The following is a 56,133-nucleotide window of genomic DNA, read 5'->3' on the forward strand; positions in this document are numbered from 1 at the left end:
CGTTCACGGCGACGGCGTCGGCGCCGAGCGCCTTGATCTCTGCGACCACGGCATCGCCAGGCTCGGCATCGAGGTCATTGACGACGACCCTGGCGCCCTCGCGTGCGAGCTTGAGTGCGATCGCGCGCCCGATGCCGCGGCCCGAGCCGGTGACGAGCGCGACTTTTCCCTGCAGTTTTGCCATTTGAATGAATCCTCTTTGCTGTCAGAGCGCGATGACGGCGCTGCCTTCGAGCTTGACCTCGCCGCGATCGTCTCTGGTGGTGAGCGCCAGCCTCGCGCGGCGCTCGCCAGCCTCGGCGAAGAGCTCCGTCACGGTGCCTTCGCATGTCAGCTCGGCGCCGAGCTGGGTGATGGCGACGAACCGGGTCGCAAAACCGCGGAGCTTCGATGGCGGCACCGCATCCGTGAGCGCCTGCCCGAGACAGGCCATCACCAGCATGCCGTGGGCGAACACGTCGGGAAATCCGGCCGACTTGGCGAAGTCGATGTCGACGTGGATCGGATTATGGTCGCCCGATGCACCGCAGTAGAGCGCGAGCGTGTGGCGGGTGATCGGCGGAAAGACCTTATGGACGATGCGGTCGCCGGCCTTGATGTCTGCGGATGCCGTCATGACGACGCAACCTCGTTGCGGACCACGATGGTGCGCCCGGTATCAGCGACATGCACGCCGTCCTGGTTGGTCACCTCGCATTGGATGCCGATTAGCGTCATCGCGCCGCCCTTCTTATTCGTCACACTGGTTACGCGCGGCCGAAGCGTCAGGGTGTCGCCGACCAGAACCGGCGCGTGATAGACGAAGCTCTGCTCGCCATGCAGCACGCGGGCGAGGTCGATGCCGAGCGCGGTCAACATTTCAAAGGGATCGTCGACGTCCATCATCTCCAGGCAGAACAAATAGGTCGGCGGCACCGGCATGCCGGTGAATCCGGCCGCCCGCGCCGCATCTACGTCGCGGTAGACCTTGTTCTGCTCACCCAGCGTATTCAGGAAGTAGCGAAGACGACCCGGTTCCACGCGGGCGGTGACGGGCGTGAAGCAGCGCCCTACGGCGGACTGGTCGACCATGACGGAAATCAGTGCCGCTGATAGAGGGTGACGACGCAGGCGCCGCCAAGGCCCAGATTGTGCTGGAGCGCGATTTTCGCCCCCTCGACTTGCGTGGGGCCTGCGGTGCCACGCAATTGCCGCGTCAGCTCGTAGCACTGTGCAAGCCCGGTGGCGCCGAGCGGATGTCCCTTCGACAGCAAACCTCCGGACGGATTGGTCACGATCCGGCCGCCATAGGTGTTGTCGCCGTCATTGATGAACTTGCCGGCTTCTCCCTCGCCGCAGAGCCCGAGCGCCTCGTAGGTGATGAGCTCGTTGTGTGCGAAGCAGTCGTGCAGCTCGACGACGTCGAGATCGCGAGGGCCGATACCGGCGCTTTCATAAACCTGGCCTGCCGCCTCCTTGGCCATGTCGTAGCCGACCAGTTGCATCATGTCGCCGGCCTTGAAAGTCGAGGGCGTGTCGGTGGTCATGGCCTGAGCCGCGATGCGCACCTGCTTGCCGATGCCATGCCTGTCCGCAAATCGCTCGGAGACCAGTACGGCGGCGGCGCCGCCGCAGGTCGGCGGGCACGCCATCAGGCGCGTCATCACGCCGGGCCAGATCACCTGATCGTTCATCACGTCATCCGCCGTGATTTCCTTGCGGAAGAGGGCGAGCGGATTGTTCTTGGCATGACGGCTCGCCTTGGCGCGCACCTTCGCGAAGGCGTCGAGCGGGGTGCCGTACTTCTTCATGTGGCTGAGCCCGGCGCCGCCGAAATAGCGCAGCGCCAGCGGGATGCCGGGAGCGTCGATCAGCTGGTCGGCGGCCGCGTCGAATTCTTCGAAGGCGCTCGGGCGATCGGTATAGACGCTGCCGAGGGCGCCCGGTTTCATCTGCTCGAAGCCGACCGCCAGCACGCAATCGAGCGCGCCGCTCGCGATCATCTGCCGCGCCAGGAACAGCGCGGTCGAGCCGGTCGAGCAGTTGTTGTTGACGTTGACGATGGGGATGCCGGTCATTCCGACATGGTAGAGCGCGCGCTGCCCGCAGGTGGAATCGCCGTAGACGTACCCGACATAGGCCTGCTGGACCGTCTCGTAGCCGAGGCCTGCGTCGGCGAGTGCGAGCCTGGCCGCTTCCGTCCCCATCTCGTGATAGGGCGCGCTGGCGCCCGGCTTGGCAAAGGGGATCATGCCGACCCCTGCTACGATGACGTCAGACATCGCTTCCTCCGAATAAATTACCCATTGGACTTTTTCTTACCCACGGGTAACATATCGCCCGATGCCCACCAGAGTCAACCGATCGAGCATGGCTTCAGCGCCGTCCATTCCGCCGCCCTCGCCGGCGCCTTCTCCGTGGCTGCCGTTCGAGAGCCGGCGCCGCGCTCGCGACGAAAAGCGCGAGGCGGTGCTGCGCGCCGCCGTGCAGCTTTTCCTGGAGCAGGGCTATCATCGCGTGACCCTGAACGAGGTCGCCGATCGGCTGAACATCACCAAGCCCGCGCTGTACAATTACTTCCGGGGCAAGGACGAAATCCTGTTCGAATGCTGGTCGATGGGTGCCGAGCTTGTCGACAGCGTGATCACGGAGATCAACGCCGGCGGTGGTTCGGGCCTCGCCAAGCTGCGCAAGCTGGTGCACGCCTATGCCGGGTTGATGGCGACCGATTTCGGCGCGAGCCTCGTGCGTTTCGACCTGCGCGACCTGACCGAGCGGAATGCCGGTGTCGCGCGCGCCGCCAAGAAGCGGATTGACGTCACCTTCCGCAAGTACATCTCCGGCGGCATCGACGACGGCTCGATCAGGCCTTGCGACCCCAAGCTTGCGGCGTTCGCGATCGCGGGCTCGCTCAACTGGATCGGCCACTGGTATCGCCGTGACGGCGAGCTGTCGCCGACCGAAATCGCCGACGAGTTCACGGTTCGGCTGACCGAAGGTCTGGCGACCGCAGGCAGGCAGCACATGACAAAGAAGACGCCGAGGGCGCCGCAACGGCGCAACTCAGGACGCGCAACACCAGGGAAGAAGCGTACAGGAGGACCGCGATGAACATCACGCACGGGCTACGGCGCGCGCTGCAGATCAATCCGAACGGGCTCGCAACCGTCTACGGCCAGCGGCGCCGCAAATGGGGCGAGCTCGGCGAGCGTGTTGTCAGGCTGGCCGGCGGCCTGCGCTCGCGCGGCGTCAAAGACGGCGATCGCGTCGCCGTGCTATCCTTCAACTCGGACCGTTATCTCGAGCTTTACCTCGCGACCGGCTGGGCGGGCGGCGTAATCGTGCCGCTCAACATCCGTTGGAGCGCCCTGGAGAACGAGGATGCGCTGCGCGATTGCCGTGCCTCCGTTCTGCTGGTCGACAAGGCCTTCGCCCAGGTCGGCGCGCAGCTCGCCGGCGCCATTCCGGAGTTGAAGCTGATCTATGCCGATGACGGCGAGGTGCCGGCCGGGATGGAGAGCTATGAGGATCTGGTGGCCGGCAGCGCTGCGGTTGCCGATGCCATGCGCAAGGGCGATGATCTCGCCGGCATTTTCTACACCGGCGGAACCACCGGGCGTTCCAAGGGCGTGATGCTCAGCCACCAGAACCTGATGGCGAATGCGCTCAACGCTCTCGGCGAAGGACTGTTTCCGGCGAGCACGACCTATCTGCACGCGGCCCCGATGTTTCACCTCGCCAACGGCGCTGCGATGTATTCGCTGCTGCTCTCCGGCGGCTCAAACGTGATCGTTCAGGGCTTCACGCCCGAAGGCGTGATGGCTGCGATGCAGAGCGAGCGCGTCACCGACGTTCTGCTGGTGCCCACGATGATCCAGATGTTCGTCGATCACCCCGCGATCGGAAACTACGACTTGTCGTCGCTCAAGCACATCATCTACGGGGCCTCGCCGATCAGCGAGGCGGTGCTCGACCGTGCCGCTCGCGCGCTGCCGCATGTGCGCTTCACGCAAGCTTATGGCATGACCGAATTGTCGCCGATCGCGACACTGCTGCATGCCGGCGAGCATGTCGGGGAGGGGCGCAGAAAGGGACGTCATCGCGGTGCCGGCCGCGCCACGCTCGGCTGCGAGGTCCGCATCGTCGACGAGAACGACCGGCCCGTGCCGGCAGGGTCGGTCGGCGAGATCGTGGTGCGCGGCGACACCGTGATGATGGGCTATTGGGAACGGCCGGAGGAGACCGCGCGCGCCGTCGTCGACGGCTGGATGCACACGGGCGATGGCGGCTATATGGACGAGGACGGGTTCATCTATGTCGTCGACCGCGTCAAGGATATGATCATCTCGGGCGGCGAGAATGTGTATTCGGTCGAGGTCGAGAACGCGCTGGCGCAGCATCCGTCGGTGCTGCAATGCGCCGTCATCGGAATTCCCAATGAACAATGGGGGGAGCAGGTCCATGCCGTCGTGGTCAGACGCAGCGGCGTGGATGTTTCGGCGGGCGAGCTGATCGAGTTCACGAAGACGTTGATTGCTGGCTATAAGTGCCCGCGCAGCATCGAGATCACCGAGACGCCGCTGCCGCTGTCTGGCGCCGGCAAGGTGCTGAAGCGCGAGCTGCGCCGGCCGTTCTGGGAGGGGCGGGAACGCCGGGTCAGCTGACGGCTTCCGCTCGCATCGAGGTGCACACACCCGCGACGAGTGCGCGAAGTTTCGTGTTTTCAGATCGCGGTCGCGCAGGTACCATTAGTGCGATCCATTCGGGAACATTCAGTCTTGGTCGAGACGCGCGAGCTCAAGCTCGACATCGAGCGCATCGGCACGGTCTCGGCAGTGCTGACGCGGCCGGACCATGCGCGCGCCTGCTACGTGCTGGCGCACGGTGCCGGCGCCGACATGCGGCACTCCTTCATGGAGAAGGTCGCGGCAGGCCTGGCGGAGCGCGGCATCGCGACGCTCCGCTTCAATTTTCCGTACATGGAGAAGAAGCTGGGGCGTCCAGACCAGCCGGCGGTCGCGCACGCCGCCATCCGCGCGGCGGTGGAGGAGGCGGCGCGGCTGTGCCCGGGATTGAAGCTCGTTGCCGGCGGAAAATCGTTCGGCGGGCGCATGACGTCGCAGGCGCAGTCGAAGGCACAGCTGCCTGGTGTCAAAGGGCTCGCCTTCCTCGGCTTTCCCTTGCATGCCGCGAAGAAGCCCTCATCCGAGCGCGCAGAACACCTCACCGGCATCGCCATTCCCATGCTGTTCCTGCAAGGCACGCGCGACGGGCTTGCCGATCTCGGCCACCTCAAGCCGGTGATCGCCACGCTCGGGCCGAAGGCGACGCTGCATGAGATCGAAGGCGGCGATCACTCCTTCGCGGTCTTGAAAAAGTCCGGCCGTAGCAACGACGAGGCGCTGTCAGAGGTGCTCGACACGCTGGCGGCGTGGATCGACCTGCTCGCCTGAACTTCACGCGGAGTAAAGCCCCTTGTCGCGCGCCTTCTGGATCGCGAGCGCGGCGATCAGATCGAGTGTCGGCGTCGACAGGCCGGCGGTGCGCGCGAAAGCTTGGGGCGCCCTCACCAGCACGTCGATTTCCATGGCACGGCCGAGCTCGTAATCCTGGAGCAGCGACGGCTTGTGATTGGGGGCAGGGCCGCTGCGGGTCACGCGCTTGACTTCGGGGATGAAGTGCTGGGCGATCTCATTGGCCTCGTTCAGCATGCGTGGAATCACCTCCACAAAGGCGGGGTCGTCGCGCACGCCCCGGGCGGTCTGGCCGGTGAGCAGGCACAGCACCGAGAGCGACATGTTGGTCAGCAGCTTTGACCAGATCGCCTCGCGGATCTCGGCGACCGGCGGCGATTCCAGCCGCGCCTCGTTGAAGACGCCGCGAAGCTTGGTGATGCGTTCGCAATGGCGGTCATCGCATTCGCCGATCAAGAGGCGGTTGCGGTCCGGGGTGAGATTGTGCACCACGCCGGGCGCGGTCACCTCGTTGGAGGAGAAGACGACGCCGCCGATGATCCGTTCCTTCGGGATGCAGGCGCGCAGGCGTCCGCCGGGATCGAGGAAGGATATGTCGGGCGGGGTCGGATGCCGCGGCGGCAGGCCGATGCCGTACCACCAGGGGATGCCGTTCTGCGCAAATATGATCGCGGTGTCGTCCTGGAGCAGCGGCTTGATGCTGGAAACCAGCCCCGTTAGCGCGGTTGCCTTCAGCGTCGAGATCACGACGTCCTGCGGGCCGAGCTGGGCCGGATCGCCCGATGCGTTCACCTTGGCGCTGACCTCGGAATCGCCGACGCGCAGCTTGAGGCCGCCTGCACGCGCGGCCTCGAGATGCGCGCCCCGCATCACGCATGAGACCTCGTGGCCGGCGCGCGCCAGCCGGACCGCGATGTGGCTGCCGACGGCCCCCGCGCCGAAAATGCAGATGCGCATGATGATTCCGTCCTGTCCCTTGGTGCCGTCAGGGCGGCAGCATGACACAAGCCGCCATGCGATGGGCGCGACCGCCCTACGCTGGAAAGATATGGATCGGGACGCGTGGCCTCGGCCATAGTGCGTGCCAAGCAACTGACCGGAGGATCGCCGATGACTGCCAGCCCCGTCCTGTGGACCCTTGATGAGCGTGGGGTTGCGAACGTCACGTTGAACCGGCCGGAAGTCAACAACGCCTATGACGGTGCCCTGATCGCAGGCGTGCTCGCGGCCATGGACGAGTTGGCGAAGAAGCCGGCCTTGCGCGTCGTCGTGCTCCGGGGCAACGGCAGGCATTTCCAGGCCGGCGCCGACTTGAAATGGATCAACGGCGTGCGTCCGCAATCAGCGGAGGCCAACGAGGCAGCGTCGCGCGCCACCTTCGAAGCGGTGCAGCGGCTCAACACGCTGCCGATCCCGACCGTCGCCCTGGTGCAGGGCGGCTGTTTCGGCGGCGGCACCGGCGTGATCGCGGCCTGCGACGTAGTGATTGCCGCCGACAATGCCCTGTTCTCCATCACCGAGGTGCGTTGGGGTCTCACCGCTGCGATCATCATCCCGCAGCTTTGCGATGCCATCGGCGTGCGGCAAGTCCGCCGCTACGCGCTGACCGGCGAACGTTTTGGTGCCGAGGACGCCCGCCGCATCGGCCTCGTTCACGAGGTCGTGCCGCTCGCCGAACTCGAAGCTGCAGGCCGCAAGGTGGTCGAGCAATTGCTCGCCAACGGACCCGACGCGATGGCCGAGACCAAGCGCCTCGCGCTCGAAAGCTCGTTCGGCGGTATGGCGGTGGACGATGCGGCGTACACCCGGCTGGTGCATCTGCATTCACTCAAGCGCCAGAGCGCAGAAGCGGCGGAAGGGCTGGCCTCGTTCGCCGAGAAGCGGGCGGCGAAGTGGGGCGGCGGCTAGAGCTGAGCCGGCCGCTCAGCAGCCGCGGCAGATGTTGTTGATGCTGCGATAGACGGCGTCGTCGTCCTGCCGCATCTGGCGCAGCGTTTCGAGTGTGGTGCCATCGTTCGTGGGTGCGGGCGGCTTGCGCTTCGCGGCGAGCTCTTCCTCCTGCCGCTTGTAGCAGGCCTCGCGATCGGGCTTGGCTTGGATGAAGCGGCAGTTCTGCTCCACGGCTGCGGCGGTGGTGGCGGAGATCGCGAGAGCAATCAAGGCAGGCAGGGCAGGTTTCATGACAATCGAATCCATGGCGGCCCCTTCTCTCAGGTCCATTGTCGGAGAGCAACCGCCATCCTGGGATAGCGCCGCCGCCTATAGCGACGGCGTCAGTGATGTTTTCAGCAGTGTCAGCAGCGCCTGTACAGCCGCTGCGTTGCGGCGCCGCTCGGGGATCGCAGCCTTCACCCACAATTCCGGAACCGGAAAGTCGCGTAGCACCGGCTTCAGCCTGCCGTCCCGCAAGGCATCCGCCACGAGATAATGCGAGATCAACGCGATGCCGTTGCCGGCGATGGCGCTGCGCGCCAGCACGTGCCCCTCGTTCGAGGAGAGTAGCGGGCTGACCTGGATGCTGATACGGCCGCGCGGCCCGTCGAAAATCCACTCCGGGCCTGTCGGCAGAAAACTGAGGCAACGATGCTCGACGAGGTCGCGCGGATGCTTTGGCGTGCCATGTTTCTTCAGATAGGCGGGCGAGGCGCAGAGCAGCCGCTTCAGCGCGCAGAGCGGCTCGTCGACCACGCCGCCAAACGAATGCGGGAAAGCGCCGATGGCGATGTCGAAGCCCTCGGTCACGGGATCGACCGGGCGATCGATCAGCACGATATCGAGCTTGAGCTTCGGGTTCTGGGTCTGGAACGCACTGAAGGCATCGGCGAGCCGTGCCACCGTCAGCGAGGTCGGCGCCTTGATGCGCAAGTGATCGACGAGATCGTGGCCTTTCTCGCCCATGCGCGAGAGCAGGTCGGTCGCGTCGGTCACCACCCCGCGCGCGCGATGCACGTAGCGCTGGCCGGCTTCGGTGAGCCGCAACTGCCGGGTCGAGCGGTGAAACAGCGGCGTGCCGATCCGTGCTTCCAACTGCGTGACGCGCTTGGCGACGACCGAGGTCGAAACGTTGAGCTTTCGCGCAGCAGCCGAGAAGCCGGTCGCGTCTGCAGTGGCGAGGAAGGCCTGGAGATTCACGAGGATGTCCATTTTGACCTTTCTCGATTCGCGAAAGCTGATCGCCTATTTTGACGGATTGTAGCCCGCCTCGCGTTAATTCATAGTCGCACCCAAGCAAGAGAGTTCGGGAAGGGACGTGCCATGCGGGCCACGACGATCGAAGAACCGGCACGCCAGGTGCCGCTTTATGGCGAGTACGAAGTGGTCGTGCTCGGCGGCGGCCCGGCCGGCATCGTCGCGGCGGCTTCAGCCGCGCGCGCTGGGCGAAAGACGCTGCTGATCGAGCGCTACGGCTTCCTCGGCGGTATGGGCACTGCGGCCGGTGTCACCAATTTCTGTGGCCTGCATGGCAATGTCTACGGCGAGCATCGCCGGCTGGTGCAAGGCATGGCCTCGGAGTTCCTGGCGCGCATCGATCGGCTGGGCGGCCTCAACACGCCGCATCTGATCCTTGGCAAGGTCTTTGCCCAGGCCTATGACACCGCAGCCTACAAGATCGCGGCCGACGAGCTGCTCGCCAGTCACAATGTGCACATTCTCTTCCATGCGCTTGGCGCTGGCGTGGTGATGGGGAACGAACGCCGCATCGACGCGCTGATGGTCGAGACCAAGGCCGGCCGGCGAGCGGTGCGATCGGAGATATTCATCGATTGCTCCGGCGACGGCGATCTCGCGGTCTGGGCCGGCGCGCCGTTCGAAATCGGCGACCAGCATGGCCATCCGCTGTACCCTTCGATGATGCTCCGCCTCAACGGCATCGATCCTGAGAAGGCGGGCGAAGCGTGGCGGACCATCCCGCAATTGATGGAGAAAGCCATCGCGGCCGGCACGCATCAATTTCCACGGAAAAGCGCGATCGTGCGACCGCAGAAATCCGGCATCGAATGGCGGGTGAACTTCACGCAGGTCGCGCGCGCGGATGGCCACGCCATCAACGGCGTCGAGCCCGACGATCTCACCCGCGGCGAGATCGAGGGCCGCAAGCAGGCGCTTGCCGCGTTCGAATTCCTGCGCACCGTGCCGGGCTTCGAAAAATCCTACATCGTCGATTTGCCGCCGCAGCTCGGCATCCGCGAGACCCGCCGCATCAAGGGCGGCTACCAGCTCAGCGGCGAGGACGTGCTCGGCTGCGCCTCCTTTACCGATTCCATCGGCGTCAATGGTTGGCCGATCGAGGCCCACGTTCCCGGTGACGTCGTCTTCACCTTCCCGCCGATCCCGGACTCGCGCGGCTATAACGAGCTGCCGTACCGGATGCTGGTGCCCGAAGGCGTCGACAATCTCCTGGTCGCCGGCCGCTGTGCCTCGATGACCCATGAGGGCCAGTCGGCCGCCCGGGTATCCGGTGCCTGTTTCGTGATGGGGGAGGCGGCCGGTTCCGCCGCGGCGCTGGCGCTGTCCGGAAATCGGATCCCGCGTGACATCCCCGTTGAAAAATTGCAGGAAACGTTGAAACAACAGGGCGCCTTCATCGGCCGGGATCAACCGGCCCCTGAGGGCCTCTAACGGACTGCTGAGAGAAACGACGAGGGAGGAACGGGATGATCGGGATTGCGCGGCTTGCGGTAGCCAGTCTTTTGGCGATTATGGCGGTGGGCACGGCCCGGGCCGAAGACGCGCTCAAGGCCAGGATCGGCGTGTTGCGCCTGTCCTCCTCTGCGCCGGTTTTCATTGCGCAGGACAAGGGCTATTTCCGCGAGGCCGGCCTCGAGGTCGAGCTGAAATTCTTCGACGCGGCGCAGCCGATCGCGGTCGCGACGACCTCGGGCGATGTCGATTTCGGCATCACCGCCTTCACCGCGGGTCTCTACAATCTCGCCGGCAAGGGCACGCTGAAGGTGATCGGCGGCATGAGCCGCGAGAAGGCCGGCTATCCCCTGATCGGCTATTTTGCCAGCAACAACGCCTACGCGGCCGGGTTGAAGACGCCGAAGGATCTCGCCGGCAAGCGCGTGGCGATGACCCAGGTCGGGTCGAGCTTCCACTATTCGCTCGGCCTGCTCGCCGACAAATACGGCTTCAAGCTCGCTGAGGTGAAGATCGTGCCGTTGCAATCGCTGTCGAATGCGGCGGCTGCACTGAAGGGCGAGACCGTCGATGCGGCACTGCTGCCGATCTCCACGGCGCGAAAACTGATGGACGAGGGCGGCGCGAAATTCCTGGGGTGGGTTGGTGACGAGACGCCCTGGCAATTGGGCGCGGTGTTCGCCTCGCCGAAGACGCTGGCCAACAAGGCGCTGGTGACGAAACTGCTCGGCGCGCTCGCCAAGGCGGACCGCGAATATCACGACGTCATCCTCGCCGCGATGAAGGACGGCGTTGCGCCCATCAACGACAAGACGAAGCCGCTGCTGGAAATCATCGCCAAGTACACCAATCTGCCGGTCGAGCAGGTGGTCGGCAACTGCGCCTATATCGATCCCGATGGCAAACTCGACGTGAAGAACGTCGACAACCAGATCAAATGGCTCCAGGAGCAGGGCTTCGTCGACAAGGGCTTTGACGCGGATGCGATCATCGCCAAGGACTATGTGAAGGCGGATTGATGTCACTGGCTCCCAACCATCCCCGTCATCCTGAGGTGCGCGATTTGTGGTCTTCCGCAAGTCGCGCCTCGAAGGATGCACGGCCCGGATGCAGCGGGGCCACTCATCCTTCGAGGCTCCCGTCGCGATGCCTGAGCATCGCAACGCTCGCACCTCAGGATGACGGGGTGAGACCGGGAGATGCCGAATGGACCTGATCGCCAACCACATCACCCATCGCTTCGGCGAGCTTGCCGTGCTCGACAACGTCTCCTTCACCGTCAGCGCCGGCGAGGTGGTGGCGATCGTGGGGCCTTCCGGCTGCGGCAAGAGCACGCTGCTGTCGATCCTCGGCGGACTGTTGCAGCCGACCTCCGGCGCGCCCGAGCTGCGCGGCGCGCCGCCGGCGGACAGTCTCAATCCGCTGACCTTCGTGTTCCAGGATTTTGCGCTGCTGCCCTGGGCTACGGTCGAGGAGAACGTCGAATTTCCGCTGCTGCATACCCAGCTTTCGGCCGCGCAGCGCCGCGCGCTGGTCGAGGACGCCTTGCGCCGCACGACGCTGACTGATTTCCGCAAAGCCTATCCCAAGCAGCTTTCCGGCGGCATGCGCCAGCGCGTCGGCATTTCGCGCGCGCTCGCGGTCAAGCCCGCCATCCTCTTGATGGATGAGCCGCTGTCGGCGCTGGATTCGCAGACCCGCGAACTCTTGATGGAGGATTTCGTCCGCCTGCTCGCCGATGGCGGCATGGGCGCGGTGTATGTCACCCACAATCTCGAAGAGGCGGCGCGGCTTGCAGACCGTATCGTGGTGCTGTCGCGGCGGCCCGGCCGTATCCGCGAGGTAGTGGCCGTGCCGATGTCACGGGCCGCGCGCGCCGAAGCTGCGGTGCGCGAGAAGCTGCTGGCGCTGCAGAACCAGATCTGGTCGCTGATCCGCAACGAGGCCATCGATGCCGAGCGCGAGGTCCAGCATGCTTGACCGTGCTGGGACACCTGCGAAGGACGAGACGACGCGGCGCGTCCGCTTTCGCGGCGCCGGCTTCGTGCCGGCGTCGAGCCGGTTCGGCGGCTGGATCGCGCTCGCCCTCGTCATCGCGATCTGGCAGGCGGCCGGCAGCGCCGGCCTCGTCAATTCATTGTTTCTGCCGACACCATCGGCGATCGCGCGCGCGATCTACCAGCTCGCGATCTCGGGCGCGCTCTGGCAGCATCTGTCGGCGTCGCTGCTGCGTATCGGCATCGGCTGGCTGCTGGGGACAGCGGCGGGCGTCGCCGTCGGCTTCGCCATCGGCTTGTCGCGGCTCGCGCGCAGCGTCGGTATCACTTTCATCTCGGCGCTGTTCCCGATCCCGAAGATCGCGCTGCTGCCGCTTCTGATACTCTGGCTCGGCATCGGCGAAGAGCCGAAGGTCGCGACCATTGCCCTCGGGGTGTTCTTCTCGACCGCGATCTCGGTCTATAGCGGCGTCGACGCGGTGCCGCGCAACCTGATCCGCATGGCGCAGAGCTTCAACGTGCCGTTCGCGACCATCGTGCGCAAGGTGATCTGGCCTGGCGCACTGCCCGCGATCCTCGCCGGCTTCCGCATCACGGCATCGGTCGCGCTCTTGCTCGTCGTCAGTGCCGAGATGATCGGCGCCCAATACGGCATCGGCGCCTTCGTGCTCCAGGCCGGCAATCTGATGCAGACCGATCAGCTGCTCGCGGGCGTGGTGATCCTGTCGGTGTTCGGGCTCGCGATCGGCAAGGTGATCGGCTGGCTGGAGACGCGGCTGTTGCACTGGCGGTAGCCAAAATTCACCGCTGCCGTGGTGGGCAAAGCGCGAGCCTGCCCGCCGCCTCATGAGTCGCGAAGACGCGGGCACGGCGCAAGGGCGCCTTTGCCCACCCTACGAGAGCATCATGCGTTGCCTCTGTCCTCCCGGAACAGATCCAGCTTCTGCTGGACCGGCCGGTCCGAGAAACTGAACAGCACGGCGTCGTCCTCGGCCTCGTGTGTGACCCAGTGCCAGCTCGGCACCACGAACAAATCGCGCGTGCCCCATTCGAAGACGGTATCGCCGATGCGGCTGCGGCCGCGGCCCTCGATCGGGCAGAACACCGTCGCATCCGTCGCGCGATAACGCGCGGTCTTAAATCCCTTCGGCAGCAGCTGGATGAAGGTGCCGATCGTCGGCATCGCGAAATCGCCGGTCTCGGGATTGCTGAACTTCAGCTTCAGCCCGTGGCAGGCGTCCCATTCCTGGCTCGTCCTCGCCTTCTCCAGCGCTTCACGCGTGTAGGCATAGGGATAGCTGAAGATCGGCGAGGTCTTCGACGAACGCTTCACGTCGACCGGCAAGAGATTGTGGCCGTAGCGCGCAAAGCTGTCGCCCGCGGGTTTTGTGATCTTCTGCTGGTCCTCTTTCGAGCCTTCCGCGAAGGAGCAGTCGAGGAACTGCACCAAGGGGATGTCGAGGCCGTCGAGCCAGAACATCGGCTCGCCGGTCTCGTTGGAATGATCGTGCCATGTCATCGATGGCGTGATGATGAAATCACCGGGCTCCATCGCGGTGCGCTCGCCGTCGACGGCGGTGTGTGCTCCTTTACCTTCAAGCACGAAGCGCAGTGCGGACTGGCTGTGGCGATGCGCCGGCGCGACGTCGCCCGGCACCACCATCTGCACGCCGGCATAGAGCGACGTTGTGATCTTGGATTGCCCACGCAGGCCCGGGTTCTCCAGCACCAGCACGCGCCGCTCGGCCTCCTTGGCGGTGATGAGCTTGCCGGCTTCAACCATGTAGTCGCGGATGATTTCGAACTTCCAGAGGTGCGGGCGGCAGGCGCTCTTGGGCTCCGGCGTGATCAGGTCGCTCATCACCGTCCATAGCGCGGTGAGGTTTTCGCCGTCGATCTTCCTGTAGAACGCCTCGCGTTCCGGCGTCTTGGTCACGGCTTCCATGGTTGCTGCTCCCGATCGTTTGTTGATTGACAGTATACTGACGATCTAGGTAGCGTCAACGTAGGGAACGACATACAAGGTCGTCGTCATTCCGGGCTCCTGCTTCGCGAGCCCCGGAATGGACGGAACAAGGGAGGTCTCGATGAAGCTGCACGGCTATTTCCGCTCCAGCGCCGCTTATCGCGTGCGGATCGCGCTGAATCTCAAAGGTCTCGGCGCCGAGCATCTGCCGCATCATCTTCGCAAGGGCGAGCAATGCGCGCCCGCCTATCTCGCCATCAACCCGCAAGGCCTGGTGCCGGCGTTGGAGAGCGATGCGGGGACAGTGCTGACCCAATCGGTGGCGATCATCGAATGGCTCGACGAGACGCACCCCAATCCGCCGCTGCTGCCGAAGGATCCGCTGCAGCGCGCCAAGGTGCGGGCGTTTGCGCTGGCGATCGCCTGCGACACCCATCCGGTGCAGAACCTGAAGGTGCTGGCGCGGCTGCGCGAACTCGGTCTGCCCGAGGAGAAGGTCCAGGACTGGGCGGCGTGGGTCAACCGCGAGGGGCTGTCGGCCTGCGAAACGCTGATCAAGGACGAGCCGGGTCCGTTCTGTTTCGGCGATGCGCCGACGCTGGCTGATCTCTGCCTCGTGCCGCAGCTCGCCAATGCGCGCCGCTTCGGTGTCGACGTCTCCGCCTATCCGCGCCTGCTGAAGGCGGAAGCCGCCGCCAAGGCGCTGCCGGCCTTCATCGAAGCCGCACCAGAGAAGCAGCCCGATGCCGAGTAAGCCGTCCGCTCCGATCACGATCGACGCAGTCTATGCCGCGCCGGGCTATCTGTTCCGGCGCATGCAGCAGATCGCGGTCTCGATCTTCATGGAGGAGTGCAAGGCGTTCGACCTGACGCCGGTGCAATATGCGGCGCTGATCGCGATCCACACCCACCCCGGCATCGACGCGACGCGGCTGTCGGCGGTGATCGCCTTCGACCGCTCGACGCTCGGCAGCGTGATCGAGCGGCTACAAGCCAAGGATTTTGTCGAGCGCAGGCCTGCGCCCGAGGACAAGCGGATCAAGCTGCTCTACCTGACGAAGGCGGGCGCGGCGATCCTGCGCGAGATCATCCCCGCCGTCGAGCGCGCCCAGGCGCGCATGCTGGAGCCGCTGAAGCCGGCAGACCGCAAGACGCTGATGGGTCTGCTCGTGCAGCTCGTCGATCTCAACAACGAGGCCTCACGCGTGCCGTTGCGGGCGGAAGATGCGCTGGAGCATCTGGGCAAGGCGGGGTGAGGGGCGGCGCCACGACAACAGCGCAGAGTTCAACTGTAGTCCCGGACAAGCGAAGCGCAGATCCGGGACCCATCCGCCGCAGCAATAGTTTGGCGAAGAAAGGCAATGATCATCTCGCGCGACAACCACCGCTGCGGCGTGTGGGTCCCCGCGTTCGCGGGGACGACACCGAGACTGTGGTGGCGCCGTCCCCTCACATCCTCAACAACGCCTGCCGATCGATCTTCCCCGTGCCGGTTTTCGGCAGCTCGTCGGTGAAGATCACCTCGCGCGGATATTTGTAGGGCAGCAGCTTGCCCTTCACATAGTCCTGCAGCCGCCGCGTCGCGTCACCCGGGTTAACGGTGCGGTTGTTCATCACCACGACCGCCTTCAGCGTCATGCGGCGGTCCGGCAGCTCGGCGGCGAACACCGCGCATTCGCGGATCTCGGGGTGGTCGGCGAGGCAGAGCTCGACCTCGAGCGGATAGACCCACTGACCCGAGATCTTGATGAGATCATCGGCGCGGCCGCGGAAGAAGTGGAAGCCATCGGCATCGCGGACGAAACGATCGCCGGTGTAGATCCACCCTCCCTCGCGGATGGTCTCGGCGGATTTGTCCGGCCGGTTCCAGTACAGCGGCGTGTTGGAATCGCCGCGCACCCACAAGATGCCTTCCTCGTTGTCGGCGACGTCGCGGCCGTCCTTGTCGCGGAGCGCGACCTCGTAGCCGGGGACGCGCAGGCCTGCCGCGCCGAGCTTCTTCCGCTCGGGCCGGTTCGAGAGATAGATGTGCAGCACCTCGGTCGAGCCGAGGCCTTCGACGATCTCGAGGCCGGTGAGCGTCTTCCAGCCGTTGAAGACCTCGGCCGAGAGCACCTCGGCGGCGGAAAGCGCCATGCGCAATGACGAGAAGTCGGTCTTGTCTGCGCCGTCAGCCTTGGTCAGCGACGTATAGAGCGTCGGCAGGCCGAAGAAGACCGTCGGTCTGTACTGCGCGATCGCGGCAAAGATCGAGGCGGGCTTCGGCTGGCCCGGAAGCAGCAGTGTCGCCGCGCCCGCAGAGAACGGGAAAGTAACGGAATTGCCGAAGCCGTAGGCGAAGAAGATTTTCGGTACGGAAAAGCAGATGTCGTCAGGCGTCAGCTTCAGCACGCTCTGCGCAAAGGCGGCTTCGCTATAGGCCATGTCGTGCTGGAGATGCACGATGCCCTTGGGCCGTCCGGTCGACCCCGAGGAATACATCCAGAACGCCATCTCGTCGCGGTGCGTGGGCGCTTCGGCCAACTCGGCCGGGAACTGAGCGAGCCAGTTTGCCGCCGCAACCGCTTTCGGTGCCGCATGATCGCGCACCTCGCCATTGACGACGATCAGCGTGCGCAGACCGGTGTCCTTGCAGGCTTCCAGGTCGAAGCGCGCGCAGAACTCGGCATCCGCCACGGCAACGTTCGCGCCGGAATCGGCGAGATAGAATTGCAGCAGATCCGGCGGCGTCAGCGTGTTGATCAGGAGCGGCACGAAGCCGGCGCGCACCGCCCCGAAGAAGGCGGCCGGATAGGCCGGGGTGTCGTCCAGGAACAAGAGCACGCGGTCGCCGCGCGTGAGGCCGAGTGATGCAAAGCCGTTGCCCCAGCGGCAAGCCTCCGCGCAGAGCTGCGCATAGGTCCGCGTGCCCGCGGGACCCAACAGCGCGATCTTGTCGCCGCGGCCCTTGGCGAGATTGTCGAACAGCACGCGGCTGGCGTTGTAGGTTTGCGGAACGGCAAAGCCGATCTCGCGAGCCCCCTCGCTGTCGGCGGGCACCTGGTCGCGAATCTCGTTGCTCATGCCTCGTCTCCGCCGTTCCTGGCCGCCTCGTAGCGGGCCATGAAGCCCGGCGACATCGCGCGCAGCCGGGAATCGTCGATACGGCCGGAGCGGGTGATGTAGCTGTAGGCGAAGTCCATCAAGTCGAGCTGCATGTGCTGTGCGAAATGCTCGTACCAGAACGCGCTGGTGCGAGCGGCATTGACGAGCTTCTGCACCACCGGTTTTCGCGCGGCCTGGTAGCGATGCAGGGCGGTGGCAAGATGCGCATCCGATTCCAGCGCCTTGACCAACGCAATGGCGTCCTCGATCGCAAGCCGCGTGCCCGAACCGATCGAGAAATGCGCGGAATGCAGGGCGTCGCCGAGCAGCACCATGTTCTTGAACGACCAGTGCTCGTTCCAGACCCAGGGAAAGTTGCGCCAGACCGATTTGTTGGAGACGAGGCAATGGCCGCCGAGCGTATCGGCGAATACCTCCTCGCAGACGCCCTTGGACTGCTCGACGTCCTTGTAGGCGAAGCCGTAGGCCTGCCAGGTTGCATGGTCGCATTCGACCAGGAAGGTGCTCATGGCCGGCGAGTAGCGGTAATGATGGGCGTTGAAGGCGCCGCGGTCGGTCTTCACGAAGGTCTGCGACAGCGTGTCGAACCGCTTCGAGGTGCCGTACCAGACGAACTTGTTGGAGGAGTAGGACAGCGAGGTGCCGAAATCGCCCTCATAGGCGCGGCGCACCAGCGAGTTCAGCCCGTCCGCGGCGACGATCAGATCGTGCCCGTTGAGCTGGTCGATGGCGTGGACCGGCGTATCGAAGCGCGGCGTGACGCCGACGTCGAGCGCGCGCTGCTGCAGGAATCTCAGGAGCTCGAGCCGCCCGATCGAGGAGAAGCCGACCCCGTCGATGGCGACGCTGTCGCCGCCGAGGTTCAGCGTGATGTTCTCCCAGCTCTCCATATGCGGCGCGATCGCATCGACGGTTTCGGGGTCGTCGGCGCGCAGGAATTCAAGGGCCTGATCGGAGAACACGACGCCAAAGCCCCAGGTCGCGTCGGCCGGGTTCTGTTCGAACAGGTCGACCTGATCCTCAGGGTGACGCTTCTTCCAGAGATAGGCGAAGTAGAGCCCACCGGGCCCCCCGCCAATCACGGCGATCCGCAACGTCTGCCTCCCTAATTGACAGTATACTTACTATCTAGGGGTAGACTAATGTGCTCCGGCGTCCTGCGCCAGCGGAATTATCCGCCGGGCGCCGGCCCGCCGAAACTCATCATTCGGACACACGTTTTGCGCGCATCCGAACCGTCAGGCCGGAATCATAGCCAAACCGCGTCGGCTTGGCTATTCGCGCATCAGACGCAGCGCTTCACATAGACCCCGTTCACCAGCACCCTGGTGCAGCGGACCACCGGAACCGGCTTGCGAACCACGACGGCCGCGTTCGGCCCGGCGCAGCCGGCGCGAACGACGCCGCGGGCGCACACCACCGCGTTGGCATCGGCGGCCTCGAAGGTCATGGTGGCTGCGAAGGCGAGGAACGCAGAAGCAACGAGCAGCAATGAACGCATGTTGTTCTCCCTGGGCTTGTCGTGGTCGAAACTGCGCCTGAAGAAAATTATCCGTGTCAGCGTGCGAGCATCCGATCGCGCACGTCGCAATTCATCTCCGTGCTGCGGACGTCCATCATCCGCTTCGTCTTACCTCGCCGCGAACGGCGCAAGCACGTCCCTGCAGGCCGGCGAGAGCGATGCCGCCCGGTTGGAAATGCATTGGATGATCCGGCCGCCGCCGGGCGCCACGCCGGCGCAGAGGGTGCGGATGTCGGCGCCGCAAGCCGACCGCGCGATGAACAGCTCTTCGCGCGGGAGCAATGGCCGCAGCACGATGGCGGCCGGTGCCGCGGCAGGCGCCGCCGCGGCGGCCGGTGCAGCACCCGAAGCGGGCGCCGTCGCCGCCGCTCCGCCACCGAAAGCCGCGTCCACGGCCTTGGCGCAACCGGCCGACACCTTCGCCTTGTTCTTCTCCAGGCATTCGATCGCGGGCGCGCCGCCGGGCGGCACACTGGCGCAGACCTTCGGATAGTCCCCGCGGCAGGCGCTCTTGATCGCCGAAACCTGCGCGGGGCTCGGCTGCTTTGCTGCTGCTGGCTTGGGCGCGGCCGCTGCAGCCGGCTTGGCCGCCGGCTCGGCGGCGGGCGCCGCTTCCGTTTTGGCCGGCTCGGATTTGGCCGGCTCGGATTTGGCGGGCGCCGCTTCGGTCTTCGGCGCTGCAGCCGGCTCGACCGCGCGAACCGCAGCCTGGCACCCCGACGACAGGCTCGACATGTTCTTGGCGAGGCATTGAACCGCCTCCACTCCGCCGGGCGTCACGCTCGAGCAATGCGCCATGAAGTCCGAGCGGCATGCGGACCGGATGGCGCTCTTCTGCGCCTCGGTCTGCGCGAGCGCTCCCGTTGCAGTTGCGAAAAGCGCCGTCGCCAGCAACGCCGTGCGCGCCGATGCATGCTTCAACGTGTTGAACATCTGATGATTTCCCGCCCCATCGGTAGCGCCGATGATTCTCTAAAATGCAGTGCAATCGCAATTGTCGCGAGTGGCGCCTCGCATGCGGCATCATTCGCCGCTTTGGCGCCACCCGCAAGTCAATTATGCCAGTGCAATTGCGCCGTCAGAGCTTGACCATGCGCTTGCCGCGGTTCTCGCCAGCAAGCAATCCGATCAGTGCTTTCGGTGTGTTCTCGAGGCCGTCGAGAATGTCCTCCTGCACCTTGAGCTTGCCGGATTTCACCCAGGCCTGGAGATCGGCGAGTGCGCGCTCGCTGTCCTTCATGTAGTCCATCACGATGAAGCCCTGCATGACGAGCCGCTTCACCACGATCAGGCCGGGCACGCCGCGCGGGCCATGTGCGGCAGGCGCGCCGTCATATTGCGAGATCGCGCCGCAGCAGGCGATGCGGCCGTAATTGTTCATCTGTGGCAGGCAGGCCTCCAGAATGTCGCCGCCGACATTGTCGAAATAAACGTCGATGCCTTTCGGCGCCGCTGCGCGCAACGCCTTGAACACCGCGCCGTCCTTGTAGTCCACGGCGGCATCGAAGCCGAGCGTGGAGGTCAGCCAGTTGCATTTGTCCGCGCCGCCGGCGATGCCGACCACGCGGCATCCCTTGATCTTGGCGATCTGTCCGACGATCGAGCCGACCGAGCCTGCGGCCGCGGAGACCACGACCGTCTCGCCCTCCCTGGGCTTGCCGATCTCCAGCAGGCCGAAATATGCGGTGAGGCCGGCGATGCCGAACACGCTGAGCAGGTGCGTCATTGGCTCGAGCTTCGGCATCTTGGTGAGATGCTTTGCAGCCACGGCGGCAAATTCCTGCCAGCCGGTGTCGCCGAACACGATGTCGCCGGCGGCCAGATCCGGCGCCTTCGAGCTGACGACCTCGGCAATGGCGCCACCGGCCATCACGCTGTTGGCCTCGACTGCGGAGCGGTAGGTCGCGCCATGCATCCAGGCGCGGTTGGCCGCGTCGAGCGAGATGTAGCGCACGCGCAGCAGGGCCTCGCCGTCTTTCGGCTCCGGCATCGCGCCCTCGACCATCTTGAAATGTTCGGGACCGAGCTTGCCGCTGGGCTTTTCCACCAGCAGAATCTGGCGATTGATGTTGCCGCTCATGGCGTTTCCTTCTTCGATTATCTTGATTGTTGATGCCCGCCGCAGATTCACGTCGCAGGCCGCATTCGTTGTGCGCTGTCCGAAGGCTAGATCGCAGCGTTCCATTTCACAACGGGAACATCCTGCCAACGCGATCGCGCCGCCCGATCGGCTACTGTCTTGAATCGCGCAAGGCGATCGTCAGAGATCGCCGTCGAAGTCTGTGCCTCAGCTTGTCTGTCCAAACACCCGGTCCAGCGCCGCATCGTATGTCGCTTGCACCAGTTCCGGATGCAGCCTGCCCAGCGCCTCCATCATCACGCCGGAATTGATTTCCAGCACGCGCCACTCGCCATCGACACGGACAAGGTCGATTGAGGCGAAGACAATGCCGATGGCGCGCGCAGCATCGATAGCGAGCTTCACGCAAGCCGCGCGATCCTTGCCGTCCTCCAGCAAGTCCGGCTTTGCGCCGGCATCGAGATTGTGTCGCCAGTCGATGCCACGCTGCTTGCTGTAGACGACGAGGGGCACATCCTCGAGCAGCACGACACGGACCTCGTCCTCGATCGGCAGATAGGGCGAGATCACGAGCCCGGCGCTCATCGAGAAGACCTCGGCAACGGCGTGGTCGAGCTCCGCCTCCGTCGTCACCCTGAACACCGAGCGTCCTGATGTCCCCTCGTTCGGCTTCACCACCACGCCTTGCGAATGGTCGTGGAACAGTTGGAGCATTGCATCCCGCCAGCCGACGCCAACGACATTCCTGCCGAGCTTCGGATTGAGAAAGAGCTGATGGGGAATGCAGGGCACGTCCGCCAGCGCCAATGCCTCTGATGTCGCGGACTTGTCGCTGGCGAGGCGGTGCGCGATGGCGCTGTTGAGGCCGATGTCGTAGCCGAACGCGAAATGGCGCGTTCGGCCGCGGCGCATTGCGATCAGCCAGCCGTCGGCGCGAACATCGACGGCGATGCCGTGGTCCGCACAATAGCGTCTGATCGCCTGAACGAAGATTCGCTCGCCGCTTGCCATGTCTGTTGTTCCTGTCGCCGAAAGCCGCAAAAATGCGGGCATTGGCGCCGAACGCGGGGGAAAATCAGAGCTATTCTTAATGAAATTCTCGCGAGCGCCACGGAAATTAAGTGCTGCAATCCCGCCCCGGAGGGAAAAGAAATTGCCCTCCGGGCGGGGCAGGCAGCAGATTCATTGATAACGCGGCCAATTCCATCGCAAATGCCGGTTTGATCGGCATCAATTGCATCCGAAACGAGGTTGATTATTGGTCTCAATGGCGTAGATCACACACGCGAAATCCTCCGCCATGGCAATGGTGTCCGCCCCGTTTTCAGGGCCGGGCAACGCTGTTGCCCGAAAAACCGCAATTATTCGGAATAGCGAAAATCATGAGCGCGTTTTACCGAGAGAAGGTTCTGTCCGTCCAGCACTGGACCGACACGCTGTTCAGCTTCCGCGCCACGCGCGATACCGGCTTCCGCTTCCAGAACGGCCAGTTCGCGATGATCGGCCTCGAAGTCGACGGCCGTCCGCTGCTGCGCGCCTACAGCATGGCGAGCGCCAACCACGAGGAAGAGCTCGAGTTCTTCTCGATCAAGGTGCAGGACGGACCGCTGACCTCGCGCCTGCAGAAGATCAAGGAAGGCGACACCATCCTCGTCGGCCGCAAGGCGACCGGCACGCTGATCACCGACAATCTCATCCCCGGCAAGCGGCTGATGCTGCTCTCGACGGGGACGGGCCTTGCGCCCTTCGCGAGCCTGATCAAGGACCCCGAGGTCTATGACCAGTTCGAATCCATCGTGCTGGTGCACGGCTGCCGCCAGGTCTCGGAGCTCGCCTATGGCGAGAAGCTGGTCGCGTCCTTGCGCGAAGACGAGCTGTTCGGCGAGCTGCTCGCGGACAAGCTCATCTACTATCCGACCGTGACCCGAGAGCCGTTCAGGAATCGCGGCCGCATCACCGACCTCATCAGCTCCGAGCAGATCTTCAACGACATCGGCCAGGGCCCGCTCGACATCGCCACCGACCGCGTCATGATGTGCGGCAGCCCGGCGATGCTGGAAGAGCTGAAGCTGATGTTCGAAGGCCGCGACTTCATCGAGGGAAGCGGCAACAAGCCCGGCCATTTCGTGATCGAGAAGGCCTTCGTCGAGCGGTAAGCCCGGTTCGCGAAGCTCTCCGTCGTACTGGACTGCTAGCCCTTCGCCTCAGTCGTCGTCCCGGACAAGCGCGCCACGCGCGCGCCGATCCGGGACCCATAGCCACAGGCCGTGGTTAGGCGAAGACTCGGAGAGACGGCTTTCTCTCATCACAAAATCCTGTAGTTGGGTCCCGGGTCTGCGCTGACGCTCGCCCGGGACGATAGCTGAGCCCTTGGGGGATGCGGTGTGGCCCTCGCGCAGCCCATTAAGGCGCCCGTGGCCCGGCCGTCTCTTCCGTCCCACCTCTTTGCTGCACCGCACCCGCCCGCCGGCCGATTGATTTGTCTCGGCCGAATTCGCTAGCCTGAAACAAGGGCCGCGTCATATCCGTATGACAGGCGCGGGCGTATCGTGCCGCCTCATGCTGGCGAGAGGATCGGAATCGTGGCCGACGACGACAAGACGCAGGTATCCTCCCAACACTCATCCCCCAAACGCCTGCCGCTGGCGGAAGAGGGGATCATGGAAACCCTGCTGCTGCCATTTTCGCCGCGCTTCATCGTGCTGACGATCTGCGCGGTCGTCACCGCGCTGTTGATCGGCATCGGCATCGCCGACCGCAAGATCTTCGACATCCTGCTGATCCCGATCCTGATCTTCGGCGCGCTGACGCTGCTCGGCGTTCGCGATCTCCTGCAGAAGAGCCACGCGGTGCTGCGCAACTATCCGATTTCGGCGCATATCCGCTTCCTGCTCGAAGAGATCCGCCCCGAGATGCGGCAATACTTCTTCGAGAGCGAGAAGGACGGCATGCCGTTCTCGCGCGACACCCGCGCGGTGGTCTATCAGCGCGCCAAGATGGAGCTCGACAAGCGTCCATTCGGCACCCAGGAGGACGTCTACCGCCAGGGCTACGAGTGGATGCATCACTCGGCCTCGCCGAAGACGCATGCACAAGAGAAGTTCCGCATCGGCATCGGCGGCCCCGACTGCAAGAAGCCCTATTCGGCATCGGTGTTCAACATCTCCGCGATGAGCTTTGGCGCGCTCAGCGCCAACGCCGTGCGTGCTCTCAATGCCGGCGCAAAGAAGGGCGGCTTCGCGCACGACACCGGCGAGGGCGGCGTCAGCCCCTATCATCGCGAGATGGGCGGCGACATCATCTGGGAAATCGGCTCCGGCTATTTCGGCTGCCGCCATCTCGACGGCACCTTCGATCCGGAAGCGTTCGCGCGCGTGGCCGGCGACGACCAGATCAAGATGGTCGAGCTGAAGGTCAGCCAGGGTGCCAAGCCCGGCCATGGCGGCGTGCTGCCGGCCGCGAAAGTCTCGGAGGAAATCTCCAAGATCCGCGGCGTCGCGATGGGTGAGGACTGCATCTCGCCCGCCTCGCACCGCGCCTTCTCCACGCCGGTTGGCATGATGCAGTTCATCGCCGAGATGCGCCGCCTTTCCGGCGGCAAGCCGGCCGGCTTCAAGCTGTGCATCGGCCATACCTGGGAATTCCTGGCGATCTGCAAGGCGATGCTTCAGACCGGCATCTATCCCGATTTCATCGTCGTCGACGGCAATGAGGGCGGCACCGGCGCCGCGCCGCTGGAGTTCATGGACCATCTCGGCATGCCGATGCGCGAGGGCGTCAATTTCGTCCACAACGCGCTGATCGGCATCAATGCGCGCGACCGCATCAAGGTCGGCGCCTCCGGCAAGATCGCGACCGCCTTCGACATGGCACGGGCGATGGCGATCGGCGCCGACTATTGCAACTCGGCGCGCGGCTTCATGTTCTCGCTCGGCTGCATCCAGTCGCTGAGCTGCCACACCGACCGCTGTCCGACCGGGGTCGCGACCCAGGACCCGTCGCGCGCGCGCGCGCTCTACGTGCCGCTCAAGATCGACCGCGTGCACAATTATCACCACGCGACGCTGCATTCGCTCACCGAGCTGATTGCCGCCGCCGGCCTCGAACATCCGCAGCAACTGCGCCCGATCCATTTCAGCCAACGGACGTCGACCACCCACGTGCAGTCCTTCGCGCAGCTCTATCCGGCGCTGCGCCCGGGCGAGCTGCTCGAAGGCACGGAAGATCCGCGCTTCCGCGACGCCTGGCGGATGGCACAGGCAGACACGTTCCAGCCGGCGCTGTGACCGTCGCCCCGGCCGGCGGGGAAATTCTCCGCAAGCGGGGCTGTGTTTAACGTTTGCTTCAACTTTGGGTGTAGGTTGTGCCCATGGACGAACGGCGCGACAAGGCGAGGCATCGCGTGCTGAAGGCCGGAACGATCGAGTTCGGCGGCGGCGCGATCGACTGTACCGTCCGCAACCTGTCCGACACCGGTGCCGCGCTCGACGTCACCAGCCCGGTCGGCATCCCCGATCATTTCACCCTGTTTCTCCAGGCCGACGGAACGCATCGGTCCTGCACCGTGGCCTGGCGCAAGGAGAAGCGGATCGGGGTGAGGTTCGGGTGAGGGTTGTTCGGCGCGAGCGCGTGCTGCAAGCACCAACTGTCGTCCCGGACAAGCGAAGCGGAGCGGACGCGGCAACATCCGCCACACCTGCGTACGCATTCGCGCTATCGCTCACTCACCCCGTCTCGACCTCGCTCAACCGGCTCGCCAGGATCTTGTCGATGCGCCGTCCATCGAGATCGATCACCTCGATATGCCAGCCGCCGAAGTCGAAGGCATCGCCGGCGTCGGGCAGCGCGCTGAACTGCTGCAGCACCAGGCCCGCCACCGTGTTGTAGCGGTGTGGCGGCAATTCGATGCCGAGCAGCTCGCCGAATTCATCGACCGGCATCCAGCCGGAGATCAGGAACGAGTCGTCTGCGCGCCTGACATAGGCCGGCTCCGGCGGTCCCGCTTCCGAATGGAAGGCGCCGACGATCGACTCGAGGATGTCGGCGGCCGTCACCATGCCTTCGAAGCCACCGTATTCGTCGTAGACGAAGCCGATGTGAACCGGAGCGGTCTTCAGGATGGTCAGCACGTCGCGCGCGTCGGCCGAGGCCGGGATGCCGGGCGCTTCACGCACGAGCGCGCGCAGGTCCGGGTTGCGTTCGTTCATATAAGCGACCAGCAGGTCCTTGGCCTGGAGCACGCCGATCGGCTTGTCGCGGTCGCCATCGGAGACGGGAAAGCGCGAGTGCGGGCTCTTGGCGATGATCGCCTGGATGGCGGCCAAATCGTCGTTCAGGTCGATCTCGTCGACCTCCGTGCGCGGCGTCATGACCGCACCGACCGGCCGGTCGCCGAGCCGCATCACGCCGGCGATCATCTCCTTTTCGCCGGGCTCGAGCACGCCTGCGCTCTCGGCCTCGCGGACGAGGTGATGGATCTCGTCCTCCGAGACCTTCTCCTCCGACTTGCCGCCCCGGCCGAGCAAAGTGAGGATCAGCCTGCCGGAGACGTCGAGCAGGAAGACCAGCGGCAGCGAGACCTTCGCAAGCACGTGCATCGCCGGCGCAACCCTCACCGCGATGCTCTCGGGGTCGCGCAGCGCCACCTGTTTCGGCACCAGCTCGCCGACGATCAGGGTGGCGTAGGTGATGAGCGTGACGACCATGCCGACGCCGACGATGTCGGCAATGCCGGGGGACAAGCCAAGCTCGAGCAGCCACTGCGTCAGCCGTTGTCCGAGCGTCGCGCCCGAGAATGCGCCGGAGAGCACACCGACCAGCGTAATGCCGATCTGCACCGTCGAGAGGAATTTGCCGGGATCTGCCGCCAGAATCAGCGCCCGCTCCGCGCCGCGAATGCCCTTGGCGGCGAGCAGCGACAGCCGGGCCGGGCGGGACGAGACCACGGCCAGCTCGGACATGGACAAGAGGCCATTGATGACGATCAGGACGACGACGACGGCGAGTTCGACCGATAGCATTGGCGTTCCGAGGTAAGGGAGTATGGCCGGATGGGTGGCACATGCCTCGATATAGGTATTGGGCGCGGAAATGCCGTCGGTTTCGTCGCATTGGAGCCCGCCGGAACCGCGTGGCGGAAGGGGTGATCCAACAAGCTCACGCGGGCGCACGTGGAACTACGGGACTCCGTGTTTAACGGGGTCTTAGCGGGCGGCGTTTAGGTTTTCGACATTGCAGAAAACGGACTCGGGGGACCTTATGCGGATTGGGAAGCTTTTTGCGCTGTCGATGCTGACGGTGACGGTTTTTGCGGTCATCCTCGGCGCCGAGGTGCTGATACCCCAGGCCCGCATCTTCACGAACCGCTCCGACGCGATCAAGACGGTCGATGCTTTCGGTGCGACGCTGATGGCCAGCCAGCACGTCGCCAGTCTTCGCGCTCCCTATATCGGCCCGATCTTCCAGGAAGCGGCTGCGACCCAGGCTCAGCTCGAGGCCGCCGCAAAGGCCGCGAAAGCCGCCGAAGGCGGCTTCGAGGCCGCAAAGCGCGCCATCATGGTGCTGGATGACGGCGCAGCAATCAGTGAAAATCTCGACCGCGCCGCGCGGCGACTGAAGGAGATCACCGCGTCGGCAGATCGTGCAATGGGCCTTGCTCTGGCGGCACGCGACAGCGCCGCGATCAAGGGCTTCCTGCCCGGTGTTGCCGAGGTCCTCGCCAATATAGAACCCGTGATGAACCGGCTCGAAGCGAAGGTCATCAATGCGGATTCCTCGCTTGCGGCACTGTTGAGCCTGGCGCGGACCGCGCAGGATCTGCGGGTGTCCGCCGGCAGCCGTGCTGCCACGCTGTCCCCGGCGCTGTCCGCACGCCGCCCGCTCACGGCGGCCGAATTGTCGTTGATGGATCGCATGCAGGGTCGCGTGGAGGCCGACCGCGAGCGTATCGAGGCCGGCATCGACCAAATCGGAAATCCGGTCCGCATAGCGGCCGCGATGAAGGCGGCAACGGAATCCTATTTTGGAAATGCCGCGATCGCCGTGGACAAGGAAATCCCCGCAGCGCGGAGTGACGGCAAGTATAGCTCCGACGCCGACAACCTCGCGAAGATCATCGTGCCCGCGATCCAGATGTTCTACGGCGTGCGCGATGCCGCGCTCGCGGAAGCGGCCGAGCGCGCCTCAGCTGCGCGCGATGGTGCGCTTGCGATGCTCGCGCTCGCCGGCGTCGCCGTGTTGGCGCTGCTCGGCACTCTCGCCGGCGTGACCATGATGCTGCGCAGCCGCGTGGTGACGCCGCTGGCGAAGCTCGCCGACGTGATCGGAACGCTCGCCGCCGGTCAGCACGAGGTCGAGATCCCCGCAACGGGCCGCAACGACGAGATCGGCCAGGTCACGGGCTCGCTTCGGCACTTCAAGGATTCACTGCTTGCCAAGAAGGAAGCCGACGAAGCTGCCGCCATCGAGGCCGACGCGAAGCTCCGGCGCAGCCAGCGCATGGACCAGATTGCGCGCGAGTTCGAAGCCATGATCGGCGACGTGATCAACACGGTGTCGTCGGCGTCGTCCGAGCTGGAATCGTCCGCGGGAACGCTGACGAGCACGGCCGATCAATCGGAGAAAGTCACCGCCACCGTCGCGGCCGCATCCGAACAGGCTTCCACCAACGTGCAGACCGTCGCCGCGGCGGCCGAGGAGATGGCCTCGTCGGTCGACGAGATCAGCCGGCAGGTGCAGGACTCCGCGCGCATCGCCGGCGAAGCCGTGCAGCAGGCAGGGCGGACCAACGACCATGTCGGCGAGCTTGCCCGGGCCGCGGGCCGGATCAGCGACGTCGTCGAGCTGATCAGCCAGATCGCGGGCCAGACCAATCTTCTCGCCCTCAACGCCACCATCGAGGCGGCGCGCGCGGGCGAGGCCGGACGCGGCTTTGCGGTCGTCGCTTCCGAGGTCAAGGCGCTCGCCGAGCAGACCGCCAAGGCGACCGGCGAGATCAGCCAGCAGGTCTCGGGAATCCAGACCGCGACGGAAGAGTCCGTCGGCGCCATCAAGTCGATCGGCGACACCATCTCCCGCATGTCCGAGATCGCATCCGCAATCGCCGCGGCGGTCGAGGAGCAGGGCGCCGCGACGCGGGAGATTTCCCGCAACGTGCAGCAGGCGGCACGCGGCACCCAGCAGGTCTCCGCCAGCATCGTCGACGTGCAGCGCGGCGCAAGCCAGACCGGATCGGCCTCCTCCAACGTGCTCGCATCGGCGAGATCACTGTCCGGCGAGAGCAGCCGTCTCAAGGTCGAGGTCGGAAAATTCCTGGACGCGATCCGGGCGGCCTAATCGACAGACGCATGCGGCCCGTCCCTGGGGCTAGAACTCGGCGTGCAGGCGGCCCGAGAAGATCGAGACCGGCCCGCGGTCGGCGTTATAGGCCGGGTTCGTGATGAACTGGTAGTCGAACGTCATGGTCGTGCAGGTATTGAGCTTCCATGCATAGTAGGCTTCGAGGATACGTTCCGGGCTGTAGTTGAGCCGCCCGTCGCCGATCAGCAGGCCGGTGCCGCCGGCAGCGAGAAAATCGCGATGCGCGTCGGAGAGACCGTTGACGGCCCCGCCGATGCCGATCGTATCGTCCGGCCGCCCCCAATGGCTCCCCTTGATCGACAGGCCGCCCGATACACTGCGGTCGATGTCGGTGAAGGACAGGATCTGGTTCTGCCCGTCGTTCCAGCTTGCGCGCGCGAACAGCCCGACGTCCTGGTAGATCTGCTGCTCGAGATTGACGTAGAAGCCGTATTTCGAACGGTCGCGCTGGTTGGCGATCGTGATGTCGTTGATGTCGAGCGCAGGATTGGCAGCCGCGATCGCAACCACCTGGCGGTAATTGGCGGTATTGCCGCTGTTGTAGAACGTACCGACGCGCAATTTGCCGGGCTGCTCGAAGATCGAATGGCGCTCCTCGAACTCGATGACGGCGCCGCCGGTCTTGTAAACCAGTGTATCGCTGTTGGGCGCATCGGGGACCTGGAACAGGCCGGCGCGCACGGCCCAGTCCTTGCGATTGAGCTCGACCACCGCGCCGCGGGTGTAGCCGGGCAGATCGGCGGGGAAGTCGTAGGCGGCCGACGCCCACATCGCCCAGTTCATGAAGTCGGCGCGCGGATCCTTGGCGTAGGAATTTCCGTCGAAGAAGTCGCCGACGGCGAAGCGGCCGACGATCAAGGTGACGCGGTCGATGTCACGCTTGCCGGCGAGCTGGTTCGGAGCATCGGGCACTTCCTCCTGCTCGCCGCCGAGACCAAAGGTCTGCCTGAAATAGTAGCGCTGCGCACGGATTTTCGGGAACGGCGCGCCGGCCTTCTGCGCCTCGCCGTTGGAGAAGCCGGCAAGGCCGAGCGTGCCGTTGATGCCAAAACCCTGCGCCAATTCGGGATTGAAGTAGAACTCGCCGCCGTCCCACAGCCGTGCGCCCAGGAAGGCCGTTGTCGTCCATGTCGCCTGAAACTGGCCGCCGCCGGGGAGGCTCTGCGGGCTTGCATAGGGCGAGCGGATCGGCCCGTAGCCTTGCGGCAGCACGGTCGTCTGGGCATGGACGTTCCAGTCGCCGGACTCCGGCAGTTTCGTCCTGGCGTTGACCGGCGCCATCCAGGGCGTGTCGCCGAACTGATAGTTGAGGCCGAGCTTGAAGAGGTGAACGCGCGGTGCGACATTGACGTTGGCGAGACCGAATTCACCGAGATCGTAGGTTCGCCGGGACAGCGCGACGTAGTCGTACTCGGCCTTGGCGGTCCAGTTGCCGCTGACGGCGAATTCCAGGCCGAGTCCCGCTGTCCAGCCGGTCTGATACTTTCCAACCGGAAAGAGCTCGGAGACGCCGTCGGCGTCGTTGACGTTGATATGGGTATGGCCCCAGGCGAAACCGCCGGTGACGAAAGGCATGAAGCGGTCGAACGCATAACCGATGCGGCCGCGTACGGTGCCGACATAGTCGAGCGTGGTGTTGAACGGAGCCGGCGAGCGCTCGTGCGCGACGACATCGCGCGCGCCGGTGAACGTGGAGTCCGCCTCGATGCCGAGCACGACACGGTTCGCGAGCTGGCGATTGTAGCCGAGCTGGTAGCCGCCGCTGAACCCGGTGGCACTGGGCGGCAGGACCACGCCTTGCAGCGGCAGTGAATGGGTGCCGGGTCCGAAGCTTGCGTCGCCATAGCCGAAATGACCGCCGACATAGAACCCGGTCCAGTCGTAGACCGCTCTCAGCGCCGGGGCCTTCAACGGAAGATCGGCCGCGGTGCCTGTGGCGGGCAAAGCCAGTACGCCAGTGGCAATCGCCGCGACGGTCAGCAAGCACCGCTGTCTGTGACCTCTCAACGTCAAAACGCACGCCCCCAAAACACCAATATGTCCACCCGCACAACCGGCATCACTGCCGATTCGCGACGACCCTGTCATCAGGTTCCGGTTGCTCACGCGCCCAGACGAGATCGATCCGGCGCGACATCTTCCAAGTCCTGTGCCTGCTGCGAAGCTTATTGCGACTAAGTCGCAATTGCAATTGGCGCGAGTTGCCGTGGAAGATGGTTGGCACCGCTGTGTGACACGGCTGCAACAAATGCGCAGGGGCTCAAATGGATGACCCCGCCCGGGGGGACAGCCGGGCGGGGTCGGGGGCACGACACGGGGTGGATGAGGCGCCCGTGTCGGACGCAGGATCCACGTAAGATCGGCCTCAGATACCCAAATCAGTAGCAGGTACGAACGCGGCCGACGTACTGGCCGAAGGCGTTGTACTGGGCGACCCAGCCGCAGCGGTGATAGCCGTGATAATAGGGGTCGTTCGTGGCGGCGATCGCGGAGCCGACGACGGCGGCGGTGGCGATGCCGGCACCGACACCAAAGACCCAACCGGGCTGCTTGGCTTCGGCCGAGGACGTGGTGGACGCGATGCTGCCGGTCACGGCGAGGGCAGCGAGAGCGATGGCGGCAATCTTGGTCTTGATCGACATGTGAAACTCCATCCGGGGTTGAGGCGGTCCGTTGTGGCCCGCGTGACCAGTTTGACGGAGGCTGCTCGCGTCCGGTTCGAACGCGGCAAATCCGCTCCCGGAAGGAAGAGTTTTCCCGAGCAATTCCAGGCGGATATGAGTTAGCCGAGCGGGCCCTTGACGAGCCTGTTCACGTCGAAGTTATCGACTTCGGTGAGGAGCTCGCAGAAGGCGCTCGCACCCTGATCGATCAACCGCTGGCCCTTTTCCGCGACGGCAAGCGTCGCGTTGCCGATCGCGCCGCTGGCGTTCAGATCCTGCGCCTGCCAGGCGAACGGTGCAGGCCGCTGCGTCGACAGCCAGCGATACTGCTTTTCCATCGCGATGCTGCTCGCGGGAAAATCCGCGATGGCATCTTTGCGCACCTGATCGGGATAGCGCGCCAGCATGATCGAGGTCTCGATGGCGCCGCCATGAATGCCGTGCCGCACTTCGTCGGCCGGGAACAATTTGTCGGCGCCCGACAGCCGCGACCAGGACGTCGTCACGACGAACAGTTTTTGATGCGCGCGCAAATCCTGCGCGATCAACATCATTGCCGCGCTGTTGCCGCCATGGCTGGTGATGATGACGAGCTTCTTCACGCCGCGTCGCGCGACATCCTCGCCGATATCAGTCCATCGCTTCACCGCGACGTCGGTCGGCAACGTCTGCGTGCCGGGATAATCGATATGCTCGGTGGAAATCCCGACCGGCTCAACGGGAAGGAACGTCGCTGGAATGCTCTCGGGCAACAGCTCACGCACCCGCGCCAGATACGCATCCGCGATCAGCACGTCGGTTGTGACAGGCAGATGCGGGCCGTGCTGCTCGGTCGCCGCCAGCGGCAGCACCGCGATCCAGCGGGACATCTCCGCAGGGGGCGCATCGGCCCAGCGGATGTCGGTCCAGTCGCGGGATGGCGTCATCAAGGTTTCTTTGCCCGAATTTGTCACGTAATTTGGGTTATGAGGGGATGCGGACCCGCTGGGTTCGCGTCCCCGTGAATGTCATGCGGTTTTATCGCGTTGTGTTCTCATGAGCCAGACGCGATTGGCCGGAAGCGGTCGACGGAGTGCCATTATGACCCCCTTTCATCTGCGGCGAGTGCTCACGGCGGGCCTGATGGCCGCTTTCGTCTGCGGCGTCCCGGCGCGTGCCGAGACGCTGGACAAGGTCACCTTCGGCACCAACTGGGTCGCCGAGGCCGAGCATGGCGGCTTCTTCCAGGCGGTCGCCGACGGCACCTACAAGAAATACGGGCTCGACGTCACCATCATCCCGGGCGGTCCCAACGAGAACAACCGGATGCTCCTGATCGCCGGCAAGATCGATTTCTTCATGGCCGCGAACACGCTGATGTCGTTCGACGCGGTCGCCAACAACGTCCCCGTCATCACCATCGCCGCGATCTTCCAGAAGGACCCGCAGGTGATGCTGACGCAGCCCGACGTCAAGGTCGGCAAGATCGAGGACCTCAAGCCGCTGACGCTGTTCGTCTCCAAGGAAGGCATGACCAGCTACTTCCAATGGCTGAAATCCGAATATGGCTTCAGCGAGAAGAACGTCCGTCCCTATAATTTTAATCCGCAGCCGTTCATCGCCAATCCCAAGAGCGCCATGCAGGGCTACGTCACCTCCGAGCCCTTCGCGGTGGAGAAGGCCGCCGGCTTCAAGCCGAACGTGCTGCTGCTCGCCGATTACGGCTTCAACACCTATTCGACCCTGGTCGAGACCCGCCGCGACATCGTCGAGAAGAAGCCCGATCTGGTCCAGCGTTTCGTCGATGCCTCCATGATCGGCTGGTACAACTACATCTACCGCGACAATTCCGCCGGCAACGCCCTGATCAAGAAGCTCAATCCGGAGATGACCGACGATCTGCTCGCCTATTCCGTCACCAAGATGAAGGAACACGGCATCGTCGATTCCGGTGACAGCTTGAAGAACGGCATCGGCGCGATGAGCGACGAGCGCTACACGTCCTTCTTCAACAAGATGGTCAAGGCCGGCGTCGTGAAGGCGGATCTCGACTTCCGCAAATCCTACACACTGCGCTTTGTCAACAAGGGCGTCGGCGTCGAGCTGCGCCCGAGCAAGCCGTAGCCGATGCTGAGACCGGACCAGGGTGGGGCGGCATCGCTCACCTCTCCCCATTGGGGCGAGGTGGTCGACCCGCGGCGCCGAACGGCAGCTTGCGATCAATGGTAGAGCGCTCGACGTCGTCCGCCGTCGAGGCCAGCCTGACGGCGCTCGCCGTCAGCCTGCGCGGCGTGACGAAGACCTATGACAATGGCGTCATGGCGCTCGGCCCGTTCGACCTCGCTGTGCGCAAGGGCGAGTTCATCTCGCTGCTGGGGCCGTCCGGTTGCGGCAAGTCGACGGTGCTCCGCATCATCGCAGAGCTCAGCACGCCGTCTTCCGGAATCGTGCGGGTGGCGCGCCGCGAGGGCGTCCCGCACCCCGGTCATGGCATCGGCTTCGTGTTTCAGGAGCCGACACTGATGCCCTGGACCAGCGTGCGCGAGAACGTGCGGCTGCCGTTGCGGCTTGGGCGCGTTCCGAAGGCGGAGGCGTGCGCGCGTGCCGACGCGGCGCTCGCCAGCGTCGGGCTCGCCGATTTCGCCGACGCGTTTCCGCGCGAGCTCTCCGGCGGCATGAAGATGCGGGTGTCGCTGGCGCGCGCACTCGTCACCGACCCTGATATCCTCCTGATGGACGAGCCGTTCGCCGCGCTCGACGAGATCACGCGCTTCCGTCTCAACAACGATCTGCTCGCGCTGTGGCGCCGCCTTGGCAAGACCGTCATCTTCGTCACCCATTCGGTGTTCGAATCCGTCTATCTGTCGCAGCGTGTGGTGGTGATGACGGCGCGGCCAGGCCGCATCCAGGCCGATATCCGCATTGAAACGGTCGAGCCGCGCGGCGAGGCGTTTCGCACCTCAGCCGCCTATTCCGATTATTGCCGGAAAGTGTCGGCCGCGCTTGCGCCGTCCTATGCGGAGCAGTCGACGCTATGAACGCGCAAGCGACCGTCACCGCGAAACCGCGAGCTGCGCGACGCGCGCTGCGGTTCGTGCTTCCCGTCATCGTGTTCGCCGCCGGCCTCCTCGCCTGGGAACTGCTGGTCCGCATCAGAGAGATCCCGCCCTACGTGCTGCCGGCGCCCTCAATCATCATCCTGACGCTAATCAAGGACTGGGCGGTGCTGTCGCAATCGCTCGCGACCACGCTTTTGACGACGCTCGAAGGCTTTGCGGCCGCCAGCATTGGCGGCATTGCACTGGCTCTGCTGTTCAACCAGTCGAAATGGGTCGAGTATTCGCTATTTCCCTATGCCGTCGTCCTGCAGGTGACGCCGGTGATCGCGATCGCGCCGCTGCTCCTGATCTACCTGGAACAGCAGACCGCGGTCGTGGTCTGTGCCTTCATCGTCGCCTTCTTCCCGGTGCTGTCCAACACCACGCTCGGGCTCAATTCGGTCGATCGCAACCTCGCCGGCCTGTTCCAGCTCTATGGCGCCTCGCCACGGCAAACGCTGCGTTTCCTCAAGCTCCCCGCGGCACTGCCCCACATTCTCGGCGGCTTGCGCATTGCCGGCGGCTTGTCGCTGATCGGTGCGGTCGTGGCGGAGATCGCGGCGGGAACAGCCGGTGCCGGCTCCGGGCTCGCCTACCGGATCGCTGAATCGGGCTATCGATTGAACATACCCCGCATGTTCGCAGCGCTGCTGCTGTTGTCGCTGGCCGGGATTGTCATCTATGGGGTGCTGGCGCTAGTTTCGCACCTCGTTTTACGGCGCTGGCATGAGAGCGCGCTTGGAAAGGAAAACTGATGGCTGCCGGTTCGATTTCGTCCGAAAAGATCGACCTCCTGATCTATGGGCCGGTGCGGCCGATCCTCGAGAACGGGTTTTCCGACCATTTCGTCGTGCACAAGGCCGAGACGCGCGGTGACCTCGAGCGGCTGACGCCGGCGATCCGCGAAAAAATCCGCGGCGTCGCAGTGACCTATCACACCGTGCGCGCCGACAAGGAGTCGCTGTCGCAGCTGCCCAAGATCGAGATGGTGGCGAGCTTCGGCGTCGGTTACGACCACGTCGACGCCAAATATGCGGCCGAGCACAACATCATCGTCACCAACACGCCCGACGTGCTGACCGAGGAGGTCGCCGACGTCGCGATGGGCCTTCTGATCTCGACCTTGCGCGAGTTCATCAAGGCCGACCGCTACGTCCGCTCCGGGCTGTGGCAGACGCAGAACTATCCGCTCAGCGTCGGTTCGCTGCGTGATCGCAAGGTCGGCATCGTCGGCATGGGCCGCATCGGCCAGGCCATCGCGCGCCGGCTAGATGCCTCGCTGGTGCCGGTGGTCTATCACTCGCGCAACCCATCCAAGGACGTCTCCTACAAGCACTATCCTGATCTGATCGAGATGGCGAAGGCGGTGGATACGCTGATGGTGATCGTGCCCGGCGGCGCGGCTACGAACAAGATGATCAACGCCGAGGTGCTGAAGGCGCTCGGCCCGCGCGGCGTGCTGATCAACGTCGCGCGCGGTTCGGTGGTCGACGAGCCGGCGCTGGTCCAGGCGCTGAAATCGGGCACCATCCTGGCCGCCGGCCTCGACGTGTTCGCGGCCGAGCCGAACGTGCCGGACGAGCTCAAGGCCATGCAGAACGTCGTGCTGCTGCCGCATATCGGCTCGGCCTCGGTGGTGACGCGCAACGCCATGGATCAGCTCGTGGTCGACAACCTCAAGTCATGGTTCTCAGGCAAGGCGCCGTTGACGCCGGTTGCCGAAACGCCATTCAAGGGGCGCTGATGACAGCTCTTCGGGCCGTTGCATTCGCCGTCGCGGCCTGCTCGGCCGCGATCGGCCATGTGCATGCGCAGGATGCGGCGGCCCTGAAGAAGTCGATGCCCGGGCAATGGGAGCTCTCGACCACCGAGCGCAGCAAGACCTGCGTCGTCACCCTCAAGGGCGATGCCGCGGGGCAGGGCTTCAAGCTGGAGCTCGAGCCGGCCTGCAAGACCGCGCTGCCCTTCACCAAGGACATCGCCTCCTGGAACGTCAGGGGGCTCGACATCGTCCGCTTGCAGGACGCCACCGGTGAGGCCGTGATCGACTTCACCGAGGTCGAGGCCGGCATCTTCGAAGGCTTGCGCCAGGGCGAGGGCGTTTACATCCTGCAAGACCTCGCCGCCGCGCGTGCCATGGCCAAGTCGATGGACCAGATGATCGGTGATTGGTCGATGGTGCGGGGCAACGGCCAGCCACTGTGCGGGCTGACGCTGACCAACACCGAGGCGGGGCCGGACAATTTCCAGGTCTTCCTCAAGCCGAGATGCGACGCGGCCATCGCGCAGTTCAATCCGACGCAATGGCGGCTCGAGCGCGGCCAGATCATCCTGATGTCGAAATCAGGCGACGCCTGGCAGTTCGAGGCCGACGACAATGCGCAGTGGCGGCGCGTCCCCGACACCGCCGATTCCCTGATCTTGCTGCGGCAATAGGCGGTCCAGCATTCCGCGCCGCCGCATGATGCTACGCGAAACGGAACCCGCAGCCCGGGCATCTCGTTGACGGAAGAGGTGGTTCCGTTGGGAGATCCGGCATGGCCAAGCGCATCCTCGCCATCGGCATCGAACCCGGCAATGCGGATTATTCCGCATTCCCGCAACTCACGCCCGAACATGTCCGCAGCTACATCGAGGCGCAGCTGTTGCGCTTGCGCGGCCTCGGTTTCGAGGTCACGAGCTGCCTGATCGATCTCGATGCGGCCGCCGAGGCCGCCGTGACGGCGGCGCTGCGCGATGAGCGATTCGACTGCATCGTGATCGGTGCGGGCCTGCGCGAGCCGAAGGAGCGATTGCTGCTGTTCGAGAAGGTGCTCAACCTCGTCCACCGCCTGGCACCAGAGGCCGCGATATGCTTCAACACCACGCCGGCCGACACCTCCGAGGCGGTGCTGCGCTGGGTCAAGCCTTGAGCTGACGGCACTCGCTTGTCGCGACACTGCGTGTGCCAATTTGTCGGCGCAATCAAACGTTGATGCGCCCGGCTTGTGGCCCCGCCGCCGAATTCGCCGATCGTCTCGAGTTCTGCCAGATTTGAACTTTTCTTACGCACTGGTGACCAAGATACAATGGTCAGACCGGATCGGGCTCTTGATATGAGATTCGTCGCCCTTGCGTTCGCCTGCCTTCTCGTTTTCGCGATGCCCGCCAACGCGAACGACACCCGCACCTTCAATGCGATGGTGGCCTTGGCCAATCGCGGAGATGCCGAGGCGCAATATCATGTCGGCATGATGCACAATAACGGCATCGGCACACAGCAGGATCGCAGCCAGGCATTCCAATGGTTTCAGAAATCGGCCGCGGCCGACCACCCGCTGGGGGCCTACAAGCTCGGTTGCTACTATGACGGCCAGGGCGCGGGCGTCATCGCAACCGACTCGGATCAAGCGCTGAAATACAAGCTCGTTTCCGCCAAGGCCGGCTATGCCCGGGCCCAGCACGATGTCGCGGTCATCTATGACCGACAAGGCAATTCGGAAGAAGCGCTGAAATGGTGGAAGATGGCTGGCGATCAGGGGCTTCCCGAAGCCCTCTTCAGCCTGGCCCGTGCCTATTCAGCGGGAAAGGGAACGCCGAGGGATCTGTCCCTGTCGTACGCCTATTTCAAGCTCTCGAAGGTGGCGCCGCCCAAGAACGTGAACGAGATGGCTTCCACGTTGGCCAAGCCGGAGCTCGAGAAGGCCGAGAAACTCGTTGCCGAATGGAAGCCGCAACCGACCGCCCTGACGCTCAAGGCATTCAGCGGATTCAGGGCCGCTGAAGAGCATTTGAAAGTCGCCAAGCAGGTGTTCTGATCTCATCTAGATCAACCGCAGCCCGTGCAGGCTGGCATGCCCGTTCTTGCCCACGATGACGTGGTCGTGCACGGCAATCCCCAGCGGCTTTGCGATGTCGATGATCGCTTTCGTCATCTGGATGTCGGCCTGCGACGGCGAGGGGGCGCCGGAGGGGTGATTGTGCATGAACCTATCGCTTCGATCATCTTGTTGGAGATACGATCGGCTTTCAGGTTATTGTAGTAGTAGGGGACGCGGAGAGGGGACTGTAAGAAGTGATCGTTTGTGATCATCACGATAGGAAGCGAAGGCGCCGTTTCGGTCACTGCCTATCATCAACAGACTTCTTATCTTACCTCAATAGCAGACATTCTGCCTTTACACTCGGTGTCCGAGAAGTGCCAATAGGCGACATCAGTCGCCATCGCCGATGATCGTGTAAGGTGCCCAGAACAGGGGATGCGCATAGCTGAATAGCGAGTTGCCGCCAGCGTCCTTGAAACCGGGGCCTTCGAGCAACGCGATCGAAGCCTGACGCAGCGCTTCGCCGCGCTTCAGCTTGCGATCGGCGGTCTGGCGTGCAAACAGGTCGCTGACAAGCTCGCGCGCCGAAGCGGAATGCACTGACCAATTGGTTACCAAGATTGCCCGAGTGCCGGCATAGAAAAACGCTCGGCCGAGGCCGGACGCGGCTTCGGCTCCGGCGCCTGCTCCCGCCCCCGTGTTGCAAGCTGACAGCACTACCCAGTCGGCATCAAGCTTGAGCGCCAGGATTTCCTCCATGGTGAGTAACCCGTCTCCGGGTACGCCAGCCACGTCCGGCGCGCTGAGGGCGAGAGCCGGTTGATGAAGACCATCGAGTTCGCCAGGGATCAGGCCGTGGGTTGCAAAGACGATGATCTTGAATTTCGACAGGTCCGTCTTCTTCACCACAGCTTCATTGGCCGCCCTGCCGAGATTGAGAACCTTGGAAGGATCGGCCTGAAGCGCGGTCGCGATCGACTTCAGCTCATCAGTGGTATCTGGTAGACGATGCAGCAGCGAGAGCTGCGCGCTATCAACGCCCTCCGTCTGTGGCGTATTGCGACGCATCAACGGCAGGCCTCGGGTGGCCGTTTCGGACGTTTGCACCACCGCAGATGCCTGCTCCTGACTGAACAGCGGATCGCCGAAGCCGACCATCGGCTCGCGCTTTTCCGAGCCCGGCGGCAATTGTCGCAGCGTTCGCAGGGCCGCCGCCGACGGCACCAAGGTGACGGCATGGGTTCGCGCGAGCCAAGGCACACTCCGATAGCCGGAGAATAGCAGTTCATCGCCCGACTTCACTTCGGCGGGCGCAGTCGGGAGCAGCCCGAGCGGCAGCAGACCGAGCGCGCCGTTGGTGACGACGACCAGACTCTTGGCTTCCTTCCAGCCGGCCTCCACCGGCTTGAGCAATAGCGTGTAAAGCTCGTGTGCCAGTGCTGTATCAAACGGCGGAATATCTGAGATCATCGGTGCGTTCGGCTCCAGCGCCTCGCGCAACTTCTGCACTTTCTCATCGATCTCGCCCGCCGTCGCCCGGATGGCGGTGAATGCAACCGGCCCTGACTTGCCGACGGCCCAGACGAAGCTAGCCTCCCGCCCGAAATAGAACGACAGAAACGCCTCGCCGGGCTGCAACACCGCGCGGACCTCTTCGGCCGTCGGCGGTGTCGGTTCGACAAGATTTGCATAGTTGCGGAATTTGCCCGCGAGCTCCTTTTTGGCTGCGTCGCGTGCGCTACGCATCTTTTCAATGTCGGCCTGCAGCGTCGTGAGCGCCTTCTCGTCGCGCTCGGCCTGCGGCATTGCGAGGATGTTGTTGAGCAGGCCCAGTTGTGCGCCGACCTGCTTCCCCAAATCTTGACTCTTGCGAACAAGGTCCGCCAACGCCGGATTGGCTGCGGTAGCTCGCGCACTTGAAGCAGCGAGCGCACGTTGCACTGAGCTGCTACGAACCGCATCGGCCAGGCGGAAGCTTTCGGTCGCCGGATCGGCGGCCGCGCTATTGCCCAGACGCGCCAACAGCGCAATATAGGATTCCACCACGATCTGCGCGCGCCTCTCACGCGCGGCGGAAGCGGTGGCATCGTCATCGTCGGTCTCGCGCGAGCGCGCCATAAGGATCGGCACCGCAAGCTTGAACTCGCGCAACGCATCGACGTCGCGTCCGGACTTCAGGAGGCCGATGCCGACGAGACCGCGCGAAAGGGCCGTATCGATGTGCTGATCACCGTAGCGCTGCTTCTGCCGCATCACCAGGCGTTCAGCGGCGGCGAGGCCAGCCTGGACGTTGGTGGAATAGAGCGCCGCAATAAGATCGGGGTTGAGCTGCAGGCCTTCACGGCGGGCGGGCTCCCAGCCCTTGGTCGAGGCCTCGAGCTCGGCGTAAGCCGCGGCGGCATCAGTCCAGCGGCTAAGCAGATTGAGGACGGACGCCAGCTGACTCAGCGCATTGGCGTAAATCTGTGAATCCTGGGGCACGCCAAGTGTCTTCTGCACGTCGATCTGCACACGCATCAGCTGTTCGGCCTCTGCGAATCGACCCTGCTCGACCATCAAATTGGCGAGCTGGGCGACCATGGCGCTGGCACCCAGGCTGTACTTGCCATTAGATTTAAGGCGGCTGAGCAGCGCTCGCCGCACGTCCGCCTCGCCTTCGGCGAACTTGCCTTGTCGCGCCTTCATGCGACCCTGCAGGGCGATGGTCTCGTCGATCGCTCCCTCCAACTGGCCGGGCGGCGTCTTTATGCCTTTGGCAAGGGTATGCGAAAGGCCGAGCGACTCCCGACGGAGTGTTTCGGCGCGTTTGAAAGCCTGCTCGGCCTCCTGGAACTGACCACGACCTTCAAACAGGCGCGCCCGGCTCTGCTCCACATCCGCAGTCCAGCTGGCGCGCTGATACCCGGTAAATGAGGGCCAGCCCTTCGCTTCCTGAAGCAGCGCCTGGCTGCGCCGTACAAAGGCTTCCGCCTGGTTGAAGTCACCAAGTAGCACGTAGTTCTCGGTGATGTGTCGGTTGGTGTTGAAGCCCCAGCCTTGTGCGCCCTTGACGTTGGTCTCCCGCGCGATCTGCAGCAACACGGCCAAGGCCTGCTTGGGATCGCCGATGATATTGTACTGGATCGCCAAGCCTTGCCGCAGCCTGCTGATTTCGTGAATGTCCATTGATCCGCGGCCGAGCTGAACAGCTCGTTCACAATCTACTATCGCTTTGCGATAGTCACCGATGGCCGAATGGGCCCTGCAGCGGTGGTAGTAAAACTTCGCCTCATCGGCAGCCTTAAGGCCGGGGAACGGTTGCTCACCCGCACGATTGCGGATCGCGCCCAGCCTCCCCGGGTCGGGCTTCTCTTGGTCGAGTATTGCGGTGATGTCAGCGATGGTCCGAGGTGGCGCGACGAACTGCTGAGGTACCGCTGAACCAACCGCCGCAATGATCAGTGCGCCAGCGACGACCGCAGTCGCCTGCATATTTACTCCGTGGAAGACACGGGGCGGAACAGCAAATAGCATAGCCATTGTTCCTCCTCAGAATGTAGGGGGCCAAATTCGCCATGGGACTACGCCGATCCTCACCTAAACCTTCATGATCTCAATTTTCGAACACTCTACTGGCCTCGCCGATGTGGTCAATATCGTGGTGGCGACTGCGGCGCGTTGATGACCGGTCGTACCGTCTTGCGCAGGCATTTCGGCAAGAACTCCAGCAATGGATGCCGGGTGGGGAAACCAAACAAATGGAAGACGTTCCCAGCGGACTGCACGGATCGCCACGGGGTCTGTCCACCGTGTCAGCGTTCGGGACGGATCCCACGCTGACGCGATCCCTGCCCGCAAGTCTGCTCCGGGTCAAAAGCTGCCTTCTCAGCCAGGAAAGGCGACGTCCGCTTCGCCCCGATCAACGGACCTCCACCGAACAATGCGGTTGGTCTGCTTCGTGCCAACAGCAGACCTGCAACCGTGCGCTCAGCGGTCATGCCCAGTCAGGCCTTCGAGAAAATCACCTGCGAGGATCGAACATGCTCCGACGGAGCCCGCAGCGATTATTCCGATTGGTTATGAAGTACTGGAGAGAAGCGAGCGGCGGGAGCGCAACGGTCAACCAGGCAAAAGCGATTGCCGTCCCGCTTGCATCCATCAACGGGGCCCTCGCAGCAATGGGTACGACCCGCGCAAGCTTGCATCGACAAACAGAGATGGCCAAAAGACAAAAAAGCTGACAGCGGATTCAGGGCCGCTGAAGAGCATTTGAAAGTCGCCAAGCAGGTCTTCTGATCTCATCTAGATCAACCGCATCCCGCGCAGGCTGGCGTGCCCGCCTTTGCCGACGATGATGTGATCGTGCACGGCAATTCCCAGCGGCTTTGCGATGTCGATGATCGCTTTCGTCATCTGGATGTCGGCCTGCGACGGCGAGGGGTCGCCGGAGGGGTGGTTATGCACGAGGATCAGCGCGGTTGCGGATAATTCCAGCGCGCGCTTGATCACCTCGCGCGGATAGACCGGGGTGTGGTCGACGGTGCCGGTCTGCTGCACCTCGTCGGCAATGAGCTGGTTGCGCTTGTCGAGGAAGAGCAGGCGAAACTGCTCCTTGTCGGCGAACGCCATGCTGGTACGGCAATAGGCGATCACCTCGTTCCAGGACGACAGCGCGTTGCGGCTGTTGACCTCGCCCTTGGCAACGCGGTGCGCCGCGGCGGCAATCAGCTTGAGCTGGTTGATCGCGGACTCGCCGATGCCGTCGACCTCGCGCAAGCGCGCCACCGGCGCATGCACGGCCTCGGCGAAGGAGCCGAAGGTCTTGATCAGCAGCTTGGCGAGCGGCTTGGTGTCGCGCCGCGGCAGCGCCGGAAACAGCGCCATCTCCAGCAGCTCGTAGTCGCTCAGTGCATCCGCCCCCGCGCTGTAGAAGCGCTCGCGCAGCCGCTCGCGATGGCCGTGATAGTGCGGCGCGTCCTCAGTCTTGCTCTTATCGTGGTTGGTCTTGGCGGGCATCGGGAGCCAGCATTGCCGGGGACCGGCGCTTTTGCAACCGTCAATTGCGGCGGCAATCGGCTTCAGGCGAAGCCGATGTACCTGAGAGACTCACCCGATCTGCTTCTCGCCGTGCCGCTCCGACAGCGTGAAGATCTCGACGCCCGTGGCCGTCACGCCGACCGAGTGCTCGAACTGCGCCGACAGCGAGCGGTCGCGGGTCACCGCGGTCCAGCCGTCGGAGAGGATCTTCACATGCGGCTTGCCGAGATTGATCATCGGCTCGATGGTGAAGAACATGCCGGGCTTGAGCTGCACGCCTTCGCCGGGCCGGCCGATATGGATGATGTTCGGCTCGTCGTGGAACATGCGGCCCAAACCATGGCCGCAGAAATCGCGCACCACGCTCATGCCCTGCGGCTCGACGAAGCTCTGGATGGCGTGACCGATATCGCCGGTGGTGGCGCCGGGCTTCACCGCGGCGATGCCGCGCATCATCGCTTCATAGGTCACCTCGATCAGCCGCTCCGCCTTGCGCGCGATCGGGCCGATCGCATACATCCGGCTGGAATCGCCGTACCAGCCGTCGACGATGAAGGTGACGTCGATGTTGACGATGTCGCCTTCCTTCAGCGGACGGTCGCCGGGCATGCCGTGGCAGACCACGTGGTTGAGCGAGGTGCAGGTCGAATAGCGGTAGCCGCGATACATCAGCGTCGCCGGATAGGCATTGTTGCTGAAGGCGAAGTCGCGGACGAACTGGTCGATGCGCTCGGTCGGCACGCCGGGCCCGACGATGTCGGTGAGCTCGTCCAGGCACTTGGCCACCAGCGCGCCCGCCTTGCGCATGCCGGCAAAGGCGCTCGGTCCATGCAGCTTGATCTGTCCGGTCTTGCGCAGGGAGGTATCGGTGGCTTCGACGTAGCTCATGCTTGTGCGGTCTTCCGGGGCTGTCCAGATTTCGGCGAAAAGGCTTGATTTCAGGCCCCAATTTAATGATTGCGGGCCTTCATGCAAGCTAAGGCAGAGCGTTTTCGAGCGAAGTGGCTGCCGGCTCGCGTGAAGAAAACGAGAACCTTACCGGCTCCTTGCACCCGAAAGCGGGCCTAATTCGGGACTTCTACGGTGCTTTCCACCGGCAGCGCGCCGCTGCGGATGCGGATTTCGCGGACGGGGTAGGGAACCCGGATGCCCTCGTGCTTGAAGGCGTCCCACAGCCCCAGCATCACGTCGCTCTTGACCTTGTCCATGCCGTCGGGATCGGCGATCCAGAAGGTCAGCGAGAATTTCATCCCGGCTTCCGCGAACTCGGTCAGGATGCAGGTCGGCGGCTTGCCCTTCTGCGCGCGCGGATGGGCGGCGGCGGTCTCCGCGGCGAGCGTGCAGACCAGACGGGGATCGGCGTCGTAATTGGTGCCGAAGGCGATCTTCACCAGCGTGTTCTTGTCGGTATAGGTCCAGTTGACGACCTTTTGCGTCACCAGATCCTCGTTCGGCACCAGGAACTCGCGGCCGTCTCCGGCGGCGACCGAAATATAACGCGTCTTCATCGCGCTGATGCGGCCGGTATTGTCGCCGATGGTGACGAGGTCGCCGGGCTTCACCGACTTGTCGGCAAGCAGGATGATGCCCGAGATGAAGTTGGCCACGATCTTCTGCAGGCCGATACCGATGCCGACGCCGACCGCGCCGGAGAACACCGCGAGCGCCGAAAGATCGATGCCGACCGCGCCGAGCGCGATCACGATCGCGACCGCAAGCAGCCCGATGCGGATGATCTTGACCAGCAGCACCTGCACCGATGGCGTCAGATCGGTGGTCGCGTTGATCCGGCTCTCGGCGAAATTGCTCGCGATGTTGGTGGCCCAGAGCGCGATGAGGAGGAGCGCGCCGGCCTTGAGCGCCAGCAGCGGGGTCAGCCTGAGGCCGCCGAGCACGATCGCGTAGGAATCGAGCAGGTCGACCGTCGTATCGAGCTGGCCGAGGATCGAGAGCGCTGCGAGAAACCACGCCGTGATCGACACCAGCTTGACGATGAAGGCATTGCGCAGCACCGAGGTCACGAGCCGGATCGCGAGCCAGGCCAGTCCGAGCTTGGCGGCGACCATCAGGAGATAGGAGCGGCTCGGCCAGGTCGCGTGGTACATCACCACGCGGGAGATGATCACGAGCAGGGTGAACACCGCCGTCGAGGCGCTGGAGACCATCACCCTGGCGAAGTGCCGGAGCGGCAGCGGCCAGCGCATCGCCAGCGAGGTCATGTCGATCCGGCTGCGGACGGCGGTCTCGGCGGCATAGGCGATGCCGGCCGCGGCCAGAATGAGGCCGAATTGCAGGTAGAACCAGGGCGAGGAGATTTCCGCCCCGACGCTGCGCGCGGTGGTCTGCACGAACTCCATGAAGTCCTTGAGGTCCATGTCCATCGGTCTCGTCGGCAAGCTGCGGAAGGAATTGATTCGAGGGAGGGCAGAATCCCACAAAGGGCGCGGCCGGGCCATCGATACACCGGCATGTGATGTACGTTAAGGCCGTAAAGTGCGGGCAGATTGCCGCGAGGAACGAAAATGGGTTGGCGCGCGAGTCCCCCGACGATAAGGATGCCATTCCAGCTGTTTTGACCCGGAAGGTGGATGGCCTCTCTCGACTCCGTCAGCCTCGCCATATTGCTCGGTGCCGTGCTCGTCATGGCCGGCATCCTGTCGAGCCTTCTGGCACTCCGCTTCGGCGCGCCCCTGCTGCTGGTCTTCCTTGCGGTCGGCATGCTCGCCGGGGATTCCGGTCCCGGCCAGCTCCAGTTCGACGACGTCCGCACCACCTACCTGGTCGGCTCGGTGGCGCTTGCCCTGATCCTGTTCGACGGCGGCCTCAGGACGCGCTTTGCCAGCATCCGCACCGTGCTGGCGCCGTCCATGGTGCTTGCGACGATCGGCGTGCTCCTGACCGCGCTGATCACGGCGCCGTTCGCCAGATTCGCGCTCGATCTCAACTGGACGGAGTCGCTGCTGGTCGGTGCCGTGGTGGCCTCGACCGACGCGGCGGCCGTGTTCCTGCTGGTGCACACGCAGGGCCTGCGGCTGCGCCCGCGTGTCGGCGCGACGCTGGAGGTGGAATCCGGCACCAACGACCCCTTCGCGATCTTTCTCACCTTGATGCTGGTCGAGTACATCTCGGTCGGCTCGAGCTCGCCCGGCCATGTGCTGATGGAGTTCATCCAGGAGGCCGTGCTGGGCGCCATCGTCGGCGTCATCGGCGGTCGCCTCGTCGTCATCGCGCTCAACAAGGTGGCGCTGCCGCAGGGCCTGCATGCACCGTTCGTGACCACGGGCGCGCTGGTGATCTTCGGCGGCTCGCAGATGATGCATGCCTCCGGCTTCCTCGCGGTCTATCTCGCCGGCATCATCATCGGCAACCGGCCGACGCGCGCACATAACTCCGTCGTGGCCTTCCTCGATGCCGCGACCTGGCTGGCGCAGATCGTGATGTTCGTGCTGCTCGGCCTGCTGGTCTCGCCGAGCCGGCTCGGCACCAGCGTGCTGCCGGCGGTCGCCGTCGCGCTGGTGCTGATGCTGGTGGCGCGGCCGATCGCGGTCTTCGTGTGCCTGGCGCCGTTCCGCTTCAACTGGCGCGAAAAGATCTTCATCGCCTGGACCGGCCTGCGCGGCGCCGTGGCGATCTTCCTGGCCTCGATCCCGATGCTGGTCGGCCTGTCCAAGGCCTATCTCTATTTCGACGTCGCCTTCGTCGTCGTGATCATCTCGCTGCTCCTGCAGGGCTGGACCCTGGCGCCGGCCGCGCGCAAGCTGCACGTGGCGCTGCCGCGCGCCGAGCGCGGCCCGCGGCGTGTCGAGCTGGATCTGCCCGGCCAGCTCGAACAGCAATTGGTCGGCTATCCGGTGCGGCCCAAGAGTCTGTACTTCCGCCGCGGCCTGATCCCGTCCTGGTCCAAACCGACACTGGTCATCCGCAACGAGCACATCCTGACGCCGACGGAAGCCGATCCGATCGCGCCCGGCGACTACATCTACCTGCTGGCGCCGCCGGAAAAAGCCGAGTCGCTGGACCGCTTCTTCGTCGACATGCAGTCGAGCTCGGCGCCGGATCCGCATCTGCTCGGCGACTTCATGGTCTCCGGCGAGCACACGCTCGCCGAGCTCGCCGAGATCTACGGTGTGAAAGTGAGCGAGGACGAGAGCAAGCTCACGCTCGCCGACTATTTCGACATCCATCTCGACCATGCGCCGAAGGAGGGTGCCGAGCTCGCGCTGGACGAGATCGTGCTGGTCGCGCGCAGCATCTCCGGAGGCCGCGTCAGCGTCGTCGGTCTGCGCCTGCCGGAAGAGGACGAGACGCCGCCGCCGCTGACGCGGGCGAAGGCGCTGCGGAAGAAGCTTGCCGATGTGTGGGCGTCGGTTGCGGGAGTATAGCACTCACCATCGCCTTAGCCGGGCATGACATTGGTGGTGAAGCGAAAGCAGGCCAAACATGCCCGCATGCCCCTCACGCCAGCACCTTCACCCCGCCAAGGCTCGTCACGCGGCCCTGCTTCAGCATCACGATCTGCGTCGCGAGCTGGCGCAGCTCGGCGGCGTCGTGGCTGACATAGACCATCGGCACATTGGCCTCGTCGCGCAGTCGCACCAGATAGGGCAGGATCTCGAGCTTGCGGCCCTCGTCGAGCGCGCCGAGCGGCTCGTCGAGCAGCAGGAGTCGCGGCTTCGACAGCAGCGCGCGGCCAAGCGCGACGCGCTGCCGCTCGCCGCCGGAGAGCTTTCCGGGGCGGCGACCCTGCAGAGCGCCGATATCGAGCAGGTCGACGACGCGCGTGTGCTGAGCAGGATCGGGCGCGAGGCCGTTCATGCGCCGGCCGTAATCGAGATTCTGCGCGACGGTGAGATGCGGGAACAGCCGCGCGTCCTGAAAGACATAGCCGATGCGGCGGCGCCAGGTCGGGACATGGATGCCGGAAGCGGTGTCGTCGACGGTCTCGCCGTCGATGACGATGCTGCCGCGGTCGGGCCGCAGCAGCCCTGCGATCATGTTCACCAGCGAGGTCTTGCCGGCGCCGGAGGCGCCGAACAGGCCGATGACGCGGCCTTCGCTGGTGAAGGTCGCGGACAGCGAGAACTCGCCGAGCTGCTTTTCGATGTCGACCCGCAGCATGATCAGTTCCCGTGCAATCGCGCTGTGGCGCGGCGCGCGAACCATTCGGCCGCGATCAGCGCGCCCAATGCCAGCACGATCGAGACGATCACGAGCCGGCCCGCGGCGGCGTCGCCGTCCGGCGTCTGGATCAGCGAGTAGATCGCGGAGGAAATCGTCTGGGTCTCGCCGGGAATGTTGGAGACGAAGGTGATGGTCGCGCCGAACTCGCCGATCGCCTTGGCAAAGCCGAGCACCATGCCGGCGAGCACGCCGGGCAGCGCCAGCGGCAGCGTCACCGTGAAGAATACTTTCCAGGGCGCGGCCCCTAACGTCTCGGCGGCCTGCTCGAGCCGGCGGTCGATTGCCTCGATCGACAGCCGCATCGGGCGCACCAGCAGCGGAAACGCCATCACCCCGCAGGCCAGCGCCGCGCCGGTCCAGCGGAACGAGAACACGATGCCGAGATGGTCGGCGAGGAAGCCGCCGACCAGGCCCCTACGGCCGAACGTCAACAACAGCAGATAGCCGGTGACGACAGGCGGCAGCACCAGCGGCAGATGCACGAGCGCATCGAGCAGCGACTTGCCCCAGAAATCGCGCCGTGCCAGCAGCCACGCCAGCGCGATGCCGAATGGCGTCGCCACCAGCGTTGCGATGATCGCGACCCTGAGCGAGAGCAGGATCGCGGTCCATTCGGCGGGAGAAATCTCGGACATCAATGCGCAGATATCACGTCGCGGGGCTGATCAGGAACCTGAAGCCGTATTTTTCCAGGATGGTTTTGGCGGCTGAGGAGCGCAGGAAGGCGAGATAGTCGGAGGTCCCGTCCTTCGCGGTCGTGGTCGCGGCGACGGGATAGACGATCGGCGGATGCGAATCCGCCGGGAAGGTGCCGACGATCTTGACACCGGGCTCGACCTTGGCGTCGGTGGCATAGACGATGCCGAGATTGGCCTCGCCGCGCGCCACCAGTGTCAGCGCCGCGCGCACGCTCTCGGCCATCGCGAATTTCGCTTCAGTGGCCTGCCAGGCCCCCAACTTCTCGAGCGCCGCCTTGGCATATTTGCCCACCGGCACCGACTTGACGTCGCCGGTCGCGATCCTGCCGTCGCCGGCGAGCTTTGCAAGGTCGAAGCCTTGCGTGATCGTCACACTGTCGATCCCCGACGCCTTCGGCGCGATCAGCACGATGCTGTTGCCGAGCAGATTGACTCGGGACGGCGCGTTGATGGTCTTCTTGGCGATCGCGTAGTCCATCCAGTCGGTGTCGGCAGAAACGAACACGTCGGCTGGTGCGCCCTGCTCGATCTGCCTCGCCAGCACCGAGCTTGCGGCATAGCTGACCGAGAATTTGACGCCGGTTCTGGCGGTGTAGGCCGCGTTGATCTCGTCGAGCGCGTTCTTCATCGACGCCGCGGCGAACACGGTGATGGTCCTGTCCTGCGCAGCGGCAGGCGAAAGGCTCGCGCTTGCGAGGACGACGAAGGCAGCGACAAGTCCGGCAATACGAATCATGAGGAGCGCTCCGTGCGAGCTCACGCGCAGATCTGGCGTTGGCGGGTCAGGTCGCGACGGGCGGAAGCGCCGTTCCACGGGGCCCGGCTGCGGCTTACGGCCGGCAGGGATATCGCTGCTGGTGAAGATAGCAGGCCGGGCCGCGAGGTCAAACCTGGTCCGTCATCCCCGGGCACGCGCAGCGCGAGCCCGGGATCCATAGCCACAGGCAGCAATTTGGCGAAGACTCGAAGCCACCAGTTCGCGTCACAACCACTCGCTGTGGGTCCCGGGTTCGCTTCGCGCCCCGGGACAACAGCGGCGAGTGAGGCGACAGCTTGCCCTCCAAGAAAACCCTAGGGCTTGACATCCGCTGCATTGAGCACCGCCTTGCAGGCCGCCGGCATCTGCGCCAGCGTCATCGGCGGCTTCGGTTTCGGCGGCTCCGGCGGCGGCTTGGGGTGCAGTACGGCGTCCGAGAACCAATAGGCGAGATCGGCGGGTTTGCAGCCTTCGTCCTCGGCCTGCGACGGCTGGCCCTCGCATTCGTCGGCACCCGCCGGGCAATGCATGCGGATGTGGAAGTGGTAGTCGTGGCCCCACCAGGGACGGATCTTCGACAGCCATGTGCGGTCGCCCTTGGCCTCACGGCACAGCGCCTTCTTGATCGCGGCGTTGACGAAGATGCGCTGCACCGCCGGCTCCCGCGCCGCATCGCGCAGCACCAGCACATGGCCAGGCGTGAACACTCTTGGATCGACGTCGAGCCGGTCGGGCCGCACCATCATCACCGCCGACATGTCTTCGCGCTCCTCGCGCGAGAGGCGGCGGTCGGGCATCGGCGTCAGCCAGATGTCGGCATCGAGGCCGATCTGATGGCTGGCATGGCCTGACAGCGCCGGGCCGCCGCGCGGCTGGGCGATGTCGCCGACCAGTATGCCCGGCCAGCCGGCATCCTTGTGCGCCCGGGCCGCGAGGCGCTTGATCAGCGCGATCATGTCAGGGTGGCCATAGCTGCGATTGCGCGACAGCCGCATCACCTGCCAATGGCCGCCGTTGACCGGCATCTGATCCGCCCCGCCGATGCAGCCCTTGGTGTAGGAGCCGATGACGCGGGCCGGTCCCTTCGACGGCAGCAGCTTGCGCGCGAACAGCTCCTTGGCGGCGATATCGGGGTCGTTGGGATTGGCGAGCGGCGGCAGCGGCTTCGGATTGACGCTGCCCTTGTCCTGGGCCAGCGCGCCGCCGGCGGCCAGGAACGTCATGACGAGCAGGAGAGGGGCGATGTGGCGGGGGCTCATACTGATTCCCTTATAACCCAACACCGCGCCGGGGTTAAGAATGGGGCTTTCGCCGAGCCGCCAACTCGCGGCGTCTTCTCGCCGGCCAGCCCGATTTTTAACGGCCCGATAACCGTGTCCTGCATTGACCAAAATTCGAGCGCGGAACGAGGTTCGGATCGATCCCGTATGCAATCCGACGCGCCGGCGGAATTGATTCATGGGAAGGGCACGTTTTTGCGCTACGCTCTCTCCCCGATTGTGGCGAGGGCCGCAGGTCGGTCGCGCCACTATGCCCGCTTGGCCTCGCAAACAGGCAGGTGAGAGAGGTTCTCGGTGTTCGCAAGACGCTGCCCTGGTGGGCGCGGCGACCCAAGATTACCTTTTTTTCAGACACTTGCCCCAAAACTTGCATCCGGCGGGCGCGAGCGGACGAGTGGAAGTTGGGTTTGGGGTCTCGAAAACCAAGAAAACGAAACGGACGTGTGCTTGCCCGGGCCGGCGAATCGCCACGCAAGCCGCGCCAGGCGCGCGCGTCGCAAGCCCGTTCGGACCGCGACGAGGTCCTGCGCAGCCGCGCCGAGGCGGAAGCCGCGATCGCGGAAGCGCGCAAATCCCATGAGCGCCTGCGCCAGGCCATCGACATCCTGCCGCAGGGCATCGTGTTTCTCGATGCCGACGGCCGCTACGTGCTCTGGAACAAGAAGTACGCCGAGATCTACCGCAAGACCGCCGATCTGTTCGCGGAAGGCGCGCGTCTCGAAGACACGCTGCGCATCGGTGTCGCGCGCGGTGACTATCCCGAGGCCATCGGCCACGAAGACGAGTGGATCGCCGAGCGGCTGCAAAAGCTCTATCAACCCGCCGCCCGCCACGAGCAGAAGCTGTCGGACGGCCGCGTCATCCTGATCGACGAGCGGCTGACCGACGACGGCGGCGTCGTCGGCCTGCGCGTCGACATCACCGAATTGAAGCAGCGCGAGGCCTCGTTCCGCCTGCTATTCGACGGCAATCCCGTGCCCATGATCGTCTGCGCGCTGGACGACGAGCGCATCCTCGGCGTCAACGACGCCGCGGTCGCGCATTACGGCTACAGCCGCGCCGAGTTCGAGCAGCTGAAGATCCGCGCCTTGCAGGCTTTCGACAGCGAGCCGCCCTGGACCGCCGATCGCTCGAGCGAGGAGCAGGCCGGGCGCACCTGGAAGCACGTCAAGGCCGACGGCGCGCTGATCGATCTTGCGATCTATTCGCGCGAACTGACCTATGCCGAGCGGCCCGCGGTGCTGCTCGCCCTCATGGACATCACCGAGCGCAAGCGCGCCGAGGCGCGGCTCGCCTTCATGGCCCAGCATGACGGGCTCACCGGCCTGCCCAACCGCAATCTCTTGCGCCAGCAGATGGACGAGATGCTGCTGCATGCGCGGCGCAGCTCCGACAAGGCCGCGCTGCTCATCCTCGGGCTCGACAGTTTCAAGTCGGTCAACGACACGCTGGGACACGCCGTCGGCGACAAGCTGCTGCGCGGTGTCGCCAAGCGGCTGCGCTCCACCTTGCGTGAGGAAGACGCGCTGGCGCGGCTGAATTCGGACGAGTTCGCGGTTCTGCAGAGCGGGCTGGCGCGTCCCGAGGACGCGGTGATGCTGGCCAAGCGGCTCCTGGAAGCCATCGCCGATCCCCATTTGCTCGACGGCCATTCCGTGGTGATCGGCGCCTCCATTGGAATTGCCATGGCGCCCGGCGACGGCGATGAGTCCGAGAAGCTGCTCAAGAGCGCCGGAATGGCGCTGTCCCGCGCCAAGCTGGACGCGCGCGGCAGCTTCGCCTTCTTCGAGGCCGCGCTGGATGCAAAAGCGCAGAGCCGCCGCAAGATCGAGGTCGAGCTGCGCGACGCGATCCAGAACGACGTGCTGCGTCCGTATTATCAGCCGCTGATCGACCTCCAGAGCGGCCGCATCACCGGCTTCGAAGCGCTGGTGCGCTGGCCGCATGCGGAGCGCGGCATGATCTCGCCGGCCGAGTTCATTCCGGTCGCCGAGGAAACCGGCCTCATCAACCCGCTCGGCAGGCTGATGCTGCGCCGGGCCTGCCTGGATGCCGCGGCCTGGCCGGACGATGTCCGAATCGCCGTCAACCTGTCGCCGCTCCAGTTCCGCAGCGGCAATCTGCTCTCGATCGTCACCGACGCCTTGAAGCATTCCGGCCTGCCGCCGCGGCGGCTCGAGCTCGAGATCACCGAGACACTGCTCTTGGAAAAGAGCGCCCAGGTGCTGGCGACGCTGCATGCGCTGCGCGCGCTCGGGATACGCATCTGCATGGACGATTTCGGCACCGGCTATTCCAGCCTCAGCTATTTGCGCAGCTTCCCCTTCGACAAGATCAAGATCGACCAGTCTTTCGTGCGCGACCTCGGCGCCAACCGCGAAGCGCAAGCGATCATCCGCTCCATCGTCAGCCTCGGCAAAGGCCTTGGCGTCACCATCACCGCCGAAGGCGTCGAGACCGAAGCGGAGCTCAGCGGCCTCCGCGCCGAGGGTTGCGACGAGGGCCAGGGCTTCCTGTTCAGCAAGGCCCGGCCGAATGCGGAGATCATCGGCCTGCTCGCGGCACAGCGGGGAATTGACGGAGAGGACGCGGCACTGGTGGCGTGAGCATCGCGGTCCTTCGCAGCCATATCTTCTTGTTTCGCAAGTGTCTCCCCAACGTAAGGGGCTCGCCGCTCTCTCCGGTCACCTCTCCCGCTTGCGGGAGAGGTCGCGCCGAAGGCGCGGGTGAGGTCTTTCCTCTGAGGGATTGTCCCGTTGCGGAGAGACGCTCTCCCCAACCTTCCCCCGCCAGCGGGGAGGGAGCGCACCGTCAGCGTGGAAGCGATTAGCGCTCTCTCGCCAGAATCGCTTTCCCCACATCCTCGTAATGGCTATCCCGCGCCTGGATCTGCTGGGCGATCGCGTGCATGTCGCGAAACCGGCGCTCGAACGGATTGCTGCGGAACACTGCCGTCGCGCCGGCCATGTGATAGGCGGTATCGACCACGCCTGTTGATTGATGGATGGTCCATGTTGAGGCCAGGCGGACTGCACTGCGATGCGCCGCGCTGAATTCGCCTGTTACGCAGAGGTCGCGCCACATCGCATGCGCGGTCGCGTAGAGATAGGCGCGCGCCGCACGCAAATCCCCCTCGGTGCGGCCGATCACGCCCTGGACCGATGGGTTGTCGCGCATCGCGCTGGCGGCGAGCGATGGGTGCTTTCCACGCGCCAGCGCGACGGCGGCATCGAGCGTTGCCCGCGCCACGCCGAGCGAGACCGCCGCAAAGCCGAGGCTGAAGGTCGAGCCGGTGCCGATCCTATAAAGCGGGCCTTTCTCCTGCAACGCCGATGGCGCGTCACGGAACGCTGTAAAACGCTCGGGGATGAAGAGGTCGTTCACTTCATAGGAGTCCGTGCCGGTGCCGGCGAGCCCGATCGCCTGCCAGACGTCGTGCAACGTCGCACTCGCGGCGGGAAACAGGATGGTGCGCACCTCCGGCGAGCCGTCGGCGTTTGTCCGCGGCGTGCCGTCGCCATTGACGATGCGCACATGCGCGCCCAGCCAGCTCGCCTGCCGTGACCCCGAAGCAAAATCCCAGCGCGCGGTGACGCGATAGCCGCCCTCGACGCTGCGCGCCTCATGCGCGATGGCGCCCCAGGCGAGAATGCCCGGCGGCGCGTTGAAGATCTCCCGGGCGGTATCGTGGTCGAGCGAGGCCGCGATCATCGCGCAGACCGCGCACTGGCCGAGGCACCAGGCGGTCGAGGCGTCCGCCTTCGCGATCTCTTCCAGCACCTGCATGAACGCTTCGACGGACGCTTCAGTGCCGCCGAGGCTCTGCGGCAGCAGCGCGCGATAGAGGCCGTTCTCGACCAGGGCGGCGACGACGACCGGCGTCAGCCGCCGCGTCCGCTCGATCTCGTCGGCTTCGCGCGCGATCAGCGGCGCGACGGTGCGGGCACGTGCGACAAGATCGAAGCTGTGATCGAAGCCTTGCGCTCTGTCCATGCGCCACCCCGTCAAGCAACCATACGTCCAACGTCGAGCTCCTGCCTGCGTCTGGTCGGAAAGCTCAGCGCCACCGCGACGGCGGCGAGCCCGATCGCGAAGGAGCCGGCGTGCAGCCAGGTGTATTGCTGGAAACTGTCGAACACGAGCCCGCCGGCCCACGGCCCGAGCGCCATGCCGAGGCTGGCGAAGGCCGAGACTGCGCCGAACAAGGTGCCCATGATGCGCGCGCCGAAGAATTCGCGGACCAGCACCGCATAGAGCGGCATCACCCCGCCATAGGCGAGGCCGAACACCACCGAGAGCGCGTAGAATTCGCCGAGCTGCGCCACCGCGAGATAAGTCGCGATGCACATCGCCTGCACGAACAGCCCGCCGACGAGGACGGGCTTTGCGCCCATGCGATCGGCCAGCGCGCCCAGCAGCAGGCGCCCGCCGAGGCCCGAGACGCCGGCGACGCTGTAGACCGTCACCGCCGTGAGCGGGGCGATGCCGCACACCATCGCATAGGACACCATGTGGAAGATCGGACCGGAATGCGCG

Annotated in this window: 51 protein-coding genes and 1 pseudogene (2 of these 52 running past the window's edge); 23 read left to right on the plus strand and 29 right to left on the minus strand. The window is 64.9% G+C overall.

All coding sequences use genetic code 11. The features are described from left to right. The 4 genes in view from RX330_RS03425 to RX330_RS03440 are tightly spaced (at most 21 nt apart) and all read right to left on the minus strand, a layout consistent with a single transcriptional unit that may run on beyond the window. Nucleotides 1-184, minus strand: partial view of an SDR family NAD(P)-dependent oxidoreductase gene (locus RX330_RS03425; RefSeq protein ID WP_317242075.1) — the beginning only. The gene continues 644 nt to the left of window position 1, outside the view; the window shows 184 of its 828 coding nt (coding positions 1-184); it begins with the start codon at nucleotides 182-184; its stop codon lies beyond the left edge, outside the window. A 21-nt stretch (nucleotides 185-205) separates the two neighbouring features. Further along, nucleotides 206-616, minus strand: a complete 411-nt coding sequence (locus tag RX330_RS03430) for a MaoC family dehydratase (protein WP_212079618.1) — start codon at nucleotides 614-616, stop codon at nucleotides 206-208. Continuing rightward, nucleotides 613-1,071 carry a MaoC family dehydratase N-terminal domain-containing protein gene (locus RX330_RS03435; RefSeq protein WP_317242076.1) on the minus strand — a complete coding sequence of 153 codons (459 nt, stop codon included), beginning with the start codon at nucleotides 1,069-1,071 and terminating at the stop codon, nucleotides 613-615. Before RX330_RS03435 ends, RX330_RS03430 begins: the two co-directional genes overlap by 4 nt. Nucleotides 1,072-1,079: 8 nt before the next feature. Beyond that, on the minus strand, nucleotides 1,080-2,261 hold the full coding sequence (locus RX330_RS03440) for a lipid-transfer protein (RefSeq protein WP_317242077.1): 1,182 nt from the start codon (nucleotides 2,259-2,261) through the stop codon (nucleotides 1,080-1,082). Nucleotides 2,262-2,349: 88 nt separating this feature from the next. Here RX330_RS03440 and RX330_RS03445 point away from each other — a divergent pair, with 88 nt between their 5' ends. The 3 genes from RX330_RS03445 (at nucleotide 2,350) to RX330_RS03455 (ending at nucleotide 5,432) form a co-directional block, all read left to right on the plus strand. Continuing rightward, the gene (locus RX330_RS03445; protein ID WP_212079621.1) at nucleotides 2,350-3,090 is read left to right on the plus strand and encodes a TetR/AcrR family transcriptional regulator; all 741 of its coding nucleotides are present in this window, start codon (nucleotides 2,350-2,352) and stop codon (nucleotides 3,088-3,090) included. Beyond that, nucleotides 3,087-4,643: an acyl-CoA synthetase gene (locus tag RX330_RS03450; protein WP_317242078.1), complete on the plus strand. Its 1,557-nt coding sequence runs from the start codon at nucleotides 3,087-3,089 to the stop codon at nucleotides 4,641-4,643. The genes RX330_RS03445 and RX330_RS03450 overlap by 4 nt, the downstream gene beginning before the upstream one ends. Nucleotides 4,644-4,757: 114 nt before the next feature. Next, nucleotides 4,758-5,432 (plus strand): alpha/beta family hydrolase, encoded by a 675-nt coding sequence (locus RX330_RS03455; RefSeq protein ID WP_212079623.1) that lies wholly within the window; start codon nucleotides 4,758-4,760, stop codon nucleotides 5,430-5,432. A gap of 3 nt (nucleotides 5,433-5,435) precedes the next feature. Here RX330_RS03455 and RX330_RS03460 read toward each other — a convergent pair whose 3' ends face one another. Next, a complete protein-coding gene (locus RX330_RS03460; RefSeq protein ID WP_317242079.1) occupies nucleotides 5,436-6,410 on the minus strand; it encodes a ketopantoate reductase family protein in 975 nt (324 codons plus the stop codon). A 153-nt stretch (nucleotides 6,411-6,563) separates the two neighbouring features. Between RX330_RS03460 and RX330_RS03465 the strand changes: the two genes are divergently transcribed. Further along, a complete protein-coding gene (locus tag RX330_RS03465) occupies nucleotides 6,564-7,361 on the plus strand; it encodes an enoyl-CoA hydratase-related protein (RefSeq protein ID WP_317242080.1) in 798 nt (265 codons plus the stop codon). A 15-nt stretch (nucleotides 7,362-7,376) separates the two neighbouring features. Here the strand turns inward: RX330_RS03465 and RX330_RS03470 are convergent, their stop codons facing one another. Further along, the gene (locus tag RX330_RS03470; protein WP_317242081.1) at nucleotides 7,377-7,649 is read right to left on the minus strand and encodes a hypothetical protein; all 273 of its coding nucleotides are present in this window, start codon (nucleotides 7,647-7,649) and stop codon (nucleotides 7,377-7,379) included. A 63-nt stretch (nucleotides 7,650-7,712) separates the two neighbouring features. After that, complete coding sequence (locus RX330_RS03475; RefSeq protein ID WP_317242082.1) at nucleotides 7,713-8,597, minus strand: LysR family transcriptional regulator; 885 nt, start codon at nucleotides 8,595-8,597, stop codon at nucleotides 7,713-7,715. A 111-nt stretch (nucleotides 8,598-8,708) separates the two neighbouring features. On the opposite strand from RX330_RS03475, the gene RX330_RS03480 reads away from it, so the two are divergent. The 4 genes from RX330_RS03480 (at nucleotide 8,709) to RX330_RS03495 (ending at nucleotide 12,885) form a co-directional block, all read left to right on the plus strand. Continuing rightward, nucleotides 8,709-10,073, plus strand: coding sequence for an FAD-dependent oxidoreductase (locus RX330_RS03480; protein WP_317242083.1), 1,365 nt, complete (start codon nucleotides 8,709-8,711; stop codon nucleotides 10,071-10,073). A gap of 35 nt (nucleotides 10,074-10,108) precedes the next feature. Then, a complete protein-coding gene (locus RX330_RS03485; RefSeq protein ID WP_317242084.1) occupies nucleotides 10,109-11,113 on the plus strand; it encodes an ABC transporter substrate-binding protein in 1,005 nt (334 codons plus the stop codon). 187 nt (nucleotides 11,114-11,300) lie between these two features. After that, the gene (locus RX330_RS03490; protein WP_317242085.1) at nucleotides 11,301-12,074 is read left to right on the plus strand and encodes an ABC transporter ATP-binding protein; all 774 of its coding nucleotides are present in this window, start codon (nucleotides 11,301-11,303) and stop codon (nucleotides 12,072-12,074) included. Next, the gene (locus RX330_RS03495) at nucleotides 12,067-12,885 is read left to right on the plus strand and encodes an ABC transporter permease (RefSeq protein WP_317242086.1); all 819 of its coding nucleotides are present in this window, start codon (nucleotides 12,067-12,069) and stop codon (nucleotides 12,883-12,885) included. Before RX330_RS03490 ends, RX330_RS03495 begins: the two co-directional genes overlap by 8 nt. A 110-nt stretch (nucleotides 12,886-12,995) precedes the next feature. On the opposite strand, the gene gtdA is transcribed toward RX330_RS03495, so the two are convergent. Continuing rightward, the gene (gtdA, locus tag RX330_RS03500; protein ID WP_317242087.1) at nucleotides 12,996-14,036 is read right to left on the minus strand and encodes a gentisate 1,2-dioxygenase; all 1,041 of its coding nucleotides are present in this window, start codon (nucleotides 14,034-14,036) and stop codon (nucleotides 12,996-12,998) included. Between the two features lie 142 nt (nucleotides 14,037-14,178). Here gtdA and maiA point away from each other — a divergent pair, with 142 nt between their 5' ends. Both maiA and RX330_RS03510 read left to right on the plus strand, forming a co-directional pair. After that, entirely contained in the window at nucleotides 14,179-14,811 is a 633-nt protein-coding gene (maiA, locus tag RX330_RS03505; RefSeq protein WP_317244053.1) for a maleylacetoacetate isomerase, read from the plus strand. After that, nucleotides 14,801-15,313, plus strand: coding sequence for a MarR family winged helix-turn-helix transcriptional regulator (locus RX330_RS03510; RefSeq protein WP_317242088.1), 513 nt, complete (start codon nucleotides 14,801-14,803; stop codon nucleotides 15,311-15,313). Before maiA ends, RX330_RS03510 begins: the two co-directional genes overlap by 11 nt. 193 nt (nucleotides 15,314-15,506) lie before the next feature. Here RX330_RS03510 and RX330_RS03515 read toward each other — a convergent pair whose 3' ends face one another. From RX330_RS03515 to RX330_RS03540, 6 genes are all read right to left on the minus strand, one after another. Then, nucleotides 15,507-17,120, minus strand: a complete 1,614-nt coding sequence (locus tag RX330_RS03515) for a benzoate-CoA ligase family protein (protein WP_317242089.1) — start codon at nucleotides 17,118-17,120, stop codon at nucleotides 15,507-15,509. Further along, the gene (locus RX330_RS03520) at nucleotides 17,117-18,256 is read right to left on the minus strand and encodes an FAD-dependent monooxygenase (protein WP_317242090.1); all 1,140 of its coding nucleotides are present in this window, start codon (nucleotides 18,254-18,256) and stop codon (nucleotides 17,117-17,119) included. Before RX330_RS03520 ends, RX330_RS03515 begins: the two co-directional genes overlap by 4 nt. Nucleotides 18,257-18,447: 191 nt before the next feature. Beyond that, nucleotides 18,448-18,663 (minus strand): hypothetical protein, encoded by a 216-nt coding sequence (locus RX330_RS03525; protein WP_212079634.1) that lies wholly within the window; start codon nucleotides 18,661-18,663, stop codon nucleotides 18,448-18,450. A 129-nt stretch (nucleotides 18,664-18,792) separates the two neighbouring features. Then, nucleotides 18,793-19,617 carry a cysteine rich repeat-containing protein gene (locus RX330_RS03530; RefSeq protein ID WP_317242091.1) on the minus strand — a complete coding sequence of 275 codons (825 nt, stop codon included), beginning with the start codon at nucleotides 19,615-19,617 and terminating at the stop codon, nucleotides 18,793-18,795. Nucleotides 19,618-19,762: 145 nt separating this feature from the next. Then, nucleotides 19,763-20,764: an NADP-dependent oxidoreductase gene (locus RX330_RS03535; protein ID WP_212079636.1), complete on the minus strand. Its 1,002-nt coding sequence runs from the start codon at nucleotides 20,762-20,764 to the stop codon at nucleotides 19,763-19,765. A 207-nt stretch (nucleotides 20,765-20,971) separates the two neighbouring features. Next, nucleotides 20,972-21,775 (minus strand): RimK family alpha-L-glutamate ligase, encoded by an 804-nt coding sequence (locus tag RX330_RS03540; protein ID WP_317242092.1) that lies wholly within the window; start codon nucleotides 21,773-21,775, stop codon nucleotides 20,972-20,974. 371 nt (nucleotides 21,776-22,146) lie between these two features. Here RX330_RS03540 and RX330_RS03545 point away from each other — a divergent pair, with 371 nt between their 5' ends. The 3 genes from RX330_RS03545 to RX330_RS03555 all read left to right on the plus strand — a co-directional run bounded on the left by RX330_RS03545 (nucleotide 22,147) and on the right by RX330_RS03555 (nucleotide 25,373). Beyond that, nucleotides 22,147-22,920, plus strand: a complete 774-nt coding sequence (locus RX330_RS03545; RefSeq protein ID WP_317242093.1) for a ferredoxin--NADP reductase — start codon at nucleotides 22,147-22,149, stop codon at nucleotides 22,918-22,920. A 426-nt stretch (nucleotides 22,921-23,346) separates the two neighbouring features. Next, the gene (locus tag RX330_RS03550) at nucleotides 23,347-25,050 is read left to right on the plus strand and encodes an FMN-binding glutamate synthase family protein (RefSeq protein ID WP_317242094.1); all 1,704 of its coding nucleotides are present in this window, start codon (nucleotides 23,347-23,349) and stop codon (nucleotides 25,048-25,050) included. Between the two features lie 83 nt (nucleotides 25,051-25,133). Next, nucleotides 25,134-25,373, plus strand: a complete 240-nt coding sequence (locus RX330_RS03555) for a PilZ domain-containing protein (protein ID WP_212079640.1) — start codon at nucleotides 25,134-25,136, stop codon at nucleotides 25,371-25,373. Nucleotides 25,374-25,488: 115 nt separating this feature from the next. Here the strand turns inward: RX330_RS03555 and RX330_RS03560 are convergent, their stop codons facing one another. Beyond that, complete coding sequence (locus tag RX330_RS03560) at nucleotides 25,489-26,784, minus strand: hemolysin family protein (protein ID WP_317242095.1); 1,296 nt, start codon at nucleotides 26,782-26,784, stop codon at nucleotides 25,489-25,491. A 238-nt stretch (nucleotides 26,785-27,022) separates the two neighbouring features. Between RX330_RS03560 and RX330_RS03565 the strand changes: the two genes are divergently transcribed. Continuing rightward, complete coding sequence (locus RX330_RS03565) at nucleotides 27,023-29,098, plus strand: methyl-accepting chemotaxis protein (RefSeq protein WP_317242096.1); 2,076 nt, start codon at nucleotides 27,023-27,025, stop codon at nucleotides 29,096-29,098. Between the two features lie 30 nt (nucleotides 29,099-29,128). Here the strand turns inward: RX330_RS03565 and RX330_RS03570 are convergent, their stop codons facing one another. From RX330_RS03570 to RX330_RS03580, 3 genes are all read right to left on the minus strand, one after another. Next, the gene (locus RX330_RS03570) at nucleotides 29,129-31,135 is read right to left on the minus strand and encodes a carbohydrate porin (RefSeq protein WP_375847559.1); all 2,007 of its coding nucleotides are present in this window, start codon (nucleotides 31,133-31,135) and stop codon (nucleotides 29,129-29,131) included. 365 nt (nucleotides 31,136-31,500) lie between these two features. After that, on the minus strand, nucleotides 31,501-31,764 hold the full coding sequence (locus tag RX330_RS03575) for a hypothetical protein (protein WP_212079644.1): 264 nt from the start codon (nucleotides 31,762-31,764) through the stop codon (nucleotides 31,501-31,503). 140 nt (nucleotides 31,765-31,904) lie between these two features. Continuing rightward, nucleotides 31,905-32,711: a creatininase family protein gene (locus tag RX330_RS03580; protein WP_317242098.1), complete on the minus strand. Its 807-nt coding sequence runs from the start codon at nucleotides 32,709-32,711 to the stop codon at nucleotides 31,905-31,907. A 154-nt stretch (nucleotides 32,712-32,865) separates the two neighbouring features. Between RX330_RS03580 and RX330_RS03585 the strand changes: the two genes are divergently transcribed. The 7 genes from RX330_RS03585 (at nucleotide 32,866) to RX330_RS03615 (ending at nucleotide 38,659) form a co-directional block, all read left to right on the plus strand. Continuing rightward, nucleotides 32,866-33,888, plus strand: coding sequence for an ABC transporter substrate-binding protein (locus RX330_RS03585; RefSeq protein ID WP_212079646.1), 1,023 nt, complete (start codon nucleotides 32,866-32,868; stop codon nucleotides 33,886-33,888). A gap of 98 nt (nucleotides 33,889-33,986) precedes the next feature. Continuing rightward, on the plus strand, nucleotides 33,987-34,802 hold the full coding sequence (locus RX330_RS03590; protein WP_317242099.1) for an ABC transporter ATP-binding protein: 816 nt from the start codon (nucleotides 33,987-33,989) through the stop codon (nucleotides 34,800-34,802). Then, entirely contained in the window at nucleotides 34,799-35,617 is an 819-nt protein-coding gene (locus RX330_RS03595) for an ABC transporter permease (protein ID WP_317242100.1), read from the plus strand. Before RX330_RS03590 ends, RX330_RS03595 begins: the two co-directional genes overlap by 4 nt. Beyond that, entirely contained in the window at nucleotides 35,617-36,606 is a 990-nt protein-coding gene (locus RX330_RS03600; RefSeq protein ID WP_317242101.1) for a 2-hydroxyacid dehydrogenase, read from the plus strand. Before RX330_RS03595 ends, RX330_RS03600 begins: the two co-directional genes overlap by 1 nt. Next, a complete protein-coding gene (locus tag RX330_RS03605) occupies nucleotides 36,606-37,298 on the plus strand; it encodes an AprI/Inh family metalloprotease inhibitor (protein ID WP_317242102.1) in 693 nt (230 codons plus the stop codon). Before RX330_RS03600 ends, RX330_RS03605 begins: the two co-directional genes overlap by 1 nt. Nucleotides 37,299-37,399: 101 nt before the next feature. After that, complete coding sequence (locus RX330_RS03610; RefSeq protein ID WP_212079650.1) at nucleotides 37,400-37,774, plus strand: hypothetical protein; 375 nt, start codon at nucleotides 37,400-37,402, stop codon at nucleotides 37,772-37,774. 75 nt (nucleotides 37,775-37,849) lie between these two features. Continuing rightward, on the plus strand, nucleotides 37,850-38,659 hold the full coding sequence (locus RX330_RS03615) for a tetratricopeptide repeat protein (protein ID WP_317242103.1): 810 nt from the start codon (nucleotides 37,850-37,852) through the stop codon (nucleotides 38,657-38,659). Nucleotides 38,660-38,665: 6 nt separating this feature from the next. Here the strand turns inward: RX330_RS03615 and RX330_RS03620 are convergent. The 5 genes and pseudogenes from RX330_RS03620 to RX330_RS03640 form a co-directional block, all read right to left on the minus strand. Next, nucleotides 38,666-38,827: pseudogene (locus RX330_RS03620) on the minus strand (JAB domain-containing protein); the annotation flags it as partial. A gap of 228 nt (nucleotides 38,828-39,055) precedes the next feature. After that, complete coding sequence (locus RX330_RS03625; protein ID WP_317242104.1) at nucleotides 39,056-42,136, minus strand: CHAT domain-containing tetratricopeptide repeat protein; 3,081 nt, start codon at nucleotides 42,134-42,136, stop codon at nucleotides 39,056-39,058. 810 nt (nucleotides 42,137-42,946) lie between these two features. Beyond that, nucleotides 42,947-43,660 (minus strand): RadC family protein, encoded by a 714-nt coding sequence (gene radC, locus RX330_RS03630; RefSeq protein WP_317242105.1) that lies wholly within the window; start codon nucleotides 43,658-43,660, stop codon nucleotides 42,947-42,949. Between the two features lie 90 nt (nucleotides 43,661-43,750). Further along, nucleotides 43,751-44,569: a type I methionyl aminopeptidase gene (gene map, locus RX330_RS03635; protein WP_212079653.1), complete on the minus strand. Its 819-nt coding sequence runs from the start codon at nucleotides 44,567-44,569 to the stop codon at nucleotides 43,751-43,753. Between the two features lie 176 nt (nucleotides 44,570-44,745). Further along, nucleotides 44,746-46,062, minus strand: a complete 1,317-nt coding sequence (locus RX330_RS03640) for a mechanosensitive ion channel family protein (protein WP_212079654.1) — start codon at nucleotides 46,060-46,062, stop codon at nucleotides 44,746-44,748. A gap of 207 nt (nucleotides 46,063-46,269) precedes the next feature. On the opposite strand from RX330_RS03640, the gene RX330_RS03645 reads away from it, so the two are divergent. Next, entirely contained in the window at nucleotides 46,270-48,063 is a 1,794-nt protein-coding gene (locus RX330_RS03645; protein ID WP_212079655.1) for a potassium/proton antiporter, read from the plus strand. A gap of 73 nt (nucleotides 48,064-48,136) precedes the next feature. Here the strand turns inward: RX330_RS03645 and modC are convergent, their stop codons facing one another. The 4 genes from modC to mepA all read right to left on the minus strand — a co-directional run bounded on the left by modC (nucleotide 48,137) and on the right by mepA (nucleotide 51,576). Continuing rightward, a complete protein-coding gene (modC, locus tag RX330_RS03650; protein WP_317242106.1) occupies nucleotides 48,137-48,799 on the minus strand; it encodes a molybdenum ABC transporter ATP-binding protein in 663 nt (220 codons plus the stop codon). 2 nt (nucleotides 48,800-48,801) lie between these two features. Continuing rightward, on the minus strand, nucleotides 48,802-49,497 hold the full coding sequence (modB, locus tag RX330_RS03655) for a molybdate ABC transporter permease subunit (protein ID WP_317242107.1): 696 nt from the start codon (nucleotides 49,495-49,497) through the stop codon (nucleotides 48,802-48,804). Nucleotides 49,498-49,510: 13 nt separating this feature from the next. Continuing rightward, nucleotides 49,511-50,296 (minus strand): molybdate ABC transporter substrate-binding protein, encoded by a 786-nt coding sequence (gene modA / locus RX330_RS03660; RefSeq protein WP_317242108.1) that lies wholly within the window; start codon nucleotides 50,294-50,296, stop codon nucleotides 49,511-49,513. A 335-nt stretch (nucleotides 50,297-50,631) separates the two neighbouring features. Further along, nucleotides 50,632-51,576, minus strand: a complete 945-nt coding sequence (gene mepA / locus RX330_RS03665) for a penicillin-insensitive murein endopeptidase (protein ID WP_317242109.1) — start codon at nucleotides 51,574-51,576, stop codon at nucleotides 50,632-50,634. Between the two features lie 464 nt (nucleotides 51,577-52,040). On the opposite strand from mepA, the gene RX330_RS03670 reads away from it, so the two are divergent. Continuing rightward, nucleotides 52,041-54,203, plus strand: a complete 2,163-nt coding sequence (locus RX330_RS03670) for a putative bifunctional diguanylate cyclase/phosphodiesterase (protein ID WP_317242110.1) — start codon at nucleotides 52,041-52,043, stop codon at nucleotides 54,201-54,203. Nucleotides 54,204-54,423: 220 nt separating this feature from the next. On the opposite strand, the gene RX330_RS03675 is transcribed toward RX330_RS03670, so the two are convergent. Further along, nucleotides 54,424-55,590 (minus strand): acyl-CoA dehydrogenase family protein, encoded by a 1,167-nt coding sequence (locus RX330_RS03675; protein WP_317242111.1) that lies wholly within the window; start codon nucleotides 55,588-55,590, stop codon nucleotides 54,424-54,426. Between the two features lie 11 nt (nucleotides 55,591-55,601). Next, a protein-coding gene (locus RX330_RS03680; RefSeq protein ID WP_317242112.1) for an MFS transporter crosses the window boundary here: on the minus strand, nucleotides 55,602-56,133 show its 3' portion. Its footprint extends 689 nt past the window's final position; only the last 532 of its 1,221 coding nucleotides appear in the window; the start codon falls outside the window, past its right edge; it ends in the stop codon at nucleotides 55,602-55,604.

This window comes from Bradyrhizobium sp. NDS-1 (assembly GCF_032918005.1).
Classification (GTDB): Bacteria; Pseudomonadota; Alphaproteobacteria; order Rhizobiales; family Xanthobacteraceae; genus Bradyrhizobium; species Bradyrhizobium tunisiense.

What these genes read in the sequence shown, in the direction of transcription:
- RX330_RS03430 (WP_212079618.1), bottom strand. Translation starts at nt 616, where the DNA reads ATGACGGCATCCGCAGACATCAAGGCCGGCGACCGCATCGTCCATAAG.
- RX330_RS03435 (WP_317242076.1), bottom strand. Translation starts at nt 1,071, where the DNA reads ATGGTCGACCAGTCCGCCGTAGGGCGCTGCTTCACGCCCGTCACCGCC.
- RX330_RS03440 (WP_317242077.1), bottom strand. Translation starts at nt 2,261, where the DNA reads ATGTCTGACGTCATCGTAGCAGGGGTCGGCATGATCCCCTTTGCCAAG.
- RX330_RS03445 (WP_212079621.1), top strand. Translation starts at nt 2,350, where the DNA reads ATGGCTTCAGCGCCGTCCATTCCGCCGCCCTCGCCGGCGCCTTCTCCG.
- RX330_RS03450 (WP_317242078.1), top strand. Translation starts at nt 3,087, where the DNA reads ATGAACATCACGCACGGGCTACGGCGCGCGCTGCAGATCAATCCGAAC.
- RX330_RS03460 (WP_317242079.1), bottom strand. Translation starts at nt 6,410, where the DNA reads ATGCGCATCTGCATTTTCGGCGCGGGGGCCGTCGGCAGCCACATCGCG.
- RX330_RS03465 (WP_317242080.1), top strand. Translation starts at nt 6,564, where the DNA reads ATGACTGCCAGCCCCGTCCTGTGGACCCTTGATGAGCGTGGGGTTGCG.
- RX330_RS03470 (WP_317242081.1), bottom strand. Translation starts at nt 7,649, where the DNA reads ATGGATTCGATTGTCATGAAACCTGCCCTGCCTGCCTTGATTGCTCTC.
- RX330_RS03475 (WP_317242082.1), bottom strand. Translation starts at nt 8,597, where the DNA reads ATGGACATCCTCGTGAATCTCCAGGCCTTCCTCGCCACTGCAGACGCG.
- RX330_RS03480 (WP_317242083.1), top strand. Translation starts at nt 8,709, where the DNA reads ATGCGGGCCACGACGATCGAAGAACCGGCACGCCAGGTGCCGCTTTAT.
- RX330_RS03485 (WP_317242084.1), top strand. Translation starts at nt 10,109, where the DNA reads ATGATCGGGATTGCGCGGCTTGCGGTAGCCAGTCTTTTGGCGATTATG.
- RX330_RS03490 (WP_317242085.1), top strand. Translation starts at nt 11,301, where the DNA reads ATGGACCTGATCGCCAACCACATCACCCATCGCTTCGGCGAGCTTGCC.
- RX330_RS03495 (WP_317242086.1), top strand. Translation starts at nt 12,067, where the DNA reads ATGCTTGACCGTGCTGGGACACCTGCGAAGGACGAGACGACGCGGCGC.
- gtdA (WP_317242087.1), bottom strand. Translation starts at nt 14,036, where the DNA reads ATGGAAGCCGTGACCAAGACGCCGGAACGCGAGGCGTTCTACAGGAAG.
- maiA (WP_317244053.1), top strand. Translation starts at nt 14,179, where the DNA reads ATGAAGCTGCACGGCTATTTCCGCTCCAGCGCCGCTTATCGCGTGCGG.
- RX330_RS03510 (WP_317242088.1), top strand. Translation starts at nt 14,801, where the DNA reads ATGCCGAGTAAGCCGTCCGCTCCGATCACGATCGACGCAGTCTATGCC.
- RX330_RS03515 (WP_317242089.1), bottom strand. Translation starts at nt 17,120, where the DNA reads ATGAGCAACGAGATTCGCGACCAGGTGCCCGCCGACAGCGAGGGGGCT.
- RX330_RS03525 (WP_212079634.1), bottom strand. Translation starts at nt 18,663, where the DNA reads ATGCGTTCATTGCTGCTCGTTGCTTCTGCGTTCCTCGCCTTCGCAGCC.
- RX330_RS03530 (WP_317242091.1), bottom strand. Translation starts at nt 19,617, where the DNA reads ATGTTCAACACGTTGAAGCATGCATCGGCGCGCACGGCGTTGCTGGCG.
- RX330_RS03535 (WP_212079636.1), bottom strand. Translation starts at nt 20,764, where the DNA reads ATGAGCGGCAACATCAATCGCCAGATTCTGCTGGTGGAAAAGCCCAGC.
- RX330_RS03540 (WP_317242092.1), bottom strand. Translation starts at nt 21,775, where the DNA reads ATGGCAAGCGGCGAGCGAATCTTCGTTCAGGCGATCAGACGCTATTGT.
- RX330_RS03545 (WP_317242093.1), top strand. Translation starts at nt 22,147, where the DNA reads ATGAGCGCGTTTTACCGAGAGAAGGTTCTGTCCGTCCAGCACTGGACC.
- RX330_RS03555 (WP_212079640.1), top strand. Translation starts at nt 25,134, where the DNA reads ATGGACGAACGGCGCGACAAGGCGAGGCATCGCGTGCTGAAGGCCGGA.
- RX330_RS03560 (WP_317242095.1), bottom strand. Translation starts at nt 26,784, where the DNA reads ATGCTATCGGTCGAACTCGCCGTCGTCGTCGTCCTGATCGTCATCAAT.
- RX330_RS03565 (WP_317242096.1), top strand. Translation starts at nt 27,023, where the DNA reads ATGCGGATTGGGAAGCTTTTTGCGCTGTCGATGCTGACGGTGACGGTT.
- RX330_RS03575 (WP_212079644.1), bottom strand. Translation starts at nt 31,764, where the DNA reads ATGTCGATCAAGACCAAGATTGCCGCCATCGCTCTCGCTGCCCTCGCC.
- RX330_RS03580 (WP_317242098.1), bottom strand. Translation starts at nt 32,711, where the DNA reads ATGACGCCATCCCGCGACTGGACCGACATCCGCTGGGCCGATGCGCCC.
- RX330_RS03585 (WP_212079646.1), top strand. Translation starts at nt 32,866, where the DNA reads ATGACCCCCTTTCATCTGCGGCGAGTGCTCACGGCGGGCCTGATGGCC.
- RX330_RS03590 (WP_317242099.1), top strand. Translation starts at nt 33,987, where the DNA reads ATGGTAGAGCGCTCGACGTCGTCCGCCGTCGAGGCCAGCCTGACGGCG.
- RX330_RS03595 (WP_317242100.1), top strand. Translation starts at nt 34,799, where the DNA reads ATGAACGCGCAAGCGACCGTCACCGCGAAACCGCGAGCTGCGCGACGC.
- RX330_RS03600 (WP_317242101.1), top strand. Translation starts at nt 35,617, where the DNA reads ATGGCTGCCGGTTCGATTTCGTCCGAAAAGATCGACCTCCTGATCTAT.
- RX330_RS03605 (WP_317242102.1), top strand. Translation starts at nt 36,606, where the DNA reads ATGACAGCTCTTCGGGCCGTTGCATTCGCCGTCGCGGCCTGCTCGGCC.
- RX330_RS03610 (WP_212079650.1), top strand. Translation starts at nt 37,400, where the DNA reads ATGGCCAAGCGCATCCTCGCCATCGGCATCGAACCCGGCAATGCGGAT.
- RX330_RS03625 (WP_317242104.1), bottom strand. Translation starts at nt 42,136, where the DNA reads ATGCAGGCGACTGCGGTCGTCGCTGGCGCACTGATCATTGCGGCGGTT.
- radC (WP_317242105.1), bottom strand. Translation starts at nt 43,660, where the DNA reads ATGCCCGCCAAGACCAACCACGATAAGAGCAAGACTGAGGACGCGCCG.
- map (WP_212079653.1), bottom strand. Translation starts at nt 44,569, where the DNA reads ATGAGCTACGTCGAAGCCACCGATACCTCCCTGCGCAAGACCGGACAG.
- RX330_RS03640 (WP_212079654.1), bottom strand. Translation starts at nt 46,062, where the DNA reads ATGGACATGGACCTCAAGGACTTCATGGAGTTCGTGCAGACCACCGCG.
- RX330_RS03645 (WP_212079655.1), top strand. Translation starts at nt 46,270, where the DNA reads ATGGCCTCTCTCGACTCCGTCAGCCTCGCCATATTGCTCGGTGCCGTG.
- modC (WP_317242106.1), bottom strand. Translation starts at nt 48,799, where the DNA reads ATGCTGCGGGTCGACATCGAAAAGCAGCTCGGCGAGTTCTCGCTGTCC.
- modB (WP_317242107.1), bottom strand. Translation starts at nt 49,497, where the DNA reads ATGTCCGAGATTTCTCCCGCCGAATGGACCGCGATCCTGCTCTCGCTC.
- modA (WP_317242108.1), bottom strand. Translation starts at nt 50,296, where the DNA reads ATGATTCGTATTGCCGGACTTGTCGCTGCCTTCGTCGTCCTCGCAAGC.
- mepA (WP_317242109.1), bottom strand. Translation starts at nt 51,576, where the DNA reads ATGAGCCCCCGCCACATCGCCCCTCTCCTGCTCGTCATGACGTTCCTG.
- RX330_RS03675 (WP_317242111.1), bottom strand. Translation starts at nt 55,590, where the DNA reads ATGGACAGAGCGCAAGGCTTCGATCACAGCTTCGATCTTGTCGCACGT.